This window comes from Pseudonocardia yunnanensis, from assembly GCF_039534065.1.
Taxonomy (GTDB): domain Bacteria; phylum Actinomycetota; class Actinomycetes; order Mycobacteriales; family Pseudonocardiaceae; genus Pseudonocardia; species Pseudonocardia yunnanensis.
Genome location: NZ_BAAAUS010000043.1, coordinates 1 through 53,000 on the forward strand (window position 1 = coordinate 1; position 53,000 = coordinate 53,000).

The 53,000-nt window shown below is 72.0% G+C and carries 47 protein-coding genes and 1 pseudogene; 34 read left to right on the top strand and 14 right to left on the bottom strand.

Annotated features, from left to right (window positions below; translation table 11 throughout):
- From ABD743_RS33440 to purH, 5 genes and pseudogenes are all read left to right on the top strand, one after another.
- Window positions 1-96: pseudogene (locus ABD743_RS33440) on the top strand (succinate--CoA ligase subunit alpha); the annotation flags it as partial.
- Window positions 97-252: 156 nt separating this feature from the next.
- The gene (locus tag ABD743_RS33445) at window positions 253-1,338 is read left to right on the top strand and encodes a DUF5336 domain-containing protein (protein ID WP_344726981.1); all 1,086 of its coding nucleotides are present in this window, start codon (window positions 253-255) and stop codon (window positions 1,336-1,338) included.
- Between the two features lie 96 nt (window positions 1,339-1,434).
- On the top strand, window positions 1,435-3,336 hold the full coding sequence (locus ABD743_RS33450) for a cell division protein PerM (RefSeq protein ID WP_344726983.1): 1,902 nt from the start codon (window positions 1,435-1,437) through the stop codon (window positions 3,334-3,336).
- Between the two features lie 232 nt (window positions 3,337-3,568).
- Window positions 3,569-4,186, top strand: coding sequence for a phosphoribosylglycinamide formyltransferase (gene purN / locus ABD743_RS33455; protein WP_344727674.1), 618 nt, complete (start codon window positions 3,569-3,571; stop codon window positions 4,184-4,186).
- Window positions 4,183-5,754: a bifunctional phosphoribosylaminoimidazolecarboxamide formyltransferase/IMP cyclohydrolase gene (gene purH, locus ABD743_RS33460; protein WP_344726985.1), complete on the top strand. Its 1,572-nt coding sequence runs from the start codon at window positions 4,183-4,185 to the stop codon at window positions 5,752-5,754. The genes purN and purH overlap by 4 nt, the downstream gene beginning before the upstream one ends.
- Window positions 5,755-6,030: 276 nt before the next feature.
- On the opposite strand, the gene erm is transcribed toward purH, so the two are convergent.
- The gene (gene erm, locus ABD743_RS33465; protein WP_344726987.1) at window positions 6,031-6,789 is read right to left on the bottom strand and encodes a 23S ribosomal RNA methyltransferase Erm; all 759 of its coding nucleotides are present in this window, start codon (window positions 6,787-6,789) and stop codon (window positions 6,031-6,033) included.
- A gap of 742 nt (window positions 6,790-7,531) precedes the next feature.
- On the opposite strand from erm, the gene ABD743_RS33470 reads away from it, so the two are divergent.
- Both ABD743_RS33470 and ABD743_RS44625 read left to right on the top strand, forming a co-directional pair.
- Window positions 7,532-8,302 carry a hypothetical protein gene (locus ABD743_RS33470; protein ID WP_379659179.1) on the top strand — a complete coding sequence of 257 codons (771 nt, stop codon included), beginning with the start codon at window positions 7,532-7,534 and terminating at the stop codon, window positions 8,300-8,302.
- Window positions 8,303-8,423: 121 nt separating this feature from the next.
- A complete protein-coding gene (locus tag ABD743_RS44625; RefSeq protein WP_379659190.1) occupies window positions 8,424-10,319 on the top strand; it encodes a Y-family DNA polymerase in 1,896 nt (631 codons plus the stop codon).
- Window positions 10,320-10,372: 53 nt separating this feature from the next.
- On the opposite strand, the gene ABD743_RS33480 is transcribed toward ABD743_RS44625, so the two are convergent.
- The 3 genes from ABD743_RS33480 to ABD743_RS33490 all read right to left on the bottom strand — a co-directional run bounded on the left by ABD743_RS33480 (window position 10,373) and on the right by ABD743_RS33490 (window position 13,414).
- The gene (locus ABD743_RS33480) at window positions 10,373-11,146 is read right to left on the bottom strand and encodes an ATP-binding cassette domain-containing protein (protein WP_344727677.1); all 774 of its coding nucleotides are present in this window, start codon (window positions 11,144-11,146) and stop codon (window positions 10,373-10,375) included.
- Window positions 11,147-11,187: 41 nt separating this feature from the next.
- Window positions 11,188-12,243: an ABC transporter permease gene (locus ABD743_RS33485; protein ID WP_344726988.1), complete on the bottom strand. Its 1,056-nt coding sequence runs from the start codon at window positions 12,241-12,243 to the stop codon at window positions 11,188-11,190.
- Window positions 12,244-12,352: 109 nt separating this feature from the next.
- On the bottom strand, window positions 12,353-13,414 hold the full coding sequence (locus ABD743_RS33490) for a substrate-binding domain-containing protein (RefSeq protein WP_344726990.1): 1,062 nt from the start codon (window positions 13,412-13,414) through the stop codon (window positions 12,353-12,355).
- Between the two features lie 208 nt (window positions 13,415-13,622).
- On the opposite strand from ABD743_RS33490, the gene ABD743_RS33495 reads away from it, so the two are divergent.
- The 4 genes from ABD743_RS33495 (at window position 13,623) to ABD743_RS33510 (ending at window position 18,908) form a co-directional block, all read left to right on the top strand.
- Window positions 13,623-14,663 (top strand): LacI family DNA-binding transcriptional regulator, encoded by a 1,041-nt coding sequence (locus ABD743_RS33495; RefSeq protein ID WP_344726992.1) that lies wholly within the window; start codon window positions 13,623-13,625, stop codon window positions 14,661-14,663.
- A gap of 50 nt (window positions 14,664-14,713) precedes the next feature.
- On the top strand, window positions 14,714-15,112 hold the full coding sequence (locus tag ABD743_RS33500; RefSeq protein ID WP_344726994.1) for a MerR family transcriptional regulator: 399 nt from the start codon (window positions 14,714-14,716) through the stop codon (window positions 15,110-15,112).
- A complete protein-coding gene (locus ABD743_RS33505) occupies window positions 15,109-15,447 on the top strand; it encodes a thioredoxin family protein (RefSeq protein ID WP_344726996.1) in 339 nt (112 codons plus the stop codon). Before ABD743_RS33500 ends, ABD743_RS33505 begins: the two co-directional genes overlap by 4 nt.
- Window positions 15,448-15,554: 107 nt before the next feature.
- Window positions 15,555-18,908: an error-prone DNA polymerase gene (locus tag ABD743_RS33510; protein WP_344726998.1), complete on the top strand. Its 3,354-nt coding sequence runs from the start codon at window positions 15,555-15,557 to the stop codon at window positions 18,906-18,908.
- Window positions 18,909-18,929: 21 nt separating this feature from the next.
- On the opposite strand, the gene ABD743_RS33515 is transcribed toward ABD743_RS33510, so the two are convergent.
- From ABD743_RS33515 to ABD743_RS33525, 3 genes are all read right to left on the bottom strand, one after another.
- A complete protein-coding gene (locus ABD743_RS33515; protein WP_344727000.1) occupies window positions 18,930-20,189 on the bottom strand; it encodes an NAD(P)/FAD-dependent oxidoreductase in 1,260 nt (419 codons plus the stop codon).
- A 96-nt stretch (window positions 20,190-20,285) separates the two neighbouring features.
- Window positions 20,286-20,939, bottom strand: a complete 654-nt coding sequence (locus ABD743_RS33520) for a GPR1/FUN34/YaaH family transporter (protein ID WP_344727002.1) — start codon at window positions 20,937-20,939, stop codon at window positions 20,286-20,288.
- A 262-nt stretch (window positions 20,940-21,201) separates the two neighbouring features.
- Window positions 21,202-21,525, bottom strand: a complete 324-nt coding sequence (locus ABD743_RS33525; RefSeq protein ID WP_344727004.1) for a putative quinol monooxygenase — start codon at window positions 21,523-21,525, stop codon at window positions 21,202-21,204.
- Window positions 21,526-21,684: 159 nt separating this feature from the next.
- Between ABD743_RS33525 and ABD743_RS33530 the strand changes: the two genes are divergently transcribed.
- From ABD743_RS33530 to ABD743_RS33550, 5 genes are all read left to right on the top strand, one after another.
- Window positions 21,685-22,314 (top strand): pentapeptide repeat-containing protein, encoded by a 630-nt coding sequence (locus ABD743_RS33530; protein ID WP_379659178.1) that lies wholly within the window; start codon window positions 21,685-21,687, stop codon window positions 22,312-22,314.
- Window positions 22,315-22,470: 156 nt separating this feature from the next.
- Complete coding sequence (locus ABD743_RS33535; protein WP_241039775.1) at window positions 22,471-23,325, top strand: bifunctional methylenetetrahydrofolate dehydrogenase/methenyltetrahydrofolate cyclohydrolase; 855 nt, start codon at window positions 22,471-22,473, stop codon at window positions 23,323-23,325.
- Between the two features lie 130 nt (window positions 23,326-23,455).
- A complete protein-coding gene (locus tag ABD743_RS33540) occupies window positions 23,456-23,752 on the top strand; it encodes a DUF3017 domain-containing protein (protein ID WP_344727006.1) in 297 nt (98 codons plus the stop codon).
- A 22-nt stretch (window positions 23,753-23,774) separates the two neighbouring features.
- Window positions 23,775-24,368, top strand: coding sequence for a carboxymuconolactone decarboxylase family protein (locus tag ABD743_RS33545; protein WP_344727009.1), 594 nt, complete (start codon window positions 23,775-23,777; stop codon window positions 24,366-24,368).
- A 48-nt stretch (window positions 24,369-24,416) separates the two neighbouring features.
- The gene (locus tag ABD743_RS33550) at window positions 24,417-25,724 is read left to right on the top strand and encodes a DUF2252 domain-containing protein (protein WP_344727011.1); all 1,308 of its coding nucleotides are present in this window, start codon (window positions 24,417-24,419) and stop codon (window positions 25,722-25,724) included.
- A gap of 1 nt (window position 25,725) precedes the next feature.
- On the opposite strand, the gene ABD743_RS33555 is transcribed toward ABD743_RS33550, so the two are convergent.
- The 5 genes from ABD743_RS33555 to ABD743_RS33575 are packed head-to-tail and all read right to left on the bottom strand — an operon-like array spanning window position 25,726 to window position 30,114.
- Window positions 25,726-26,670 (bottom strand): ABC transporter ATP-binding protein, encoded by a 945-nt coding sequence (locus ABD743_RS33555; protein ID WP_344727013.1) that lies wholly within the window; start codon window positions 26,668-26,670, stop codon window positions 25,726-25,728.
- Window positions 26,667-27,482, bottom strand: coding sequence for an ABC transporter permease (locus ABD743_RS33560; RefSeq protein WP_344727014.1), 816 nt, complete (start codon window positions 27,480-27,482; stop codon window positions 26,667-26,669). Before ABD743_RS33560 ends, ABD743_RS33555 begins: the two co-directional genes overlap by 4 nt.
- Window positions 27,475-28,260, bottom strand: coding sequence for an ABC transporter permease (locus tag ABD743_RS33565; protein ID WP_344727016.1), 786 nt, complete (start codon window positions 28,258-28,260; stop codon window positions 27,475-27,477). The genes ABD743_RS33560 and ABD743_RS33565 overlap by 8 nt, the downstream gene beginning before the upstream one ends.
- Before the next feature lie 49 nt (window positions 28,261-28,309).
- Window positions 28,310-28,984 (bottom strand): response regulator, encoded by a 675-nt coding sequence (locus ABD743_RS33570; RefSeq protein WP_379659177.1) that lies wholly within the window; start codon window positions 28,982-28,984, stop codon window positions 28,310-28,312.
- Window positions 28,972-30,114, bottom strand: coding sequence for a sensor histidine kinase (locus ABD743_RS33575; protein WP_344727020.1), 1,143 nt, complete (start codon window positions 30,112-30,114; stop codon window positions 28,972-28,974). Before ABD743_RS33575 ends, ABD743_RS33570 begins: the two co-directional genes overlap by 13 nt.
- 122 nt (window positions 30,115-30,236) lie before the next feature.
- Here ABD743_RS33575 and ABD743_RS33580 point away from each other — a divergent pair, with 122 nt between their 5' ends.
- Complete coding sequence (locus tag ABD743_RS33580; protein WP_344727022.1) at window positions 30,237-30,935, top strand: VC0807 family protein; 699 nt, start codon at window positions 30,237-30,239, stop codon at window positions 30,933-30,935.
- On the top strand, window positions 30,932-31,321 hold the full coding sequence (locus ABD743_RS33585) for a DUF6069 family protein (RefSeq protein ID WP_344727024.1): 390 nt from the start codon (window positions 30,932-30,934) through the stop codon (window positions 31,319-31,321). Before ABD743_RS33580 ends, ABD743_RS33585 begins: the two co-directional genes overlap by 4 nt.
- Window positions 31,322-31,390: 69 nt before the next feature.
- Here the strand turns inward: ABD743_RS33585 and ABD743_RS33590 are convergent, their stop codons facing one another.
- Window positions 31,391-33,604 carry an NADP-dependent isocitrate dehydrogenase gene (locus ABD743_RS33590; RefSeq protein ID WP_344727026.1) on the bottom strand — a complete coding sequence of 738 codons (2,214 nt, stop codon included), beginning with the start codon at window positions 33,602-33,604 and terminating at the stop codon, window positions 31,391-31,393.
- 217 nt (window positions 33,605-33,821) lie between these two features.
- On the opposite strand from ABD743_RS33590, the gene ABD743_RS33595 reads away from it, so the two are divergent.
- From ABD743_RS33595 to yhjD, 10 genes are all read left to right on the top strand, one after another.
- Entirely contained in the window at window positions 33,822-34,172 is a 351-nt protein-coding gene (locus ABD743_RS33595) for an SH3 domain-containing protein (protein WP_344727028.1), read from the top strand.
- A 14-nt stretch (window positions 34,173-34,186) separates the two neighbouring features.
- Window positions 34,187-34,978, top strand: a complete 792-nt coding sequence (locus ABD743_RS33600) for an exodeoxyribonuclease III (RefSeq protein WP_344727030.1) — start codon at window positions 34,187-34,189, stop codon at window positions 34,976-34,978.
- Window positions 34,975-36,399 (top strand): serine/threonine-protein kinase, encoded by a 1,425-nt coding sequence (locus tag ABD743_RS33605; RefSeq protein ID WP_344727032.1) that lies wholly within the window; start codon window positions 34,975-34,977, stop codon window positions 36,397-36,399. Before ABD743_RS33600 ends, ABD743_RS33605 begins: the two co-directional genes overlap by 4 nt.
- Window positions 36,400-36,463: 64 nt before the next feature.
- Window positions 36,464-36,955, top strand: a complete 492-nt coding sequence (locus tag ABD743_RS33610; RefSeq protein ID WP_344727034.1) for a YbaK/EbsC family protein — start codon at window positions 36,464-36,466, stop codon at window positions 36,953-36,955.
- Window positions 36,956-37,028: 73 nt separating this feature from the next.
- The gene (locus tag ABD743_RS33615; protein ID WP_344727036.1) at window positions 37,029-38,078 is read left to right on the top strand and encodes an iron-siderophore ABC transporter substrate-binding protein; all 1,050 of its coding nucleotides are present in this window, start codon (window positions 37,029-37,031) and stop codon (window positions 38,076-38,078) included.
- Between the two features lie 89 nt (window positions 38,079-38,167).
- Complete coding sequence (locus ABD743_RS33620) at window positions 38,168-40,768, top strand: bifunctional FO biosynthesis protein CofGH (protein ID WP_344727037.1); 2,601 nt, start codon at window positions 38,168-38,170, stop codon at window positions 40,766-40,768.
- Between the two features lie 67 nt (window positions 40,769-40,835).
- Window positions 40,836-41,012, top strand: a complete 177-nt coding sequence (locus tag ABD743_RS33625) for a hypothetical protein (protein WP_344727039.1) — start codon at window positions 40,836-40,838, stop codon at window positions 41,010-41,012.
- Between the two features lie 32 nt (window positions 41,013-41,044).
- A complete protein-coding gene (locus tag ABD743_RS33630; protein WP_344727041.1) occupies window positions 41,045-42,283 on the top strand; it encodes a CoA transferase in 1,239 nt (412 codons plus the stop codon).
- A 51-nt stretch (window positions 42,284-42,334) separates the two neighbouring features.
- On the top strand, window positions 42,335-43,357 hold the full coding sequence (trpS, locus tag ABD743_RS33635) for a tryptophan--tRNA ligase (protein ID WP_344727043.1): 1,023 nt from the start codon (window positions 42,335-42,337) through the stop codon (window positions 43,355-43,357).
- A gap of 10 nt (window positions 43,358-43,367) precedes the next feature.
- Window positions 43,368-44,441 carry an inner membrane protein YhjD gene (yhjD, locus tag ABD743_RS33640; protein WP_344727045.1) on the top strand — a complete coding sequence of 358 codons (1,074 nt, stop codon included), beginning with the start codon at window positions 43,368-43,370 and terminating at the stop codon, window positions 44,439-44,441.
- 21 nt (window positions 44,442-44,462) lie between these two features.
- Here the strand turns inward: yhjD and ABD743_RS33645 are convergent, their stop codons facing one another.
- On the bottom strand, window positions 44,463-45,602 hold the full coding sequence (locus tag ABD743_RS33645; RefSeq protein WP_344727047.1) for a D-alanyl-D-alanine carboxypeptidase family protein: 1,140 nt from the start codon (window positions 45,600-45,602) through the stop codon (window positions 44,463-44,465).
- A 432-nt stretch (window positions 45,603-46,034) separates the two neighbouring features.
- Between ABD743_RS33645 and ABD743_RS33650 the strand changes: the two genes are divergently transcribed.
- The 6 genes from ABD743_RS33650 to ABD743_RS33675 all read left to right on the top strand — a co-directional run bounded on the left by ABD743_RS33650 (window position 46,035) and on the right by ABD743_RS33675 (window position 52,970).
- Window positions 46,035-47,189, top strand: coding sequence for a BMP family lipoprotein (locus tag ABD743_RS33650; RefSeq protein WP_379659175.1), 1,155 nt, complete (start codon window positions 46,035-46,037; stop codon window positions 47,187-47,189).
- A gap of 80 nt (window positions 47,190-47,269) precedes the next feature.
- The gene (locus ABD743_RS33655) at window positions 47,270-48,826 is read left to right on the top strand and encodes an ABC transporter ATP-binding protein (protein WP_344727049.1); all 1,557 of its coding nucleotides are present in this window, start codon (window positions 47,270-47,272) and stop codon (window positions 48,824-48,826) included.
- Window positions 48,823-49,920 carry an ABC transporter permease gene (locus ABD743_RS33660; protein WP_344727051.1) on the top strand — a complete coding sequence of 366 codons (1,098 nt, stop codon included), beginning with the start codon at window positions 48,823-48,825 and terminating at the stop codon, window positions 49,918-49,920. The genes ABD743_RS33655 and ABD743_RS33660 overlap by 4 nt, the downstream gene beginning before the upstream one ends.
- Window positions 49,917-51,185: an ABC transporter permease gene (locus ABD743_RS33665; protein ID WP_344727053.1), complete on the top strand. Its 1,269-nt coding sequence runs from the start codon at window positions 49,917-49,919 to the stop codon at window positions 51,183-51,185. The genes ABD743_RS33660 and ABD743_RS33665 overlap by 4 nt, the downstream gene beginning before the upstream one ends.
- Window positions 51,178-51,579: a cytidine deaminase gene (locus tag ABD743_RS33670; protein WP_344727055.1), complete on the top strand. Its 402-nt coding sequence runs from the start codon at window positions 51,178-51,180 to the stop codon at window positions 51,577-51,579. The genes ABD743_RS33665 and ABD743_RS33670 overlap by 8 nt, the downstream gene beginning before the upstream one ends.
- Before the next feature lie 77 nt (window positions 51,580-51,656).
- On the top strand, window positions 51,657-52,970 hold the full coding sequence (locus ABD743_RS33675) for a thymidine phosphorylase (protein WP_344727057.1): 1,314 nt from the start codon (window positions 51,657-51,659) through the stop codon (window positions 52,968-52,970).
- Window positions 52,971-53,000: the final 30 nt, after the last annotated feature.

Consider the following 53,000-nt stretch of genomic DNA (forward strand, 5'->3'; position numbering starts at 1 on the left):
GCCAAGAAGGAGGCTCTCGAGGCCGCGGGCGTCAAGGTCGGCAAGACCCCCAGCGAGACCGCTGCACTCATGCGCGAGCTCATCGCCGCGCGCTAGGAACAGTCCGGGGAGCGTGCGTTCCGGCCGCGGAACGCAGCTCCCCGGCGGCGGACCTGGGCGAACTTCCCATCCCGCCTTCGTCGCCGACATGAGCTAGCGTTTCGAGCCATCACCTGCGACGGACCGCGGGTCCGCACCGAGGGAGTTCGTTTCATGAGTCAGCAGCCCGGGACACCCGGGACACCGGCCCACGGCGTCTCGTCGCCTGCCGGGTCGCCCCCGGCAACGGCTACAGGGTCGACGTCGACCGAGTCGTCGTCGGCGACGTCGGCCGCGGATCCGGCCGGCCGGACGGCCCCCGCGGCGGAGCCCCAGCTCGCGCCCGGCCCGGCGAGGCTGCTCGCGCTCGTCGCGGCCGGTCTGGGTGTGGTGATCTACCTGCTCGGCTTCTTCGACGAGGTGGGTTTCGCCGCATCGGTCATCGCGCCACTGCTGGTGGGCGGCGGTCTGCTGGCCGGTGCGGCCTTGCTGCCGAAGGTCGGACGCGTGCTCGTACCCGCCGCTGTGGCGGTGGCCACCGGCACCCTGCTGGTCCTGCAGCTCGTAGCGACCGGCGCCTCGTCCACCACAGCGGTGGTCGTGCTGGTGCTCGCGATCCTGGAGACCGCGGCCGTCGTCGGCGCGGTGCTGCTTGACGCCGATCTCGTCAAGGCTCCGACGCCCCGGCCGCGCCAGGCGCCGAGCCACCCGCAACAGCAACAGCAGCAGCAGGGCTACGGCGGCCAGTACCCGCAGGGGTACGGCCAGCAGAGCGCGTACGGGCAGTACGGGGCCGCCCAGAGCGGCTACGGCCAGCAGGGTGGCTACGTCGGCCAGCAGCCCGGCTACGGGCAGCAGGCGCCCTACGGTGCCCAGCAGCCCGGCTACGGCCAGCAGGGCTACGCCGGCCAGCCCGGCTACGGCCAGGGCCAGCAGCCGCCGGCACAGGGCGGCTGGGGCCAGCAGGCGCCCGCCCAGCCCGAGCCCGGTGCCCGGCCAGGAGGCGGTCCCAGTTGGTACGGCGGCGGTGGCGCCCCTGATGCCGGGGCCGACACCCCGGCGTCGCCCGGCACCCCGGCCGCTGCCCCCGGCTCCTCCGACGCCACCTCGGCGTACCCGCAGAGCGAGCCCGCTGCCCAGCCGTGGAAGGAACCGTCGGGGGAGGGACGTCACGAGCAGCGCGGTGACACGTCCGACCCGGATGACGGGCCCGTCGAGCAGACCCGTTTCATCCAGCCCGGCGAGCGGCCGCCCAACTGACAGCCGGCGCTCGGCCGGTCCACCGACGGTGGATCGCGCCGAGCGCCCCCGGCGTGCCTGTCCGTTCGGGCGGCACGCCGCTGAGACCCTGGTGCGGTGACCCGCACACTCGCCGGCCCTGGAACCGACCCGGATCCGGACGGTCCGAACGACCTCCCGGAATCCGGGGGCGTCGCGGGCCTGGACCGCCTGCGCCTGCTGCTGGCCGGCGCCATGGGCACGGTCATCTTCAGTTACGCCCTGCTGGTGCCGGCTGCGGCCTTCGTCATCGTGACGGGCGACGGCAGCCTGTCTCTCGACGGGGCGTTCGCCGCGGCGATCCCGCTGTGGCTGGCCGCGCACCAGATCCCGCTCGTGCTGGGCGGCCAGCCGCTCAGCGTGCTGCCCCTGCTGCCGACGGCCGTGCTCGTCGTGGTCGTCGCTGTCGGGGCGAAGTGGGCGGCGCGGCGGCTCGGCCGTCGTTTCCGTTCGGACGCCGGAGCGGTGCTCGCGAGCATCGCCGGGGCACATGCCTCGGTCGCCGTGCTGGGCAGCGCGTTGCTCCCTCGTGCGGCCGAGGTCGCCGTGACGCCGTGGTCCGCGATGGTCGGCGGCGGTCTCGTCGCGGCCGCGGCCGCCGCCGTCGGGGTGGTGCGGGCCTGCGGGGTGCCCGCGGAATGGGTCGCGCGCCTTCCCGGCTGGTTCCGGCCCGCGCTGCGTGGCACCGCGGTTGCGCTCACCGGGCTGGTGCTGGCCGGTTCCGTGGCCCTCTTCGCCGGTCTGGTGCTGGGTGCGGGGCACATCGCTGCCGCATACGAGACGCTCGCCCCCGGTTTCGGCGCCGGCATAGGGCTCACGCTGCTCGCGCTCGCTTACCTGCCCAACGCCGTCGTCGCCGGGATGAGCTGGGTGCTGGGCCCCGGCATCGCGGTCGGCACGGGCGTGACCACCCCGCTCGCCGCGTATCCGGGAGAGCGGTCGAACTTCCCGCTGCTGGCGGCCCTCCCGACCTCCGCGCCACCCGTGTGGGCCGCAGCGGCGTTCGCCCTGCCCGTCGCCGTGGGAGTGCTGGCCGGACGCGCGTGCGTCACCACGGCCGGTGCCGCAGACCGGTTGCGTGCCGTCGGCGCGACGGCCGTCGCCACCGCGCTCATCGCCGGGCTGCTGGCGTGGCTGGCCGGGGGGAGGTTGGGTGCGGGGCCGTTCGACCCGGTGCGGCTCTCCGGTGAGCTGGCGGTGCCTGCCGTCCTGCTCTGGGTCGGGCTGCCGATGGTGGTCGTGGCACTGATCCGAAGCCGCCGGGACGAGCCAGAAGAGACGGAAGAAGCGCACGCCGACGACGCCGGGCGGGGACGGGCGCGTGCGGCGGCTGCGCGGCCGAAGCCCGAGCGGCACGGGCACGCACCGGTCGAGTCCGGAGCCCGGGACGTCACCACAGAGGACGAGGACCAGGCCCGGACGGAGACCGAGGCCGCCGAGGACGAGACGGCCGGGACGGACGCGGACGAGGCAGCGGCCGCAGCCGGCGAGGCCGGCCCCCCTGACGAGGACCGGGAGAGCAAGGACGCTGCGAGCGAGGTGGCCGCACCCGACGGTGAGGAAGCCGAAGGCGGCGACACCGAACCGGACGCCGGCTCCCCGCAACGGCGCGCAGACGCCCGGAACGACGAGGAGCCTGCGACGCAACGAGCCCTGCCCCAGCGGGTCGCCCCGCGCCGGGTGCCACCGGCGCGCACCGCGAAGCGCCCGGAGCGCCGGCGCGGCCGCGAGATCCCCGACCGGCGCGATGCCGACCCAGCCGACGGGTCCGAGAAGAAGCGCTGGTGGAGCAAGGGGCAGCAGACCGACGCCCCGGATCGTGCGCCTGGCCCCGACGACACCTCGGAGCAGGTTGCTCCCAAGCCGCGGGGCCCGCGCACGGTCGGGGAACTCGTTGCTCAGCGCGAGCGGGAGGCGGCCCGGCGTGCGGCGGCGGAGGGCAGCAACCGAAGCGTCGAGGATCCGCCCGACGAGGGCTGAGCTCGTTCCTGTGGTCCCGCTTGCGGATCCGTAGGGTTCCGGGCGCGGTGCTGCGCCTTACCCGACGTACGGCCGGGCGGCGCGAACAGAGACGGTGGGGCGCGACGCGCACCCCGTGGTGCCCTCCGAAGGCGGTGTGACCTGCGCCGCGGCCTACCCTGGAGGTTGTCACCCGATCCCCGTCCTGCCGAGGAGTCAGCGCTTGCCCGCATCGCCGAGCGGTACCTACCGGGTGGAGCTCCCCGTTCCGGCCCGTGTGGTCGTCCTGGTCTCCGGCTCCGGCACGCTGTTGCAGGCGCTCCTCGACGCCGCGGCCGACGGCACCTACCCGGCCCGCGTGGTCGCCGTCGGGGCGGACCGTGGCGGTATCGAAGGGCTGGCCCGCGCCGAGCGCGCCGGTGTCCCCACGTTCACGGTGCGCATGGCCGACCACGCCGACCGCGGCGCATGGGACTCCGCGATGGCCAAAGCCGTCGCCGAGCACCGTCCCGACCTCGTGGTCAGCGCCGGGTTCATGAAGATCCTCGGTCCGGGCTTCCTCAGCGGCATCGCCGGCCCGATGATCAACACCCACCCCGCGCTGCTGCCCGCTTTCCCCGGCATCCGCGGCGTGGCCGACGCTCTCGCGTACGGCGTCAAGGTCACCGGGGCCACCCTGCACATCGTGGACGACGGGACCGACACGGGACCGGTGCTGGCGCAGGCCGCGGTTCCCGTCGAACCTGGGGACAGCGTCGACTCGCTGCACGAACGAATCAAGATCGAGGAACGGCGGTTGCTCGTGAGCACCGTCGCCGCGCTGGCCCGGCAGGGAGCCACCGTGACCGGACGAGAGGTGACCATTCCGTGAGCTCCGCCGAGACCCCCGCTCGTCGTCCCGTACGACGGGCGTTGATCAGCGTCTATGACAAGACGGGCGTGGCGGACCTCGCCACCGGCCTCCACGCGCTCGGTGTCGAGATCGTGTCCACCGGCTCCACCGCGCAGCGCATCGCCGACGCCGGCGTACCCGTCACACCGGTCGAGGAGCTCACCGGCTTCCCCGAGTGCCTCGACGGCCGGGTCAAGACCCTGCACCCCCGGGTGCACGCCGGGCTGCTCGCCGACACGCGGCGCCCGGAGCACGTCGAGCAGCTCCGAGAGCTCGACATCGCTCCGTTCGACCTGCTGGTGTCGAACCTCTACCCGTTCACGGAGACGGTTGCATCGGGCGCCACGCCTGCCGAATGCGTGGAGCAGATCGACATCGGTGGGCCCGCGATGGTCCGGGCCGCGGCGAAGAACCACGACAGCGTGGCCGTCGTCGTCGAGCCTGCCCGCTACGACTGGGTGCTCGAGCACGTGAAGAACGGCGGGTTCGAGCTCGCCGAGCGGCGGCTGCTCGCCGTGGCGGCGTTCCGGCACACCGCCACCTACGACATCGCGGTGGCGTCCTGGATGGGCAACGTCCTCGCGCCCGACCCCGAGGCCGGCGTGTTCCCGTCCTGGGTCGGGGCCTCCTGGGAGCGCGCCGCCACGCTTCGCTACGGCGAGAACCCGCACCAGAGCGCCGCGCTGTACGTCTCGGGGCAGCCCGGCCTCGCCGCTGCTGAGCAGCTGCACGGCAAGGAGATGTCCTACAACAACTACACCGACGCCGACGCCGCGTGGCGCGCCGCCCACGACCACGACGAGCCCTGCGTCGCCATCATCAAGCACGCCAACCCGTGCGGCATCGCCGTCGGCACCGACATCGCCGACGCCCACCGCAAGGCCCACGCCACCGACCCCGTCAGCGCCTACGGCGGCGTGATCGCGGTGAACCGCGAGGTGAGCGTGGAGATGGCGGAGCAGGTGGCCGAGGTGTTCACCGAGGTCGTTCTGGCGCCGTCGTACGCCGACGGAGCGCTCGAGGTGCTCACCGGTAAGAAGAACATCCGCGTGCTGCGGCTCCCCGTCGCGCCGGCCCGGGCGGGTGCCGAGATGCGCCCGATCTCCGGAGGGCTGCTGCTGCAGCAGCGCGACATCCTCGACGCGCCCGGCGACGACCCCTCCACCTGGACCCTCGCCACCGGCGACCCGGTGCCGGACGACGTGCTGGCCGATCTCGCGTTCGCCTGGCGGGCGTGCCGCTCCGTGAAGTCGAACGCCATCCTGCTCGCCTCCGGGGGCGCCGCCGTCGGGGTCGGGATGGGGCAGGTCAACCGGGTGGACGCGGCCCGGCTGGCGGTGGCTCGGGCCGGCGATCGGGCTCGCGGCTCGGTGGCCGCGTCCGACGCCTACTTCCCGTTCCCCGACGGGCTCGAGGTGCTGCTCGAGGCGGGCGTGCGGGCGGTCGTGCAGCCGGGCGGCTCGGTACGCGACAACCTGTCGACGGAGGCGGCGGCCAAGGCCGGGATCGCCCTGTACCTGACGGGCACGCGCCACTTCGCCCACTGACGCCCTCGCGAGCCGCCCGGTTTGTACTAGCGGCGCGTTGATCCGGTAGGTCCGTTCGGTAGTGCCGCTCGTCCGCTCACGTGGTGGTGGTGCTCGCCGAGCCCTCTCGGGGTGGGCCGGCGAGCTGATTGTGGCCGTGAGCCTCGCGGGCCGATTACCGGCACCCGCGTGCGGGTCGCTGGATTCGGCGCGCGAGCCGGGGCGGTTGGCGCGCGAGGCGCCTGCTTCCTGGCGAGGAGTCGCCCCGGATCGTGTGCGGAGCGGCGCAGCCTGAGGTCAGGAGCGTGGGATGCTCCCGAAGAGCGACACCCAGTGGTGCGCGGTGAGGTCGCGTGGTCGCGTCGAGGTGTCCAGCCCCTGCCTCGCAAGCCAGGTCCGGATGGCAGGGTGCGCGCGCCGCAGGGTCGTCACCAGCCGGTCGCCGCTGAACGTCGTCCGGACCAGCTGCTGGTAGCGAGCGCGGTCCGCCCTGGCAACCAGCTCGCGGTCCCGGCGCGTGACGACGAGGATCCCGCCGTCCACTCCGGGACGTGGCCGGAACGCGGCGGCCGGCACCCGTCCGGCGAGCCCGAACTCGTACCACGGCCACCAGCTTGCGGTGAGGAGCGTCGTGCCGCCCACCGCGGCACGCTTGCGTGCGACCTCCCACTGAAGCAGCAGCACGGCGGTGATCCAGTCCCGTTGCGCGAGGAGGTGGCGCAGCAGGGGGGTGGTGATGCCGAAGGGCACGTTGGACACGACGTGGTGCTCGCCTTCGAAGCGGAACCGCAGCATGTCGTCGTGGATGACGTGAACGCGGTGACCGAGAGAACGGCGGAGAGCGGCAACCCGCCGGGGGTCCAGCTCGACGGCGGTGACGAGGCCGCGACGGGCGGCGAGATGCCGCGTCAGGGCTCCGTCGCCGGGGCCGAGCTCGAGGATCGCGCCTGGCGGCACCAAGCCGGCGACGCGGGCGGCCACGCGCCGGTCGGCGAGGAAGTTCTGGCCGAGCTCGTGGCGGCCGCCGAAGGAAGGGTGATGGGTGGACGAGGGCATGGGTGACCTGCGCTTCGCGTCGATCGGGAAGGGATCCGGATCGGACGGCGCGCGGAGCAGCCCCGGTTGGCGGGGCGAGAGTCAGCGGCGCGGCGTCCGAGAGACGCGGCGCACCCTTATGAAGCCGTAACCCACGCAGACGACGTTATCGGCGGGGGCCAGCTGTTTTCCGGCCAACGATCACGGCGTCGACTCGGGACGAGGACCGGGCGGGCCGGGCATCAGTGCATTCTGAGCGCGGGTACGAGCGGCGCGTTCGTCCGGTAGGTCCGCCCGGCGGGGCCGCTCGTCCAGCCTCTCGAGGTGGGCCGGCCGCGAGCTGCACGAACGGCACTTCGGCTCGATGGGTTCGTGCGGCGGCGCCGCCCGTCCACGCCGGTCTGGGGTTCCGCGGCCGTGTGAGCTGTACCAGCGGCGCGTTCGTCCGGTAGGTCCGCGCGGCCGTGCCGCTCGTCCGCGAATTCCTGCGGGCAGGCAAGGCTGCGCCGCGCGCCGGGCGCGTGCACGGACGGCACGCTCGTCCGGTAGGTCCGTCCGGCGGTGCCGTTCATCCAGTCCGCCGGGCTCCCCCGCTCGGGACGTAGAGCGGGTGGGAACGGGGCGGCTCGCGGGGCGAGGGTCTACCCAACGGGTGAGCTGTGGGGGCTGGGGTTGAGCGTGACCAGCGAGAACGACTAAGCTTCGAACGTACGTTCGATGATGATCGCCGACTTCCCCGCGGCGTGACCCTGGGGAGGCATGTGTGCCTGATGCTGCGGCCACCGTCACGACGGCGCGGGTGCCCCGGCCCGATCACGGGAGCCGGTTGGAGCTCGCCCGCGGTCTGCTGCGTCGCCTGGAGGGGCGTTCGGGGAGTGTGCGGCCCGCGCCCGTCACCGAGTCGGACGGTGCGGTGCTGCCGGTTGCCGAGCCGCTGGCCCGGCTCCTGCCCGCCGGAGGGCTGCGGCGAGGGTCCACGGTCGCGCTCCCCGCCGTTCCCGGTGCCACGTCACTGCTGTTCGCGCTGCTCGCCGAGGCCTCCGCGGACGGGGCGTGGGTGGGGGTGGTCGGCAGGCCGGGGCTCGGGCTACTGGCCGCCGCCGAGGCGGGGGTGCAACTGGAGCGGCTGGCTTTGGTGCCGGAGCCGGGCGCCGATCTGCTGGCGGTCACGATCGCGCTGCTGGACGGGATGGACGTCGTCGCGGTCTCGGGCGCGGCCCGTGCCGGTGTGCGCGCCGCCGACCGGCAACGGCTGGCGGCCAGGGCTCGGCAGCGGGGTGCGGTGCTGATGGCGCTCGGTTCCTGGCCGGGCGCCGACGTGGAACTGAGCTGTAGCGACGTGCAGTGGCGGGGGCTGGATGCCGGCGCGGGCAGGCTGCGTTCCCGTCGGGTCGAGGTGCAGCTTCGGGGGCGGGCTGTCGCGCCGGGCGCGCGTCCGGCAACGCTGCTGCTGCCGGCGCCGGGGAGCGCGGTGGCGGACGTTGCGCGGCCGGCCGCGGTCGTCACCATCGAGGACGAGCGGGCGGCGGGATGACCGGCGCGGATGGGACAAGGCGCGGTGGCCTGCTACCTCGCGGCGAGCGCCCGTCGTGAGCGCGTCCGTCGTGCGGGTGCTCGCGCTGTGGTCCCCGGACTGGCCGGTCACGGCAGCGGCCATGGCCGCCCACGTCCCTTCGCACCGGCCGGCGGCCGTGGTCGTGGCCAACCGGGTGCTGGCCTGCTCGGCGGTCGCCCGCGCCCACGGGGTGCGCCGTGGACTGCGGCGACGGGAAGCGCAGGCGCGGTGCCCGGAGCTGGTCGTGCTGGAGCGCGACCCCGACCGTGACGCCCGGGCCTTCGAACCGGTCGTGGCCGCGGCCGAGGAGCTCGCACCGGGGGTGGAGGTCGTGCGGCCGGGGCTGGTGGCGCTGGCGGCGCAGGGTCCGGTCGGGTGGTTCGGGGGCGAGCAGGCGGCCGCGGAGAAGCTGGTCGACCAGGTCGCTGCTCGCACCGGCGTGGAGTGCCAGGTGGGCGTGGCCGACGGGCTGTTCGCCGCGGTGCTCGCGGCGCGCCGCGGCTTGGCTGTCGCGCCCGGCGACACCCCTGCGTTCCTCGCCCCGCTCGGCGTCGAGGAGCTGGACCGCGAGCCCGACGTCGACCGTTCCGAACTGGTCGGGCTGCTGCGCCGGCTCGGGCTGCGCAGCCTGGGGGCGCTCGCGGAGCTCGACGCCGAGGACGTCGCTTCCCGGTTCGGTGCCGACGCGGTGCTCTGCCACCGGCTCGCCCGCGGGCTCGACCCCCGTCCGCCGGTGCGGCGCACACCGCCGGAGGAGCTCGCGGTGGAGATCGAGCTGGACCCACCCGTCGATCGCGTCGACGCCGCTGCCTTCGCCGCCCGCGGTCTGGCCGAGCGGCTGCACCGCGCTCTGGCCGGGCACGGGCTCTCCTGCACACGGCTGGGCGTCGCCGCCCGCACCGTGTCGGGGGAGGAGCTGCACCGGATCTGGCGCTGCGCCGAGCCGCTCACCCCGTCCGGCACCGTCGACCGGGTGCGCTGGCAGCTCGACGCCTGGCTCACCCGCTCACGCACCACGAGCGCCGACGGGCCGGGTGCGGTGTGCCGGTTGTGGCTGGTGCCGGAGGAGACGGTCACTGCCGGGGCGCTGCAGCTCGGGTTGTGGGGCGACGTCGGGGAGACCGACGAGCGGGCCGGGCGGGCGCTGGTGCGGGTACAGGCGCTCCTGGGGCCGGAGTCGGTGTTCACCGCGGTGCTGGTGGGTGGGCGGGATCCTGCGGAGCAGGTGCGGCTGGTGCCCTGGGGCGACGATCGGAGGCTCGACACCGGACCGATGCCGTCGCCGCCCCTGGCCACCGGCGAGGTCGGCGGGACAGGCCCGGTGTCCCCGGCGGGTGCGCGGGGGGCGGGCCCGGCGCGGGGGGCGACCAGTCCGGGCTCGATCCCCGCCGAGCCGCCTCCGCAGGTGGATGCAGGACAAGCGCGCGGAGCACCGCCTGCTGCCGGTGCGGGCATTGTGACCACGGATCCGACGCAAGAGGTCGGTGCCGTCGCCGACTCCTGGCGTTCCGCGGCGCCTGCGGGATGGCCGGAGGACATGGTGCGGCTCACCGGGCGGGTCTCCGCTGCCGACGTGGCCGCCGAGGAGGGGAAGGGGCGCACCACCAACCGGCGGCGCCGGGTCCCCGCCCCGCGGCGCAGCACCGGCCGTCCCGCGGTTCCCGACCCACCGCCGTCCTGGCCGGGGCGGTTGCCCGCCCCGTCGCCCGCAACCGTGCCCCCGCAGCCTCTTCCCGCGGCGCTGGTCGACGCCACGGGGAGGCCGGTGCGGCTCACCGCCCCGGACTTGTTGTCAGCGCCGCCGCACCGCCTCGTGGTGGACGACGGGACCCCGCAGGTGGTGCAGGGATGGGCGGGCCCCTGGCCGTTGCGCCAGCGGTGGTGGGTGGCCGGTGCAGTGGCGGGCAGCAGGGTGCAGATCGCCGTGGACGGCGGCGTCGCGCTCCTGCTGCTCGCCCGCGAAGGGGGGTGGTGGGTCACGGGCATCTACGACTGACCCGTGGCGTGCGCGGATACGAGTGCGGGAGCTCGTATCCGCGCACGGGGCCATCAGGCCACCGGTGGCGGCGGCTCCGCGGCCCCCGTCATGAATGCGACCGCCTCCGACATCGTGTGCGACTGCGGGGTGATCACCGTGGCGCGCCTTCCGAGCCGCTGGATGTGGATCCGGTCCGCGATCTCGAACACGTGCGGCATGTTGTGGCTGATCAGGATCACCGGCAGGCCGCGGTCACGCACGTCGCGGATGAGCTGCAGCACGCGGTTGCTCTCCTTGACCCCGAGGGCTGCAGTCGGCTCGTCGAGGATCATGACCTTGCTCCCGAACGCCGCCGAGCGGGCCACGGCCACACCCTGCCGCTGCCCGCCGGACAGGCTTTCCACGGCCTGTCTGATGTTCTGCAGCGTGGCGATCCCCAGCTCGCTCATGTGCCGTTTGGCCTCGTCACGCATCTTCTTGTGGTCCAGCATGCGGAACACCGAGCCGAGGATGCCGGGCTTGCGCACCTCCCTGCCGAGGAAGAGGTTGTCGGCGATGTCGAGCCCCGGCGAGACAGCCAGTGACTGGTACACGGTCTCGATGCCTGCCCGACGGGCGTCCATCGGCGTCTTGAAGTGCACCTGCTTGCCGTCGAGGAAGATCTCGCCGCTGTCGGGGATGATCGCCCCGCACAGCGCCTTGATGAGGCTGGTCTTGCCCGCGCCGTTGTCGCCGATCACCGCGAGGATCTCCCCGGCGTACAGCTCGAGGTCGCCGCTGGCGATGGCCGTGACCATCCCGTACCGCTTGACCAGGCCTTTCGCCTGCAGTACGGGCTCGCGCAGCGGGTCCTTCCCCGAGCTTGGCTCTGAGCCGGTCTCCACGGTCATGCCTTCACCTTCCGGATCCACTGGTCGATGGAGACCGCGATGAGCACGAGGAGGCCGATCGCGCACCCCTGCCATACGACGTCGACGCCACCGAGCTGCAGCCCGTTGCGGAAGACACCGACGATGAGCGCACCGACCAGCGTGCCGAGCACGAGCCCGCGCCCGCCGAACAGGCTCGTGCCGCCGAGCACCACGGCGGTGATGGAGTCGAGGTTGTACTCCACCCCGACGTTGGGGCTTGCCGAAGCGAGGCGGCCCATGAGGATCCAGGCGCCGATCGCGTAGAGCAGCCCGGCCACCGTGTACACCGAGAACAGCACGTGGCCGGTGCGGATGCCGGCCAGGCGTGCGGCCTCGATGTCGTCACCGGTGGCGTAGACGTGCCGGCCCCACGCGGTGTTGGACAGTGCGTACCAGAACACCGCGAAGAGCAGCAGCATGATGATCGAGCCGTAGGTGATGCGGAAGCCGCCGATGCCGAACGTGTTGCCCGTCCAGGTCATGATCGACGGCATGTCCGTGCCGCGCACGGTCTCGCTCTGCGACACCACCGAGTTGAGCGAGAAGAAGATGCTCAACGTGCCGAGCGTGACGATGAACGGCGGCAGCTTCAGTCGCGTGACGAGCAGGCCGTTGATCGCCCCCATCGCGGTGCCGAGCACGAGGCCGATGATCAGCGCGAGCACCCCGGGGACGCCGAGGTCGGTGGCGATGTTCGCCATGAGGATCGAGGAGAACACCGCGATCGCGCCGGCCGAGAGGTCGATGCCCGCGGTGAGGATGATCAGGGTCTGCCCCAGTGCCAATACCGCGATGACGGTGACCTGGGCGAGCACGAGCCCGAGGTTCGTCGCCGAGAGGAACCGGCCGCTGACGATCGAGAACACGATGATCGCCAGCACCAGCACCGCGAGCGGGCCGAGGATCGGGTTGGCGTGCAGCACGTGCTGGATCCGCTGGAGCGGTGACTCCGTGTGGCGCTCCTCGAAGCCCGTGGTCCCGGTGTCCGGCACCGTGGCGGTTCCGCTGCCGGGGGACGCGTCGTTCGCCATGCAGAAGCACTCCTTTGTGCGACAGGGCGGGTGGCTGGAGCCGGTGGTGTGGTCCTACCGCACTCCAGCCTGACCCGCGTCCGGGCGATGGGCCAGGTCGAGTGAGGTCTCAGCCCCAGCAGTTGGCAGCGCCGAAGGCGGTGTCCTTGGACGGGACGTTCGGCTGCGGCTGGTCGGTGATCAGCTCGACGCCCGTGTCGTAGAAGCTCTTGCCCGCCGTGGTCTCCGGCTTGGTGCCGTCCTTGGCGAACTTCGCGATCGCCTCGATGCCCAGGGAGGCCATCTTCAGCGGGTACTGCTGCGACGTGGCGCCGATCGCGCCGGACTTCACGGCCTCGACGCCGGGGCAGCCACCGTCGACGGAGACGATCGTGACGTCGTTCTGCCTGCCGGCTGCCTTCAGCGCCTCATACGCGCCTGCGGCCGCCGGCTCGTTGATCGTGTGGACGAGGTTGATCGAGGGGTCCTTCTGGAGCAGGTTCTCCATTGCGGTGCGCCCGCCCTCCTCGGCGCCGTCGGTGACGTCGTGCCCGACGATGCGCGGGTCGGACTCGTCGCCGATCCGGGTCTTGTCAGCGACATCCACCCCGAAGCCTTCGAGGAAGCCCTGGTCACGCTGGACGTCGACGGACACCCCGTTGGGGCTGAGGTCGAGCATCGCGATCCTGGCCTGCTTGCCCTCGGACTCGAACTTCGCCTTCGCCCACTGCCCGATGAGCAGCCCTGCCTGGTAGTTGTCGGTGGCGAACGTGGCGTCGGCGGCGTCGGCCGGGTCGATCGGGGTGTCGAGCGCGATCACGAGCATGCCGGCCTGCCTGGCCCGGTCGAGCGTGGGCACGATGCCCTTGGAGTCGTTCGCGGTGATGAGGAAGCCGGCGGCTCCGGCCGAGATCAGGTTCTCGATGGCCTGCACCTGCGACTCGTTGTCGCCGTCCTGCTTGCCGGCGAAGGTCTGAAGCTGCACGCCCTGGGTGGCGGCCGCGGCCTGCGCACCCTCCTTCATCTTCACGAAGAACGGGTTGGTGTCGGTCTTGGTGATCAGTCCGATGACCGGCTGGCTCCCCCCGCCGGTTGCGCCGTCACCGCCACCGCAGGCGGCGAGCGCGAGCGCCGCGGCCATCCCAGTGGCCAGAACGGTGGCCCTCCGTCCTGCTGTCCATGCGTGGCTCATGTGCTGCGACCTCTCGTCATCATTGACATCTGGTTGCATACGTAGACAACGTTGTCAGGCACTCTGGTCCAGCTCACACTGCTTTTACAAGGCCTGCTGAGAGCCCTTCGATAACGAATGGGCAACGGCAGAGGATTCTTGACAACGTTGACTTGGAGTCCGACCATCCGGCCGGACCACGTCGCCGGAGCTGGTCGAGAGGAGAACCATGAGTCTCCGCGAGTCGCCGATCGGTGGGCGCCGGCCCACGATGCGCGACGTCGCGGCCCGGGCGCAGGTGAGCTTCAAGACCGTCTCCCGTGTCGTCAACGACGAGGGCGGCGTGTCGCCCCTGCTCGAACGGCGCGTCCGGAAGGCGATCGAGGAACTCGACTTCCGTCCGAACGTGGGAGCCCGCATCCTGCGCCGGTCGGATCGCAGGACGGCATCGATCGGGTTGCTGCTGGAGGACGTCGCCAACCCGTTCTCCGCCGCTGTGCAACGAGCGGTGGAGAACGAGGCGGACCAGCGCGGCGTGGTCGTCTACTCCGCGAGCCTCGACGAGGACCCTGCCCGCGAGCGCGCGCTCACGAAGGCGTTCGGCGCCCGCAACGTCGACGGGCTGCTGCTCGTCCCGGCCGGGAATGACCAGTCGCACCTCGCCGCTGAGCTGCGGGCGGGCACGGCGATCGTCTGCCTCGACCGCGAGGCGAGCAACCTGCCGGTCGACTCGGTGGTGGCCACCAACGAGATCGGCGCAGCCGAGGGCGTGCGCCACCTCGCCGCGGCCGGCCACCGGCGCATTGCGTTCATCGGCGACCGGCGCACCGTCGCCACCGCCCGTCAGCGCCACGCGGGGTACCGCGAGGCGCTGCGCGGCTGCGGGTTGCCGCTGGATCCGGCACTCGTCGTACAGGACGTGCGGGACACCTCTGCGGCCGACGGCGTCGTCACCGCCCTCCTCAGCCGTCCCGACCCGCCCACGGCGTTGTTCACCGCGCAGAACCTGGTGACGGTCGGCGCCGTGCGCGCCCTACGGAGGATGGGACTCGAGCACACCGTCGCGCTGGTCGGGTTCGACGACTTCCTCCTGGCCGACCTGCTGAGCCCCGCCGTCACCGTGGTCGCGCAGGACCCTGCCGCGATCGGACGGACCGCGGCCGAGTTGCTCTTCGCCCGCATCGACGGCGACACGGGCCCGGCGCAGTGCCGCCTGGTCCCCACCACCCTGATCCGGCGCGGCTCGGGCGAGATCCCGCCACCCTCCTGACTGCGATCAGGCTGGCGTTGCCGTCGGCGGCAAGGTTTAGCGTCGGTGACATGCGGATCAGTGAGCTGGGCCGCCGCGCCGGGGTGAGCCCGCGCGCGCTGCGCCACTACGAGGAGCTGGGCCTGCTGGCCGCCCGGCGTCGCGCCAACGGCTACCGCGACTACGACGAGGGCGACCTGCGGGTCGTGGCCGAGATCCGGTCGCTGGTGGATCTCGGGTTCGCGCTCGAGGAGACCCGCCCGTTCGTCGAGTGCCTGCGAGCCGGGAACGCCACGGGTGCGAGCTGTCCGGATTCCCGAGCCGTGCAGCGGCGCAAGCTCGCCGAGGTGGACGAGTGGCTCACGCGGCTGCAGACCGTCCGGGACGAGCTCGCCGACCGGCTCGGCGACCCGCCCACCCCGCGTTGCTCCATCACGTTCGTCGCCCCAGACCCCGAGGAGTTTCGATGATCGTCCCTGTCACCGACGCCACGTTCGACGAGCTGGTGCTCCGTGCCGAGCTGCCCGTGCTGCTCGACTTCACAGCGGATTGGTGCCCGCCGTGCCGGATGATCGAGCCGGTGCTGCGCCAGATCTCCGTCGAGCAGGAGGGGCGGTTGGTGGTTGCGCAGCTCGATGTGGACGCCAATCCCCTGACCGCTCGTGACGCCGGCGTGCTCGGGATGCCGACGCTCAACCTCTACGTCGGCGGCCGGGTCGTCACGCAGGTGGTGGGTGCGCGGCCGAAGGCTGCGCTGATGCGTGCGATCGAGGAGCATCTGCCTGCCCAGGCGCTCAGCGCCTGAGCCCCGGCCGCCCGGCCCATCGTCGGCGGGCCGGGAGCACTGTCGTGTGACGAGTTCGCCTGGTCAGGCGGTTGAGCTGATCATCGAACGCATGTTCGACTGCATGTATGGGCTTCAACAACCCGGACATGCCGTGGCGCGAGCTGGAGGCGACGCTCTCCGGACGCCCCCGCGACGGCGCGAGCCTCACCGGAGGGCCGGAGGTCGACGGCGGCGACAGCCCCGCGTGGTCGCGCAAGCGCGAGCCCTACACCCCGCCGGAGCTGCCGGAGCCGCAGAACCGCGTCCCGTACGCCGAGCTGCACTGCCACTCCAACTTCAGCTTCCTCGACGGTGCGAGCCATCCCGAGGAGCTGGTCGAGCAGGCGGCGCGGCTGGGCCTCGACGCGATCGCACTCACCGACCACGACGGCATGTACGGAGTGGTCCGGTTCGCCGAGGCCGCAGCCGAGCTGGGGGTCGGCACGGCCTTCGGGGCCGAGCTCTCCCTCGGGCTCACGGCCCCGCAGAACGGCGTGGCCGACCCGGAGGGCAGCCACCTGCTCCTGCTCGCCCGCCACCCCGAGGGCTACCGCTCGTTGTGCCGCACCATCAGCACGGCGCAGCTACGCGGCAAGGAGAAAGGGCGCCCGGTCTACGACCTCGACGAGGTCGTGGCCGACACCGCGGGGCAGGTGCTGGTGCTCACCGGGTGCCGCAAGGGCGCGGTCCGCCAGGCGCTGCGCACCGGCGGCCGTGACGCCGCGGGCAAGGAGCTGCGCCGCCTCGTCGAGCGGTTCGGGGCCGACCATGTGGTCGTCGAGCTCACGCACCAGGCCCTGCCCACCGACACCGAGCGCAACGACGTCCTCGCCGAGCTCGCGCACGACGCCGGCCTGCCCGTCATCGCGTCCACTGCCGCCCACTACGCCACCCCGCACCGGTTCCCGCTGGCCACGGCGTTGGCGGCGGTACGGGCCCGGCGAGGCCTCGACGACGCCGACGGCTGGCTTCCTCCCGCGGGCACCGCCCATCTGCGTTCGGGGGCGGAGATGGCGGCCCGGTTCGACGAGCGCTATCCGGGTGCGGTGGCGCGGGCGGCGGCGCTGGGGGCGGAGTGCGCGTTCTCGATCGACCTGGTGGCGCCCGATCTGCCGCCGTTCGACGTCCCGCCGGGACACACGGAGGCGAGCTGGCTGCGGGAGCTGACCTACCGCGGGGTCGCCCGCCGCTACGGCAGCCACGCCGAGTACCCGGAGGCCGTGGAGACGGTCGAACGCGAACTGAAGATCATCGAGCAGAAGAACTTCCCCGGCTACTTCCTGATCGTCCACGACATCGTCGAGTTCTGCCGCCGCTCCGACATCCTCTGCCAGGGCCGGGGGTCGGCCGCCAACTCGGCCGTCTGCTTCGCGCTCGGCATCACCAACGTCGACGCCGTGGCCCACCGGCTGCTGTTCGAGCGCTTCCTGTCCCCGGCCCGCGACGGCTATCCCGACATCGACCTCGACATCGAGTCCGGCCGTCGCGAGGAAGCGATCCAGTACGTCTACCGCCGCCACGGCCGTGGATGCGCTGCACAGGTGGCCAACGTGATCACCTATCGGCCGCGCTCCGCCGTCCGCGACATGGCGAAGGCGCTGGGGTTCTCCCCGGGCCAGCAGGACGCGTGGAGCAAGCAGATCGAGCGCTGGCACGGCCCGGTGGACAACAACACGGCCACGGCTCCTGCCGGGCTGCCCGATCAGGTCGTCGAGCTTGCCGACGAGCTGCTGGGCTTTCCCCGCCACCTCGGCATCCACTCCGGAGGCATGGTCATCTGCGACCGGCCCGTCTCCGAGGTGGTGCCCGTCGAGTGGGCCCGGATGGAGGGCCGCACCGTCGTCCAGTGGGACAAGGACGACTGTGCTGCCGCGGGCCTGGTCAAGTTCGACCTGCTCGGGCTGGGCATGCTCACCGCACTGCACCTGATGATCGACCTGGTCGCCGAGCACCACGGCGAGAAGATCGAGCTCCACGAGCTGTCGCCCACCGACCCTGCCGTGTACGCGATGCTGCAGCGGGCCGACTCGATCGGGGTGTTCCAGGTGGAGTCGCGCGCGCAGATGGCCACGCTGCCCCGGCTGAAGCCACGGGAGTTCTACGACCTGGTGGTGGAGGTTGCGCTGATCCGGCCCGGCCCCATCCAGGGCGGGTCGGTGCACCCCTACATCCGGCGCCGCAACGGGATCGACGAGGTCACCTACGACCACCCCCTGCTCAAGGGCGCGTTGCAGAAGACGCTCGGTGTGCCGCTGTTCCAGGAGCAGCTCATGCAGATCGCCGTTGACGTCGCCGGCTTCTCCGCGGCCGACGCCGACGAGTTGCGCCGCGCGATGGGCTCGAAGCGGTCGGAGGAGAAGATGGAGAGGCTCCGCGACCGGTTCTTCGCCGGCATGGCAGCCAACGGCATCACCGGTGAGGTGGCCGACGGGATCTTCCGCAAGATGCTGGCGTTCGCCAACTTCGGGTTCCCGGAGAGCCACTCGATCAGCTTCGCGTCGCTCGTCTACTACAGCGCCTGGTTCAAGCACTACTACCCGGCGGCCTTCTGCGCGGCGTTGCTCAACTCCCAGCCCATGGGCTTCTACTCACCACAGTCGCTGGTGGCCGACGCGAGCCGCCACGGCGTGCTCGCGCGCGGCCCGGACGTCAACCTCGGGCGGGCCGAGGCGGTGCTCCAGCCGGATTCGCGCAGCACCGGTGGGCAGGCGATCCGGCTGGGCACGGCCGAGGTGCGGGGTGTCGGCCTGGAGTTGGCCGAGGAGATCGACGCGGAACGCGAGCGGGGCGGGCCCTACCGCGACCTCGCCGACCTGGCAGGCCGCGTACGGCTCACCGTGCCGCAGGCCGAGGCCCTGGCCACGGCGGGGGCGTTCGGGTGCTTCGGGGTCGACCGCCGTTCGGCGCTGTGGGCGGCGGGTGTGGTGGCTGCCGTGCGTCCCGAGCAGCTACCCGGCACCGCCGTCGGGCTGGAGGCGCCCGCGCTGCCCGGCCTCACCGGCGTCGAGCTCACGGCCGCGGACGTGTGGGCCACGGGCGTCTCGCCGGACAGCCACCCGATGCAGCACCTGCGGGAGCGACTCGACGGCCTGGGCGCGGTGCGGATCGACGGGCTCGACGCGGTCGGCCGCAACCTCGTGGCAGGCGACCCGGAGCAGACGCCGCCGCGGGTGTTGGTCGCCGGGCTGGTCACCCACCGGCAACGGCCAGCCACCGCGCGCGGGGTCACGTTCCTCAACCTCGAGGACGAGAGCGGGATGCTCAACGTCACCTGCTCGGAGGGGCTGTGGGCGCGCTACCGCACGGTGGCGATCAGCAGCACGGCGCTGCTGGTGCGCGGCCGGCTGGAACGCAGCCCGGAAGGTGTGCTCAACCTGGTGGCCGACCGGCTGCAGCGGCTGGCGCTCACCGTGCCGGTGAAGTCGCGTGACTTCCGCTGAACGATGGTCGCGCCGGTTGGCTCAGACCGCTGTGGCAACCGCAGTTTCGCCGGGCTGGGAGCCCGCGGAACCCCTCCACGTGCTGGAGCGGTAGTCCGCCCTGGCCAGAATCGCCTCCACGTCGTCGACAGGCGGGTAGATCGCGACGGCGGTGATGGTGTGCTTGACGTCCTTCGCCTCCTGCCCGGTCTTGCGGACCGTGCGCTCCCGCCCGCTGGTCAGCACGGCCCCGGCAGCGCCGAGGTCGAGGCAGGTGACGTAGGGCTCGGTCGCGAAGGGAACCTGCTGAAGGCCGAGGAGATCGGCGGCGACGTTGTGCCCGGCGAACTTGCCCTGCGGCATGGCGTGCTGGCAGCTCTGCATGACGGGATGGCCGTCCAGCGCGAGCGCCGCTGAGGTGTCACCGGCGGCGTACACGTCGGGAGCTGCCGTGACGCGCAGGTACTCGTCGACGTGCAGGCGCCCCAGCCGGTCGCGTTCACCGGGAATGTCAGCCGTCAACGGGCTGGCGGCCATGCCCGCTGTCCAGATGACGGTGCTCGCCGCGATCTCGCTCCCGTCGGAAAGCCGGACGCCCGCCGGACCCACGCTCTCGACGCCCACGCCCAGCCGCTGTTCGACCCCGAGTTCGGCCAGTGCCTCGATGATCCGCGGACGGGGACCCTCGCCGAGCTCGGGGCCGACGACGTTCTCCCGCTCGACGAGCACGACGCGGACGGGCTCGGCCGCGTCGACCGGTGTGGCGATGTCGCGCAGCCTGCCCACCAGCTCGGTCGCCACCTCGATGCCGGTGAACCCCGCACCGACGACGACGGCCGTGAAACGCCCCGCGCCGGGCGCTTCCGCGGGGAGCCGGTGCAGGTGGCTGTGCAGCCTCGCGGCGCCCGGCATCGTGTCGACGTCGAAGAGGTGTTCTGCGCCGCGCAGGTCCGGCCGGACGAGGCGGCTGCCGGCAGCGAGGACGAGCCGGTCGTAGGTGAGCTCGGTGGTGCTTCCGTCGCGACCGATGACCTGCACGCGCCGCGTGCCCGTGTCGATGCCGGTCACCGTGGCGGCCACTCTCCGGACGCCGATCGGCCCGAGAATCCGGTCGAGCGGCACGCGCATCCGGTCCGGGTCGGACTGGTACATCCGCGGCCGGATCACGATGTCGTCTCCGGCGGAGACCAGCGTGACGCGCAGATCCGACGGGGATGCCCCGGCGGCTCGCCGGGCCCGCACAGCACCGGCCGCGGCCCAGACGCCGGCGAACCCTCCACCGATAACCAGGACGTCAGACATCAAGTCCACCTACCGCCTGCTCGACGGCTCGACCCATGCGCATGGACTCGATGCTAGGTAGTCAGATCGTGAACCGGCGCCCTGCGACGACGGGCATCACTGCTGGATCGGGGCCCCCATCGGCATGGCCGAGCCACCGAGCTCCTGGCTCATCGCATCCACGAAGATGTAGGCGTAGATCGTGCAGACCACGAAGGTCGTGATGCCGCCGAGCGTGGCGAACAGCCGGTTGCCGTTCACCACGAAGCCGAGCACGAGCGCGAGAGTGGTGCACACCACGGCGAATCCCGCGGTGAACGCGAGCGGCAGCCGGAGGGTGGCCACGGTGAGCGTCGCGAAGACGATGAGCCACGAGAGCACGAAGGTGGCCTCGACGTTCTGGATCTGGCCTGCCCGCAGCCCCGGCTCCGTGGCGATGCCGAACCAGCCGTTGATCACGCCCAGCAGCAGGAATCCGAAGCTCAGCCAGAACGCGGAGAAGATGCCGAAGATCGTGGCCATCGTGCCCTGCCCTACCCGCACCGCCCAGATGCATGCCACCAGCAGGAACAGGCCCGATGAGGAGGTGACCGCCGGGATCATGCCGCCGGGCAGGGTGGCCGTGTCGAGGTAGCCGATGAGCCAGAGCCCCAGTGTGAGGCTGCCGGGCAGGAGAGCGGGCAGGCCGAGCAGTGCGGGGTTGCCGCCGCCTGCGGCCGACACGTCCGGCGTCACGCTCCCGGTCCGCGGCCGGGCGTCGCTCACGCTCATCCACTCGCTCCTCGTCGAGACGGCCGGGTCCTGGCGGAGTTGCGCCGGATGGGTCACATTGTGCGCCCGATGGCCCTATTTCGACACTGCTGCGTTCCGAGCGAGATGTCGGTTGTGACGGCATCCGGTCGCCCGAAAGGATCGGTGGAGTGTGTCGCCCCGCGCGCATCGCGGGTGTACGCGGCGGGCCGCCGGCAGCCGGCGCGTGCAGACAGGTGCGCCGAGGCCGGCCAGGCGATCGACGGCCCGCCGTGGGTGCCGCTTACTCGGGTGTGACCTCGGCCATCTCCGACCAGGCTTCTCCGTCGAGATCCTGGTAGTTGATCCGCGGCCGCTCCGAGACCATGGCCGGCATGAAGGCGAAGAAGTTCTTCGCGTGGTCGGTGGCGACGTGCGCGGCCCCCGCGTCCGAGTCCCGGAACACCTCGATCATCGCGAACTCGTTCGGGTCGTCGCCGTTCTGGAAGTAGTCGAAGGAGATGTTCCCCGGCTCGCTCCGCACGTCGGCCGTGTACTGCCTGATCCCGGCCAGCCACTCGTCGTGCTTTTCCGGTCGGATCTTTGCCCTCAGGACGATGAGAATCACGCGGAACCTCCATCGGCATGGCGTTCAGTCGGCTGTCGGCACCGTCGCCGACCTGCTCACCGGGAGTCTGCCACGGGTGCGACCGGCCATCAGTGAACGCCGAGACGCGCACAGGGAACCGTGGGCATCGGGAGCGGCGGTGGATGGCAGGGTGGCTGCGTGCACGACGACACCGGCTCCGGCGACACCGCGTACGACGACACGGAGCAGATCGATCTGGACCTGTCCGATGTGCGGGTGGGGGACGAGCCGTGGCGCCAGCGGCGGTTCATCCGCTGCCGGTTCATCGACGCCGATCTGCGCGGCCTGGTCACCGAGTCGTGCACGTTCGACGAGTGTGATTTCACCGGCGCCGACCTCGGCGACTCCACCCACCGCGGCAGCGCGTTCCGCACCTGCACGATCCGGCGGGCCACCCTCGGCGGCTCCGCCTTTCGCGGCTGCTCACTGCTCGGCACCTCGCTCATCGACTGTCGGCTGCGTCCGCTCGTCATGACCGACTGCGATCTCACGCTCGCGGCCCTCGGCCGGGCGGACCTGCGCAAGACGGACCTGTCCGGGCTGCGGCTGCGTGAGGCGAACCTCGTCGAGACCGACCTGCGGGAAGCCGACCTGCGTGGTGCCGATCTGACCGGGGCTCGACTGCTGAACACCCGGCTCGAGGGCGCCGACCTGCGCGGCGCCCGCATCGGCGCGGACGGCCTCGTGCAGGCCCGGCTCGCTGGGGCCACCGTCGACGCCGAGCAGGCCATCGCCTTCGCCGCCGCCCACGGCCTCCGCATTTCCTGACCCACACGAGCCCGTCGCCCCGTGACGGCTGCGTCATGGACACATGACGTCGAACGACGTCGCTGACGAACCGCGACATGTGTCCATGTCGCGGGCGTGGGCGGCGCGTCATGGTGGGACGAGCCGGGTTGGTACGCGGGCTGGGAGGATGGGGACGTGACGGCGACACTGATGGACGGCAAGGCGACTCTGAACGACATCCTGGGCGAGCTGGCGGGCCGGGTCGAGAAGCTGCAGGCCGACGGTGTGACGCCCGGCCTGGGCACGCTCCTCGTCGGCGACGACCCAGGTTCGCACTCCTACGTTCGCGGCAAGCACCGCGACTGCGCGAAGGTCGGGATCACCTCGATCCAGAGGGAGCTGCCGGCCGATGCGACCCAGGCCGACGTCGAGCGGGCGATCGACGAGCTCAACGCCGATCCCGCTTGCACCGGGTTCATCGTGCAGCTGCCGCTTCCGCAGGGGCTCGACGCCGGCGCTGCCCTGGAGCGCATCGACCCGGCCAAGGACGCCGACGGCCTGGCGCCGGTGAGCCTCGGGCGGCTGGTGCTGGGTGAGCCCGGCCCGTTGCCGTGCACGCCGCGTGGAATCGTCGAGCTCTGCCGCCGCTACGACGTGGAGCTGAAGGGTGCCCGCGTCACGGTGGTCGGCCGTGGTGTCACGGTCGGGCGTCCGCTCGGGCTGCTGCTCACCCGGCGCAGCGAGAACGCCACCGTGACGCTCTGCCACACCGGCACGCGCGACCTCGCCGCCGAGGTACGCCGGGCGGACATCGTCGTCGCGGCGGCGGGTGTGCCGGGCCTGATCACGGCCGACATGGTCCGGCCGGGTGCCACGGTGCTCGACGTCGGGGTCACGCGCACCGACAAGGGGCTCGTCGGCGATGTCGCTCCGGAGGTCCGGGAGGTGGCAGGCCTGCTCGCCCCGATGCCGGGCGGTGTCGGCCCGATGACTCGCGGGATGCTGTTGACGAATGTGGTGGAAGCAGCCGAACGCAGCTTGTCGAAGTGAGCATCAGTACCGAACGCAGCTTGTCGAAGTGAGCATCAGTACCGAACGCAGCTTGTCGAAGTGAGCTCGACCTTCTGAACCGAACGGAGCTTGTCGGAGTGAGCATCGATGCCGGACGGGCAGCCGAGGCGTGAGCGTGGTCGACTTCCGCTCGCGGCTCCCGGTGCATGCGCCGATGACCTTGGTGCTGGTCATCGCGGCGCTGGGCATGATGCGCGTGCTCACGCAGCACTGGCGCGAGGGGGCGGTGCTTCTCGGCGGTGCCCTGATCGTGGCGGCCGTGTTGCGCATCCTGCTCCCGGCGGACCGCGTCGGCCTGCTGGCCATCCGGAGCCGGCCGGTCGACATCCTCTGCTACTCCGCGTTCGGTGTGGTCATCACGGTGCTGGCGGTGACGATCACGCGCGGGTCGTTCGACTTCGGCTGATCGGCAGGGCAGCGTGGGCCCCGTGACCCGACGACTGCGCCCCCTGCTCCCCGACGAACTCGATACCGACCAGCGCGCTCTGCTCGCGGCGTTGGACGCGCGTCCGCGCCCCGTCGAACGAGCGGCGGACGGCAGCCTGCTGGGGCCGTTCGACGCGATGCTCCGTGCGCCGCGCAGTGGCGCGGCCCTGCAGGGCGTGGGAGCCGCGTTGCGCTACCAGGGCGTGCTGTCCGATCGGGTCCGCGAGCTCGCGACCCTGCTCGTCGCCGCGCACCATCGCGCTGCGTTCGAGTGGCACGCGCACGCCCCGCTCGCTCTGAGCGTCGGTCTTCCGGGTGCGTTGATCGAAGCGGTGCGGGTCGGTGACTCGGTCGAGCCGGACGACCCGGCGGAACGGGCTGCCGCCACGGCCGTCAAGCAGTTGCTCACCAGTGGTGACGTCGACGATGCCGCGTGGGGCGAGGCCGTCGAGCGCCTCGGGGAGTCGGGCGCGGTGGAGCTGACCACGCTCGTCGGCTACTACTCGCTGCTCGCACTGCAGATGCGGGTGCTCCGGGTGCCGCTCCCGGACGGTGCGGCGCCCGTCGAGTTCCCCGCTCGCTCGATGCGGGATTGATCGCGCCGGGTCCACCTGTCGATCCGCACTTCGCGGCATGATCTAGGCATGGCGGACCGTTCGGCACAGATCGTCGGCACGTTGGTGGAAGCGTTCTCCGACCTGATGGCGGCCGACCCGGCAGCCTTCCGCACGAAGTTCCGCAAGATGGCCGCCGACCCGTTCGCCTTCTACCGCGGCAGCGCATGCCTGTTCTACGCCGACGTGGCGGAGAGCGACGACCCGTGGGCCGACGAGCGGACGAGCCGCGTGTGGATCCAGGGTGACCTGCACGCCGAGAACTTCGGCACCTACATGGACGGCGACGGGGTGCTGATCTTCGACGTCAACGACTTCGACGAGGCCTACGTCGGGCACTTCACCTGGGATGTCACGCGTTTCGCTGCGAGCCTCGCGCTGCTGGGGTGGCGCAAGGCGATCTCCGACGGCGACATCACGGTCCTCGTGCAGCGGTACGTGCGGGCCTATCTGGACCAGGTGCGGTGGTTCGTCGACCAGGCCGACGACCGCAGCTTCTCGCTGCGCCTGGGCACCACCGACGGCGTGGTGCACCAGGTGCTGCAGCTGGCCCGGCTGCGCTCGCGGGTGGCGCTGCTCGACGGGATCACCGAGACGGAGGGCTTCGACCGGCGGCTGCGGGACGTGCCCGGCCTGCGCCGGCTGGACGACGGTGAGCGCGCCGCGGTGGTCGACGCGGTGGAGCGCTACATCGAGACGATCCCGCCGTCGAAGCGGTTCCGCGGGGTGACGTACACGGTCAAGGACGTGGCGGGGCGTTCCGGGTTCGGCATCGGCAGCGCGGGTCTCCCCGCGTACACGGTGCTGATCGAGGGCTACAACCAGGCGCTGGACAACGACGTGGTGCTGTCGATGAAGCAGGGCAACGTCGCCGCGCCCTCCCGTGTGGTGACCGATCCGGCGATCGCGGCCGCGTTCCAGCACCACGGGCACCGCACGGTGCTGTCCCATCGTGCGCTGCAGGCCCATGCCGACCCGCTGCTGGGCTGGACGGATCTCGACGGGGTCGGGTTCGTGGTCAGCGAGGTGTCGCCCTACCAGGCCGACCTGGACTGGTCGGAGCTCACCGAGCCCTCGGAGATCGGGCCGGTGGTGGACTACCTGGGCCGGGCGACGGCAAAGGTGCACTGCGTGGCCGACTCCGATGCCGACCACTCCCTCGTCCCGTTCCAGACCGAGGAGGCGATCATGCGGGTGGTCGGTGGACGCACGGACGAGTTCGTGGCGTGGGTGGTGGACTTCGCCCACAACTACTCGGCGCAGGTGCGGGCCGACCATGCGCTGTTCGTCGACGCGTTCCGCGGTGGCGCGATCCCCGGGGTCGCGAGTACCTCCTGAGTCAGCGCGAGTAGTAGAGCGCGCGCACGAGGTCCTCGATCGACGGCTCGACGACGGAGACGTCACGCAGATCCACCTGCTGGGCGACGGTCCCGATCAGCTCGGCGGCCGTGGTGGCGCCCGGCGAGAACTCCAGGCGTTGCCGCAGCCCCTGGGCCTCCACCGTGACGTCGACGACGCCGGCAAGGCCGAGCAGCGGCGGTACGGGCGACGTGAGCTCGACGACCAGCACACGATGCCCGGCGAAGCCCTGCCGTAGCGCCGCCAGCTCGTCGTCCACCAGCACACGGCCCTGATCGATGACGACCACGCGCCGGCAGAGCCGTTCGACGTCGGGCAGGTCGTGGGTGGTGAGCAGCAGCGTGACGTCCCCGCGCGCGTTCACCTCGGAGAGGAACGAGCGCAGTCGTTCCTTGCTCGTGAGGTCGAGGCCGATCGTCGGTTCGTCGAGCACGAGGAGCTCGGGCGCGTGCAGCAGCGCCGCGGTGACCTCTCCGCGCATCCGCTGGCCCAGCGAGAGCTGCCGGACGGGTGTGCCGAGAAAGCTCGCCATGTCGAGCAGTTCGACGCACTCGTCGACCCGCTCCCGGTAACGGGCTGCGGGTACGCGGTGGATCGCGGCGTGCAGGTCGAAGCTGTCCCGCAGCGGCAGGTCCCACCACAGCTGGCTGCGCTGCCCGAACACCACGCCGATGCGCCGGGCCAGCTCTCGGCGCTCGCGCACCGGGTCGAGCCCGCACACGCTCGCCCGCCCCGAGGTGGGCACGAGCACCCCGGTCAGCATCTTGATCGTGGTGGACTTGCCGGCGCCGTTCGGGCCGAGGAAGCCCACCGCCTCCCCGCGCGCGACGGCGATGGTCACGTCCTCGACCGCGGTGACGCGCCGCCTGCGCAGCCGGGTGCCGACCAGGAAGTCCCGGCGCAGCGCCTCCGTCTCGATGATCATGACCCCGTCCCCTGGTAGTGCCGTACGCCCGTGCGCCAGACAAGCCCTGCCCCGGCCACCGCCACCACCGCGACAAGGGGAGAGCTCCACTGCAGCAGCTCGGGCAGTCCGAGCGGATCGGCCCGGCCCAGGAGCCCGAGCGCGGGGAAGTAGGCCACGAACGCGGCGGGCACGGCGTAGCACATGATCCGTCGCAGCCACGGCCCGTAGATCGTGATCGGGTAGGAGGTGGAGAAGCTCGACCCGTAGGTGACGGAGTTCGCGAACTCACGGCCGTCGACGAGCCAGAACGAGACGGCGTTCGCCGCCACCCACATCGACGAGAGGATGACCGCCCCTGCGAGCGGGGCGATCACTGCGAGCGCCGCGCGGGCCGGCGTCCAGTCGATGTCGAGGGTGACGAACGACCACACCAGCACGCCCAGTCCGGCGGCGACGCGGCCCAGCCGCTTCAGCGCGACGTCGGCCGACAGCAGCTGCGGGAGGGTGCCGAGCGGGCGCAGCAGCATGACGTCGAACTCGCCGGTGCGGATGTAGGTGGGCAGCTCCTCCACCTGGCCGACGCAGAGGTCGGCGAGCCCGAACGCCGTGGCGGAGAGGCCGTAGATCAGCACGACCTCTCCTGCCGAGAACCCGCCCAGCGAGCTGACCTGCGTGAACACGACGAGGATCACGATCAGCTCGATGCTCTGCCCGATGAACTGCGCGACGACGTCGAGCGCGAACGACGCCGGATAGGCGAGCTGACTGCGGACGCGCGACGCGACGATCCGCGGATAGATGCTCCCCGCGCCGACCCGGAGCTCAGCCACCTTGCACCACCAGCCGCCGCGTGCCGCGGGCCAGGACGGCCCGCCCGACCACGAGGAGCAGCGCGGCCCAGCCGAGCTGGACGGCGACCACGCCGAGAACGTTGCCGCGCTCGGTGAACACGTCGATCGGGCTCTGGAAGAGCGACGGGAACGGGGTCAGCCACAGCACCGTCCGTGCCCACTCCGGGAACCACGCCAACGGCATCACGAGGCCGCTCAGCACCCCGCCGACGACCCCCCAGACGGCGATCACACCGCGCACGTCGAGAAGCCAGAAGGCGCTCGCGTTGAGCAGGAAACGGATCCCGAAGCTCACCACCACCGCGAGCGCGACGGACACGGTGAACCAGAGCCACGTGTCCGGCCGCTCGGGCCACCGGAACGGGAAGAACACCGCTCCGAACGCGGCCGGCGGGACCATGCGCCGCACGACGGCGTGGCAGGCACGACCGAGGTCGGTGGCGAGAAGCGCGGCCTGCAGGTCCCAGGGTCGCCCCAGGTCGACGACGACGTCGCCGGTCCGGACCCGACGAGCCAGCTCCTGGTCGCCCCACAGCATCACGACGCTGATCAGGCCTTGGCCGAGCCAGACGTAGGTGATGGCGGTGGGCACGTCGTAGCCCGCGACCGTGCCGCGCTGGTCCAGCACGGCCATCAGCACGGCGGCCCGCAGGAGGCCGAACACGGTGTTGGTGGCGAGCCCGGCGAAGGTCGCCTGGCGATAGCTCGCGTATCGCCGGTAGCCCGCGGCGACGAGCTGGGGATAGGGCGCGAGCACGTCCGTCGACGCTACGACCGGCCGCAACCGGTTTTCGCGCCTCGCGGGCTCAGACCAGGCCGGCGTCGTGGACGAGCAGCGCGATCTGGGTGCGGTTGCCGAGGTGGAGCTTCGTCAGCACGTGGGAGACGTGTGCCTTGACCGTCGCGACCGTCATGCCGAGCCCCTCCGCGATCTCCGCGTTGGAGCATCCTCTGGCCACCTCGATCGCCACCTCGTGCTCGCGCGGGCTGAGCGCGCGCAGGGTGGCGCGGGCCTGCTCGTGGGAGCCGGTCTCCGCGGTGACCCGGTCCATCAGCCGCCGGGTGACGCCCGGGGACAGGATGGGATCGCCCGCCGCCACCCGCCGGACCGCGTCGACGATCTGAGCGGGCGGGGTGTCCTTGAGCAGGAACCCGCTGGCGCCGGCGCGCAGCGCTCTGAGCACGTTCTCGTCGGTGTCGAACGTGGTCAGGACGACTACCTCGGGCGGCTGCGGCCGGGCCCGCAGCCGCCGGGTGGCGGCGATCCCGTTCACCCTCGGCATCCGCAGGTCCATCAGTACGACGTCCGGTGCGTGCGCGTCGACCACCGCGGGCACCTCGTCGCCGTCGCCCGCCTCGCCGACCACCGAGATCCCGGCTGCTCCGTCCAGCATCATCGTGAGCGCACCGCGCACCAGGGGGTCGTCGTCGACGACGAGCACACGCACTGTTCCGTCCGACCTGGTGATCACCCGGGCCACGGTAGTGCCGCGTGCAGCCGGAACTCGCCGTCCGGGGTCACCCCGTGCCCGAGGCGTCCGCCCGCGAGCTGAGCCCGCTCGGCCAGGCCGACGAGACCGGTGCCGCTGCCGGGAGGCGAATTCGGCGGCTGGTCGGGGAGGAGGTTGCGGATGTCGATCAGCAGGCCGTCGCCGGGGCCACCGTCGACCTGGACGTGGACGGGCCGGCCGGGCGCGTGCTTGCGGGCGTTGGTCAGGCCCTCCTGGATGATCCGATACGCGGAACGTCCGGTGCCCTCCGGCGTGCTCGACGGGTCGGTGACCCAGTTGTCCACGTCGAGCACCACACCTGCGGCTCGGGACTCGTCGAGCAGGGCGGGCAGGTCGGTGAGCGTCGGCTGTGGAGCGTCGGCGGTGGGGTCGGTGCCGTCGGCGCGCAGGACTCCGATCACCTCGCGCAGCTCCTCCAGCGCCTGGTGCACGCCCGCTCGGACGACGCCCGCCACCTTGGCGAGCTGCTCGGGTGGGGCGTCGGGGCGGTACTCCAGAGCGCCCGCCGATGCCGCCACCAGGGAGAGCCGGTGGGCCAGCACGTCGTGCATCTCGCGGGCGATCAGGGTGCGTTCGTGTGCACGCGCTGCGGCGACGCGCTGGGCCTGCTCCTCCTCGGCCCGCCGGGCCCGCTCCCGCAGCGACTCGAGGAGCGCGCGCCGCGCCCGGGTGAAGGCGCCCCACGCCACGAGCGCCGCGTGCGTGACGAGGACCAGGACGAGCCACCACCCGTAGGACAGCCCCGGCGTGGGGTGCAGCAGGCCTTGGACGGCATGGGCGGCCAGCCCGAACAGCCCGGCCCCCACGGCCAGCGCGACCGGTCGGCTCCGGGCGATGTGCAGCGTCGCGATGTTGGATGGTGGGGTCGCGGCCGGCGACACCGCGGCCAGCAGCGCGAGCGCCACCGCAGCGGCGATCGGCCACCGCAGCAGAAGCGGCAGCAGCGTGCACGCGAGGACGCCGACGATGATGTCCAGCGGAAGCAGTGCGACGCCGCCGCTGGCTCGACCGATGATCGTCAGCGTGACGAGAACCGTGCCTGCCACGGCGAGGATCGCCATTCCGCGCGCCGACGCACAGCCGCCACCGTCCCGCTCCACGCCGGGGAGAGTAGGGCGGCAGGCCGCGGCCGGAACACCGACAAAAGTCGAATCCACCGCGGACCCCGACAAAAGTCGAACCCCGCGCCGACGGGAGTGGCACTCGCACGAGCGTCCGGCCGATGCCCGCCCTGCCTGCAGCCCGCGACGCTCCCGCTGTGATCACATCAGGCAACCGTCGCGGCCGGCCCGGGCTGCAGACGCTGCTCGTCGATGTCGGGGGCTCGCTCGCCCTCTACTACGGGCTGCACGCCGCGGGCGTCGACGACGTCACCGCGCTCGCCCTGAGCGCTGGTCCGTCCGCGGTCAAGACGGTGGTGACGGTCGCGCGCGGGCGTCGCGTGCAGCCGACGGCGGTGGCGGTTCTCGTCGTGACGACGGTGGTGCAGGTCGCCTCGCTGATCACCGGTGACCCGCGTGAGCTGCTGGTGCGCAACGCCCTGCTGAGCCTGCCGTCCGGGCTCTGGATGCTGGCGACCCTCTGGACGCGCCGCCCGCTGACGTTCCAGGCCACGCAGATCCTGTTCCCGCGCCGGGCAGCCCTGATGGACGAGCTGTGGGAGCGCGACCCGCGCTTCCGGCGGGCCTGGCGGTCGATCACCGTGATGTGGGGTGGCGCGCTGCTGCTCGACTGCGCGCTGCGCGTGCTCATGGCCGCCACGCTGCCGGTGCCGGTCGTTCCGGCCCTCGACACCGCTCTCACCCTCGTGACCGTCGTGGCCATGCAGATCCCGACCAACGTCGTCCTGTACCGCTCCGGCTCGTGGCACCTGCTGTTCGGGCGCCGCCGGGCCCCGTCCATGAAGGAGTCCGTCCGATGACCACGACCACCCGACCCCCGTCCCGAACGGCTGCCCGGCGCGCCACTGCCGTGGTGCTCGCCGTGCTCGCACCCCTCGCGATCTGGGCCGTCGCCGTACCGGTGGCGGGGCTCGACCTCACGGCCACACCGATCGGCGGCACGGCCACGCCGGTGGGTGCGCTCGCCGTCGTGGCCGGGGCGCTGTGCGCAGGCCTCTCCGGATGGGCGCTGCTCGCCGTGCTGGAACGCCGCGCCGCGCGCCCGCGCCGGGCGTGGACGGTGATCGCGCTGGTGGTGCTGGCCCTGTCGCTGGCCACGCCGCTGATGGGCGCGACAGGGACGGAGATGCTGATACTGCTGTCGATGCACCTAGCGGTAGGAGCAGTGCTGATCGCGCTCCTGTGAATGAAAGCAGGAAGGAGCCGTAGTGCTGTGGGGCGACGCCCACGACAGCACTACGGCTCCCGAATTCCCTTAGAAGGACTGGAGTGCGGCGTTCAGCGTTGCGCTGGGGCGCATCGCCTTGTCCGTCTTCTCCCTGTCCACGTAGTAGTAGCCGCCCAGGTCCACCGGGGTGCCTTGCACCGCGTTCAGCTCGTCCACGATCGTCGACTCGTCGGCGGCCAGGCTCTCCGCCAGCGGGGCGAAGATCTTGGCCAGCTCCGCGTCCTCGTCCTGCTCGGCGAGGGCCTGCGCCCAGTACAGCGCGATGTAGAAGTGGCTGCCGCGGTTGTCCAGCTCACCGGCCCGCCGCGACGGTGACTTCCCGTTCTCGAGCAGCTTCCCGGTGGCGTCGTCGAGGGCCTTGCCCAGCAGCTTCGCGCGCGGGTTGTCGTCGGAGTCGGCCAGGAACTCCAGGGAGACGGCCAGCGCGAGGAACTCGCCGAGGGAGTCCCAGCGCAGGTGGTTCTCGCGCACCATCTGCTGCACGTGCTTCGGGGCCGAGCCGCCTGCCCCGGTCTCGAAGAGCCCGCCACCGTTCATCAGCGGGACGATCGAGAGCATCTTCGCGCTCGTACCCAGCTCCAGGATCGGGAACAGGTCGGTGAGGTAGTCGCGCAGGACGTTGCCGGTGACGGAGATCGTGTCCTCGCCGCGCTTGGTGCGCTCCAGCGTGTACCGCGTGGCCTCGGCGACGGGAAGGATCTCGATGGTCAGGCCGTCGGTGTCCTCCTCGGCCAGGTAGGCGCGCACCTTCTTGATGACCTCGGCGTCGTGGCCGCGGGTCTCGTCCAGCCAGAACACGGCAGGCGCGCCGGTGGCGCGGGCCCTGGAGACGGCGAGCTGCACCCAGTTGCGGATCGGGGCGTCCTTGGTCTGGCATGCGCGCCAGAGGTCGCCCTCGCTCACCTCGTGCTCGAGCAGCGCCGTGCCGGAGGCGTCGACGACCCGGACGGTGCCCGCCGCCGCGATCTCGAACGTCTTGTCGTGGCTGCCGTACTCCTCGGCCTTCTGCGCCATCAGGCCCACGTTCGGGACGGTGCCCATCGTGGTGGGATCGAACGCGCCGTGCTCCCGGCAGAAGTCGACGGTCTCCGCGTACAGCGGGGCGTAGGACGAGTCCGGGATGACGAACTTGGTGTCCTGCAGTTCGCCCTTCGCGTTCCACATCTGCCCGGACGAGCGGATCGCGGCGGGCATCGAGGCGTCGATGATGACGTCGCTGGGCACGTGCAGGTTGGTGATCCCGCGGTCGGAGTCGACCATCGCGAGCCCGGGGCCGCTGTCGTAGGCGGCGATGATCGCCTTCTCGATGGCCTCACGCTTCTCGGTGGGCAGCTTCTCGAGGGCGGTGAGCACGCTCGCGAGGCCGTCATCGGGGTCGGCACCGACGGAGGCGAGGTCGTCGCCGTACTGCGCGAAGACGTCGGCGAAGTAGGCCTCGACCGCGTGGCCGAACAGGATGGGGTCGGAGACCTTCATCATCGTGGCCTTGACGTGCACCGAGAACAGCACGCCCTTGTCACGGGCGTCGGTGACCTGCTCGGCGAGGAAGGCCGTCAGGTCCTGCTTGCGCATGACCGCGGCGTCGAGGATCTCCCCGGGCAGCACGGCGAGCGAGGGCTTCAGCACGGTGACGGTGCCGTCGGCGGCCACGTGCTCGATGCGCAGGTCGGCGGCGTCGTCGAAGGTGACCGACCGCTCGGAGTGGCGGAAGTCGCCGTCGCTCATCGTGGAGACGTGCGAGGTGGAGTCGGCCGACCACTTGCCCATCGAGTGAGGGTGCTTGCGGGCGAAGTTCTTGACCGAGGCAGGCGCCCTGCGGTCGGAGTTGCCCTCGCGCAGGACCGGGTTGACCGCGCTGCCCTTGACCGTGTCGTAGGCGGCCCGCGCGGCCTTCTCCTCGTCGGTGCGGGCGTCCTCGGGGTAGTCCGGGACGGCGTAGCCCGCGCCCTGCAGCTCCTTGATGGCCGCCTTCAGCTGCGGGATCGACGCGCTGATGTTGGGGAGCTTGATGATGTTGGCCTCGGGCGTCTTCGCCAGCTCGCCGAGCTCGCTGAGCGCGTCGGGCACGCGCTGGGCGTCGGTGAGCCGGTCGGGGAACTGCGCGAGGATGCGGGCGGCCAGCGAGATGTCACGCGTCTCGACATCCACCCCGGCCTTGCCGGCGAAGGCCTCGATGATCGGTAGGAACGAGTGCGTGGCGAGCGCCGGGGCCTCGTCCGTGTACGTGTAGATGACCTTCATCGTTGTTTCGGGCCTGCCTCGGGACTGGTCGGACCTGGGTCGCGGAGCGCGCTGCTCCCTCTCGACACGCTATCCCCTGCACAACACGACCGGGGGAGTGCGTCGCACGACATGGTGGTCAGGACGCCGACATCACAGTGATCGAAGATCATCGGTGGGATCCGGGTGGTCGTTCCGCTACCGTAGGTACACCTCACCGTCCCCGGGAGACGTGGCCGTGGCCTCAAGGTTCAAGATTCCGAAGCTAGAGAAGTCGACGTTCCGAGGATGGACGTTCGTGCTGGTCGTCGGCGTACTCCTCGCGTTCATCGCCATCATCGACCGCGGTGGCCTGAACGATCAGTCGGCCGCCGCCGACGGATCCACCGGCTGCCAGCTCGAAGTGGCGGCCGACCAGCTCAACGTGCGAGCCGCACCCGACCAGGACTCCGCCCTGCTCCAGACGCTCGTGCGGGGCGACCGCGTCGACGGCACCCGGATCGTCACCAACGGGTTCCGCGAGCTGGAGGGCAACCAGTGGGCCGCTGACCAGTTCCTGACCCCGCTCCCGGACACCAACTGCGCTTGAGGGACGCTGCGGGCGTGCGCACCGTTAGCTCGGTCAACGTCAACGGGGTCCGGGCGGCCGCCGCGAAGGGGCTCCTGCGCTGGCTGACCGGCACGTCCGCCGACATCGTCTGCCTGCAGGAGACACGCGCGCAGCTCGACGAGTTGCCGCCCGCGATGCTCGCCGGCTGGCACCTCGCCTACGCCCCGTGCGAGAGCGTCCGGGGGCGCAACGGCGTCGGTGTGCTCACGAGAGAGCAGCCCGAGGCCGTCAGGGTGGGCATCGGCGAGCCGGAGTTCGACGGCTCCGGACGCTATCTCGAGGTCGACCTGCCCGGCCTCACCATCGCGTCCCTCTACCTGCCCAACGGCACCGTCGGCACGCCGAGGCAGGCGGAGAAGAACCGCTTCCTCGCGCTCTTCGCCCCCTACCTCGCCGAGCGGCGGGAGAAGGCCGCCGCGGAGGACCGCGAGATGCTGGTCTGCGGCGACTGGAACATCGCGCCGGCGGAAGCCGACATCCGCAACTGGCGTGGAAACGTCAAGAACTCGGGATTCCTGCCCCACGAGCGGGAGTGGATGGCTGCACTCTTCGCGAGCGGCTGGGTGGACGTCGTGCGGGCCCTGCACCCCGGCGTCGACGGGCCGTACTCGTGGTGGTCCTACCGGGGACGAGCCTTCGATCGGGATACGGGATGGCGCATAGACCACCACGTCGCGACGCCGGAGCTGGCCGCTCGCGCCGTCTCCGCCGCGGTGGAGCGGGCACCGAGCCACGGTGAGCGCTGGTCGGACCACGCGCCGGTGACCATCGTGTACGCATCATGAACCCGGTCAGCCCCACGCGCGTCATCGGCGGCCGCTACGTCGTGCTCGGCGAGCTCGGCCGCGGTGGCATGGGCATCGTGTGGCGCGCCGAGGACCGCGTGATGGGCCGGCACGTGGCGGTGAAGGAGCTCCACCTCCCCGAGGGCCACAGCGCCGAGGACCGGCTCTCGTTCCGGGAGCGGTTGCTCCGCGAGGCACGCACGGCCGGCAGGCTCAACGACCCCGGCATCGTCACCGTCTACGACGTCGTCACCGACGACGGGATCGACCACATCGTGATGGAGCTGGTCGAGGCGCCCACTCTCGCCCAGGTGGTGCAGCGCCACGGGCCACTCGACGAGCGTGCGGCCGCGTCGGTGGCCCACCAGCTGCTCAGCGCGCTGCGCACCGCGCACGAGAGCGGGGTGGTGCACCGCGACGTCAAGCCCAGCAACGTCATGCTCGGCCCGGGTAGCCGGGTGCGGCTCGCCGACTTCGGGATCGCCCAGGCGGTCGACGACCCCGGGCTGACCACCACCGGTTCGGTCATCGGCTCGCCCAGCTATCTGTCGCCGGAGCGGCTGGAGGGGGCGCAGGCGACTCCGGCGTCGGACCTGTGGGCGGCAGGCGCCACGCTGTTCTACGCGGTTCACGGCACCGGACCGTTCAGCCGGGAGACGACGGCGGCCACGATCGCAGCGGTGCTGCACGCCGACGTGCCGGCCACCCGCACCCGGGGCCCGCTCGGGGCGGTCATCTCAGGGCTTCTGCAACGCTCTCCGCAGGCCCGGCTCAGCGGGGTGCAGGCCGCTGCCCTGCTCTCCGCGCCGGGCACGGAGACCACACCGCTGTTCCACGGACCCCAGAACACCCCGGCGACACCCCCGGTGACGTCCTCCCGGCGACGCTGGGTGTGGCCCGTGGTGGCGCTGGTGCTGGGAGCGGTGCTGGGCATGGCCGGGGGGCTCGCCCTGGCCAGGGCGGGAGTTCTCGGCCCGTCCGGACCGGAGGCCACCACGATGACCTACGGCCCGGGCGGCGACCTGCCGGACTTCGGTTCGAGGTTCCGCTCGTGCCTGCAGGGCCAGCTCGCGCCGGGGCGATCGTTCCCCTCCGGTTCCACGGTGAGCTGCGACGGCCCGCACGACCTCGAGGTGTTCCAGACCTTCGACCCCTTCGGCCCACAACGCGCGCTGCCCTACCCCGGACGCTCACAGCTCGCTTCCTACGCGGCGCAGGCGTGCACGCTGGTGTTCGACTCGGACGTGGTCACCGGGCCCGGCAAGGATCGGCTCGCCGTGGCGGCTCTGGTGCCGTCGCAGGCGGCGTTCGAGACGCCCGTCGGGGCATCGTCGAGCTTCACGAACCGGGACGTGATCTGCCTGCTGCGCTCCGCCGACGGCAGCCAGATCACCGGCACCCGCATCGCGGACGACTCCTAGCACCGGCTCCGGTCGTACGCGTAATCGACCGGACAGCATCGGGCCGCCGTGGTGGGATGCGGCCATGAGCACCGCCTCGCATCGCAACATCGACCTCGTGGTGGCCGCCCTCACCGCGGGCGGCGCCGACCCGTCCCGGATCGCCAGGTTGCAGGTCCTGCCCGACGCCGTCACCACTGCCGCGGCCGCCGCGGCGGCGCTGCACGTCGAGGTCGGGCAGATCGCCAACTCGCTCGTGTTCGAGATGTCCGGCGGCGTCCCGCTGCTCGTGCTCACCTCCGGCGCGCACCGGGTGGACACAGGCAAGGTCGCGGCCCTCCTCGGCGTGGAGCGGGTGCGGCGGGCCTCGCCGGAGTTCGTGCGGGCGGCCACCGGGCAGGCGATCGGCGGCGTGGCGCCGGTCGGGCACCCGGCGCCCCTGCGCACGCTCGTGGACCGGGCGCTCGCGGCTTTCGACGAGGTCTGGGCCGCGGGAGGCATCGCGCACGCCGTGTTCCCCACCACCTTCGACGAGCTCGTGGCCGTCACCGGAGGGGAGCCCGCCGACGTGGCGTGACGGACATCGGTGACGAATCGGGTAAGGGCAGGCTATCCTCCGGCCGCCCTGTTGATCTGGCCCAGGAGGCACCGTGCCCGCCATTCCCCTCGAACCCGCCGCCGCGCACATCACGCGCCGCAGGCTGCTGACCGGCGCCGGGGCGTTGGGCGTTCTCGGTCTGCTCACGGCCTGCGGCGGCGGAACCGGCACCACGGCGGCGCCGTCGGCGCAGGGCACGGCCGGCTTCCCGATCACGGTCGAGCACCGCAACGGGACGACGCAGATCCCGGCCCCACCGCAGCGGGTCGTCACCGTGGGGTACAGCGACCAGGACCCGGTGCTCGCACTCGGCGTCCGTCCGGTCGGGGTCACCGACTGGTACGGCGACCACCCCTACGCCACGTGGCCGTGGGCGCAGGACGAGCTCGGTGACGCGAAGCCCGCGGTGATGAACCGTGGCACGTTCACCGGCACGCCGGAGTACCAGTACGAGGAGATCGCCGCGCTGGCCCCCGACCTGATCATCGGGCTCTACACCAGCATCGACGCCACCCAGTACGAGACGCTCTCGCGCATCGCGCCCACCGTCGGGCCGCCCGTGGGGTTCGCCGAGTGGGGTGCGCCGTGGCAGGAGTACACGCGGCTGGCCGGCCGCGCGCTCGGCCGCCCCGAGCGCGCCGACGAGCTGATCGCCGGGATCGACGCCCAGCTGGCCGCAGCCCGCGGCGCGCACCCGGAGTTCGAGGGCCGCACCGCCGTGGTCGCCGAGCGCAACGAGCCCGGGATCTCCTTCGTCCGGTCGCCCAACGACCAGCGCTCCCAGCTGCTCGCCGCCCTCGGCTTCACGATCCCGCCCGAGATCGGTCAGCTCTCGGGCGACCAGGACGGCGCGACGATCAGCGACGAGCAGATGGGTCTGCTCGACCGCGATGTGCTGCTGTGGAACACCGGCTACACGCCCGAGGTGCGCCCGGAGATCGAGGCCGCGCCGCTCTACTCACAGATGGCCGTGGTGCGGGCCGGCCGGTCGCTGTTCGTGGAGGATCCGCTGGTCTCGGCCGCATGGACGTGGGGCACGGTGCTGAGTCTGCCGAGCGTCATCGACGCGCTCGTGACGCAGCTCGACGCCGTGGTCACCTGAGACGCATTTGCGGCCAAGGTGGCGCCCGTCACCGTGGCCGGTGGGGCAGCCGGTCGACCCGGCTCCATTCCGCGACCTAGTGTTCAGGAGTGTCTGATTTCGTGAGCGTGCCGGAGCCGCCGGCGTCCGCCTCCGCCCTGCGTCGAGCACTGCGCCGGGTCCGCGACGGCGTCGCCCTCGACGTCACCGAGGCGTCCGTGCTGTTGGCCGCCCGCGGGGCGGAGCTCGACGAGCTCCTGACCGCGGCGTCCCGGGTGCGTGACGCCGGGCTGGTCGCCGAGGGGCGCCCGGGCGTGGTGACGTACTCGCGGAAGGTGTTCATCCCGCTCACCCGCCTCTGCCGCGACCGCTGCCACTACTGCACCTTCGCCACGGTCCCGCACCGGCTGCCCGCCGCGTTCCTCGAGCGCGACGAGGTGCTGGAGATCGCCAGGGCCGGAGCCGCCGCCGGGTGCAAGGAGGCCTTGTTCACCCTCGGCGATCGCCCGGAGGACCGCTGGCCCGCGGCCAGGGAGTGGCTCGAGGCGCGTGGCTACGGTTCCACGCTCGACTACGTCCGGGCCTGCGCGATCGCGGTACTGGAGGAGACGGGACTGCTTCCGCACCTCAACCCCGGCGTCATGAGCTGGGCGGAGCTCACGCGGCTCAAGCCGGTGGCGCCGAGCATGGGCATGATGCTCGAGACCACGGCCACCAGGCTGTGGTCCGAGCCGGGCGGGCCGCATTACGGCAGCCCGGACAAGGACCCCGCGGTACGGCTGCGCACCCTCACCGACGCCGGACGGGTGGGCGTCCCGTTCACCACCGGCATCCTCATCGGGATCGGCGAGACGCGCACCGAGCGGGCCGAGTCGATCTTCGCGATCCGGTCGGCCGCCCGGGCCCATGGCCACATCCAGGAAGTGATCATCCAGAACTTCCGCGCCAAGCCCGACACGGCGATGGCGAACGACCCGGACGCCGACCTCGATGACCTGGCCGCCACCATCGCCGTCGCGCGGATCGTGCTCGGCCCGAAGATGCGGGTGCAGGCGCCGCCGAACCTCGTCGGTGACGAGTTCGCGCTGATGCTCCGCGCCGGCATCGACGACTGGGGCGGCGTCTCGCCCGTCACCGCCGACCACGTCAACCCGGAACGACCCTGGCCCGCCATCGACGAGCTGGCCGCCCGGTCGGCCGCTGCCGGATTCACGCTGCGGGAGCGGCTCACCGCGTACCCGAAGTACGTGCTGGCCGGGTCGCCCTGGATCGACACGCGCCTGCACGCGCACGTCGCCGCGCTCGCAAACCCGGAGACCGGACTCGCGAACGCCAGCGCCGCGGTGCGGGGGCGGCCGTGGCAGGAGCCCGACGGCGGGTTCGAGTCCAGCGGCCGGATCGACCTCAACACCTCCATCGACTCCGAGGGGCGCACCGAGGACCGGCGCGGCGACTTCGAGTCGGTGTACGGCGACTGGGACGAGCTGCGCTCCGAGCTCGCGGCGCACCAGCAGGCCGCTCCGGAGCGGCTGGACTCCGACGTCCGCGCCGGGCTCGCGCTCGCCGCGTCCGATCCGGCCGCGCTGCTCGACCCCGCGAACGAGGCAGCGGCGATGGCCGTTCTCACCGCCGACGGTCCGGCCCTCGACGAGCTCGCCAGGCTCGCCGACCAGCTCCGCGCCGACGTCGTGGGCGACGCGGTGTCCTACGTGGTCAACCGCAACATCAACTTCTCGAACGTCTGCTACGTGGGCTGCCGGTTCTGTGCGTTCGCGCAGCGGGAGCGCGACGCCGACGCGTTCCGGCTCTCTCTCGACGAGGTGGCCGCGCGGGCCGTGGAGGCCGCGGAGGACGGCGCCACCGAGGTGTGCATGCAGGGCGGGATCGACCCTCAGCTGCCCGTGTCGTTCTACGCCGACCTGGTGCGCGCCGTGAAGGCCGCGGTGCCCGGCATGCACGTGCACGCGTTCAGCCCGATGGAGATCGTCAGCGCGTCGGCCAAGGCAGGCGTCTCGATCGAGGAGTGGCTCACCGAGCTGCGCGATGCCGGGCTGGGCTCGATCCCCGGCACCGCCGCCGAGATCCTCGACGACGAGGTGCGCTGGGTGCTCACCAAGGGCAAGCTGCCTGCCGCCCAGTGGCTCGAGGTCGTCGGCACGGCGCACCGCCTCGGCATCCCGTCGTCGTCGACGATGATGTACGGCCACGTCGACGAGCCGCGGCACTGGCTCGGGCACCTGCGCACCCTCGCGACCCTGCAGGACTCCTCCCTCGAGGCGGGCGCGGCGTCCTTCACCGAGTTCGTCCCGCTCCCGTTCGTGCACCACAACGCGCCGATCTATCTCGCAGGCATCGCCCGGCCCGGGCCCACCACGCGCGACAACCGGGCCGTGCACGCGTTCGCCCGGCTCGCCCTGCACGGTCGCATCGACCACGTGCAGTGCTCGTGGGTGAAGCTCGGCGACGACCTCTCCGCGGAGATCCTGCAGGGCGGCGCCGACGACATGGGCGGCACGCTCATGGAGGAGACGATCAGCCGGATGGCGGGTTCGGAGAACGGCTCGGCGCGCACGGTGGCCGAGCTGGCGGCGATCGCCGCGAAGGCGGGACGTCCGGTGCGGCAGCGCAGCACGACCTACCGCGAGCCGGTGGAGCGGCTGGCGCCTGCGCAGCCGTCGGGTCCGCGGTTGCTCCCGCTGACCACGGCCTGAGAGCGGCGAACGAGTCTCGCCGAGGCCGTGCGCAGCCCACCAGCGGCGATGGTCGTATCGTGGGGGTATGGGCGTCCTCGGTGAGCTCTTCCCAGGTCCGAAGATCCGCGACGAGGCCGGCGAGTCCGGAAACGGGCAGGAGTGGGAACTCGGCCCGATCGACCTCGACAACCGCACCGTCGAGGTCCGCAGGGTCGAGCCGGCCCCGCAGGAAGTGACTCCCGGCCCCGAGTCGGAGGACTGAGCCTTCCGTTGACGACATCGGAGGGAAGCGGAATGAGCCGTCCGCTGGAAGGCCTGCACGTCGTCGAGTGCGCGAGCTTCGTCGCGGGCCCGACCGGCGGGATGACGCTGGCCCAGTTGGGTGCCGACGTCGTCCGCGTCGACCCGGTCGGCGGCGGCAGCGACTACCGCCGCTGGCCCGTGGCAGGCAACGGCACCGGCGGGGCAGAGGCCGAGTCCTACTACTGGGCCTCGCTCAACAAGGGCAAGCGGTCGGTCGCGATCGACCTGCGGGCCCCGGCCGGGCGGGAACTGCTCACCGCCTTGGTCACCGCGCCGGGGCCGGACCGCGGCGTGCTCGTCGACAACGTGGTCGGGCGGCGGTGGATGGCCAACGATGTGCTCGCCGGCCGGCGCCCCGACCTGATCCACGTGCGTGTACAGGGCTACCCCGACGGGCGGCCCGCCGTCGACTACACCGTCAACGCCGAGGTGGGGATCCCGCAGATCACGGGCCCGGAGGAGGGCGGCGCGCCCGTCAACCACGTGCTGCCTGCCTGGGACTTCACCACCGGCCTCAGCGTCTCCACCGCCGTGCTCGCCGCGCTGTACGACCGGGCTCGCACGGGGCGGGGCGCGTACGTCGAGCTGGCCCTGTCCGACGTGGCGCTGGCGGGCGTCGCGAACCTCGGCTGGTTGTCGGAGGCCGCCGAGCGTGGCCGGGAGCGGCCACGGCACGGCAACCACGTGTACGGCAGCTTCGGCGTCGACTTCGCCTGCTCGGACGGGCAGCGGGTGATGGTCGTCGCGCTGACCGAGGGCCAGTGGGACGCGCTGCGCAAGGTGACCGGCACTGCCGGGGTGTTCGACGCGCTGGAGACGGCGCTGTCCGCCGACCTGACCCAGGAGGCCGAGCGCTACCGCCTGCGGGAGACGATCGCGGCGATCCTGCGGCCGTGGTTCGCCGCGCGGAACCTCGCGCAGGTCAGCGAGGAGCTCGACGCCGCGCGGGTGCTGTGGGGCCGCTACCGCGGCATGACCGAGGTGGTCGCCGCCCACCGGGAGGGTGCCCACCCGGTGCTCGTCGACATGACCCTCCCCGGTGGGGCAGGTGCGATCACCGCCCGGTCACCGATGCGGTGGAACGGCGACCACGGCGGCCCGGGGGAGGCCCCCGAACTCGGGCGGGACACCGAGCAGGTCCTCGCCGAGCTGCTCGGCCTCGACGCTGCCGAGATCGGCAAACTCATGGACGCAGGCACCGTCGCGGGCGCGGGCCGACCCTCGGCGTGATGGGGGGCACCGGGCTGATACCCGGTGGACTCCGGTTGCGAGAATCGAGGCATGACCGCCGCCACCGACCGCCGTCCGCGGGTGCTCTCCGGCATCCAGCCGACCGCGGAGTCGTTCCACCTCGGTAACTACCTCGGTGCGGTGCGGCAGTGGGTCGCCATGCAGGACGACCACGACGCGTTCTACTTCATCCCGGACCTGCACGCGATCACGGTGGAGTACGACCCCAAGACCCTCGCCGCCCGCACGCGCAACGCCGCAGCGCAGCTGCTGGCCCTCGGCTTGGACCCCGACCGCTGCACACTCTTCGTGCAGTCCCACGTGCCCGAACACCCGCGGCTGGCATGGGTGCTCGGGTGTCTCACCGGCTTCGGCGAGGCGAGCCGCATGACGCAGTTCAAGGACAAGTCCGCGCGCCAGGGCGCCGACCGGGCCACGGTCGGCCTGTTCACGTACCCGATCCTGCAGGCATCCGACATCCTGCTCTACCAGCCGGATCACGTGCCGGTGGGCGAGGACCAGCGTCAGCACGTGGAGCTCACCCGTGACCTGGCGCAGCGGTTCAACTCCCGCTTCGGCAAGGCACTCACCGTGCCCCAGGCCTACATCCCCGCGGGCGCCGCCAAGATCCAGGACCTGCAGGACCCCACGGCGAAGATGAGCAAGTCGGCATCGAGCCCGTCCGGGATCGTGGAACTGCTCGACGACCCGAAGGTGAGCGCGAAGAAGATCCGCTCCGCCGTCACCGACGCCGACCGGGAGATCCGGTACGACCCGGAGGCCAAGCCCGGCGTCTCGAACCTCCTGACGATCTACTCCGCCCTCACCGACCGGAAGATCTCCGAACTGGAGGAGGAGTACGCGGGCAAGGGCTACGGCGACCTGAAGAAGGATCTCGCCGACGTCGTCGCCGACTTCGTTGAGCCGCTGCGAGAACGGGTACGGACGTACTTGGACGATCCGGCCGAGCTCGACCGGGTGCTTGCAGCCGGCGCCTCCCGGGCGCGGGAGGTCGCCGGCGCCACACTGGCCGACGTTCACGAGAAGATCGGGTTCTTGCCACCGACCGAATGAGGTGACGAGCGTGGCCGCCCCAGCAGCCCGGACGAACGCAGGCGAGAAGGACGCTGGGTCGAAGGGCGGCCCCTCGAAGGTGGAGCGGCTCCGGGAGCGCTACGAGTGGCTCGACCATCTCATGCGCGCCGGGGCGCGCTACAGCGCGCACAACGGCGACCACTACGCCGCGGCCATCACGTACTTCAGTGTCCTGTCACTGGTGCCGCTCGTGATGGTGGCGTTCGCCGCCGCCGGGTACGTGCTGTTCCTCCGGCCCGAACTGCTGGCGGAGCTGCAGGCCGGGATCGCGAAGAACGTGCCGGCGGGGCTGGAGGGCGTGATCATGCCGATCATCAACGGCGCGATCGAGTCCCGCAACGCCGTGGGCATCATCGGCCTGCTCGCCGCGCTCTACTCCGGCATCGGTTGGATGTCCAACCTGCGTGATGCGCTGTCGGCGCAGTGGGGGCAGGTCCCGACCGCCCCGCCGCTCCTCAAGCGCCTGCTCTTCGACCTGCTCACGCTCCTCGGCCTCGGGCTGGCGCTGGTCGCCTCCTTCGCGATCACCGGTCTGGCGTCCGGGTTCGTCGTCACCGTGCTCGGGTTCGTGGGGCTCGCCGACGAGGGCTGGGCGCCGGTCATGTTCACCGTGATCGGAATCGTGCTCGGGCTGCTGGCGAACTGGCTGATCTTCCTCTGGGTGATCGCCCGCCTGCCCCGCCAGCACGCGACGCTGCGGAGCGCGGCCAAGGCGGCGCTGCTGGGCGCGATCGGTTTCGAGGTGCTCAAGCAGGTGATGACCTACTACCTCGGCGCCGTCACCAGCTCGCCGAGCGGGGCGATCTTCGGCCCGCTCCTCGGTCTGCTCGTGTTCGCCTACTTCGTCTCGCGGTTCATCCTCCTCGTCACGGCGTGGGCGGCCACCTCCCGGGAGAACGAGCAGGAGGAGCCCACCCCCGTGCCACCGCCCGCCGTGATCAGGCCGGCGGTCACGGTGCGATCCGGCCCGACCGGCGGCACGGCACTCGGCCTGCTCGGCGCCGGCCTCGTCACGGGCCTGGTCGGCAGCCGCTTCCTCCCCGGCCGCCGCCGCGACGGCTGACCCCGCCCCCGCAGGCCGAGCTCAGCGGCGGGCTCGGCGGCGCAGGGTCAGCAGGAGGGCGGTCGCACCGGCAGCGACGGCGAGCCCGATCGGCAGCACGGGCACCACCGCCGCGTGGCTCGGCTCTTGCGCCGTCACGTCCGGGACGACGGCGGGTGGGTTCATCACAGCAGGAGTCACCACCGGCGCCCTGTCGACGAGGGTCCCGACCGGTTGCGCATCTGCCGGCTGCGCGAAGCCCCAGTCCAGCAGTGCCGCGGCCTGTTTCCACAGCGGCACGGGATGCTGCTCGCCGCGCACGAGGGCGACCACCAGCCGTCGCCCGTTGCGTTCCGCGGCTCCGACGATGGTGTGGCGGGCCGCGTCCGTGAATCCGGTCTTGTCGCCGAGCGCCCCCGGGTACTGCCCGAGCAGATGGCTCGTGTTGCTCACCACGAACCCGGGCCGGTCGCCGTATCCCGGGAAGGCCACGCTGCGGGTGGCGATCGTGCCGGCGAACAACGGCTCGCGCATCGCGACGCGGAAGAGCAGCGCCAGGTCGTAGGCCGATGTCGCCATTCCCGGCCCGTCCAGGCCGGACACCGAGGCCGGCAACGTATCCAGTGCACCGAGCTCACCGGCGACGGCGGCCATGCGTGCCCGTGTCAGGGCATCGCCACCCTGGGCACGGGCGAGGGCCTGCGCGGTGTCGTTGCCGGAGTTGAGCAACAGACCGGCAAGAAGCTGGCGAACCGTGTAGTGACCGCCGGGACCGATGCCCGCCTTGCTGCCCTCGATCTGCTGGTCCTCCGCCGTGCCGTCGACCACGGCGTCCGGGTCGAGGTAGCGCACGGCAACGATCGCGGTGAGCACCTTGAGGGTCGAAGCGGGCCGGTGGCGCGCGTGGGGCGCCCGGGCGGCGAGCACGGCACCGGAGTCCATGTCCGCGAGTACCCACGAGGCGGCGCCCACCTGTGGCGCGCCGGTCGTCCCGGCCTCACCGCAGGTTCCGAGCTGCGGGCCGCCCACCGGTTCGGCAGGCCACGGCAAGGGCTCGACGGCCGCGACGAGCTCTTCGCGGGCGAACGGGGGAGGCGGCGCTTGCTGGCCCGGACATCCCGGGGCCGGCGTCACGGGCGCGACAAGGGCAGCCACCACCGCGATGATGCCCAGGAGTTGCACGCCGTGACTCTACGATCGCTCCACGCCGCAGCGGGTCACCCGGGAAGCGGCTTCCCCGGTCGGCAGGCCGAACCACCCGTTGTCGCGCCATGAACCGGGACAAACGTGACCTGAGCTGCGCCAACCGGGCGAACACGGGGCCGAGCGGGTCGGCGGCCCCCGCCCCGGGATCGGGCGACTCGCCCTGGGAGGGTTTCTTGCTGTCCGGGAGGCACACGAGCGCCTATCATGATCAACGCGAATCGGGTGCTTGCGAGGTCGGAAGGCGCCGCCCGCAGGCTGGTTGCTGCACGTGACATCGTTCTCACTTAACGGAGTCGACGATTCGGTCACGCCACTGATTCCTTTCTGTGAACTGATCAATCGCTCGGCTACGGTCCCCTCCGGCGTGCCGTCCGAGATCGGTCATGCCGGAACAGGAGGCCTTCTTCAGTGCGGATCAGACGTGGATTCGTGCTGGCAGCTGCCGTGCTGACCAGCGCGCTGGTGGTGGTGGGCTGTGCCCGCGACACCGGGACCAGCCAGCCCGCCGGCGGCGGTGGGACGAATGCGGGTGCGTGCGCGCGGAACTCCGCGCCGTCCGCCCCTGGCGGCAGCTCCGCGAGCCCGGCGCCGGCGCTGCCGAACGCCGACGCGAGCGGCCTCAAGGTCGGTCTGGCCTTCGACATCGGTGGTCGCGGCGACGCGTCCTTCAACGACGCCGCGGGCGCGGGCCTCGACCGGGCCATCAGCGAGCTCGGCCTGGCCAAGGCCAACACCAAGGAGCTCACCGCGGGCCCGAACGAGAGCGAGGACGCCGCGGCCACCCGGCTTCGCCAGCTCGCGAGCGAGGGCTACAACCCGGTCATCGCGGTCGGCTTCAAGTACGCCACCGCGCTGAAGACGGTCGCGGCCGAGAGCCCGAACACCCAGTTCGCGATCGTCGACGACAGCTCGGTCGAGCTGCCGAACGTCACGCCGCTGGTGTTCGCCGAGGAGCAGGGCTCCTTCCTGGTGGGCGTCGCCGCCGCTCTCAAGACGCAGACGTGCAAGATCGGGTTCGTCGGCGGGGTCGAGCAGCCGCTGATCCAGAAGTTCCAGGCCGGCTACGTGCAGGGTGCGAAGGCCGTGGCGCCCGACATCCAGGTCGACGTCGACTACCTCACCCCGGCCGGTGACTTCACCGGCTTCAGCGACCCCGCCAAGGGGCAGGTGGTGGCCACCGGTCAGCTCGACGGCGGCGCCGACGTGATCTACCACGCCGCGGGAGCGTCGGGGCAGGGCGTGTTCCAGGCCGTGAAGGCCGCGGGCAAGTCCGCCATCGGCGTCGACTCGGACCAGTACAACATCCCGGGTCTCGCCGACGTGAAGGACGTGATCATCACGTCGATGCTGAAGCGCGTGGACGTGGCGGTCTTCGACTACATCAACGCCGCCGCTGCCGGCAACCTCAGCACCCTGCCGGACACCTTCGACCTGAAGGTGGACGGAGTCGGGTACGCCACCTCGGGCGGCAAGGTCGACGACATCAAGGCCCAGCTCGACGCGTACAAGGCCGCGATCATCAGCGGCGCGATCTCAGTCGAGACCACGCCCACGTCGTCCTGACCCCGGGGCACCTGTCGGGGGCCGGTGTCGCCTAGGCGGCCCGGCCCCCGAGCCACGTCCCCCTTCGAAAGGCTCCAGCCATGGCCACGAGCATGGCCACGAGTGCGGCCGAATACGCCGTCGAGCTCGCAGGTATCACGAAGCGTTTCCCCGGCGTGGTCGCCAACGACGACATCCATCTGCAGGTGCGCCGCGGCGAGGTGCATGCCCTCTGCGGTGAGAACGGCGCCGGCAAGTCCACGTTGATGAAGATCCTCTACGGGATGCAGCAGCCCGACGAGGGCACGATCTCGGTCGACGGTCGGATCGTGCGGTTCCGATCGCCTTCCGACGCGATCAAGGCCGGGATCGGCATGGTGCACCAGCACTTCATGCTGGCCGACAACTTCACCGTGGCGGAGAACATCCTGCTCGGGGCCGAGGGTCTGCTCGGCATCGGCGGCGCGGCCCGCCGCCGGATCGCCGAGCTCGCCGCCACGGTGGGCCTCGAGGTCGCCCCCCGTGTCCTCGTCGAGCGCCTCGGGGTGGCCGACCGCCAGCGCGTCGAGATCATCAAGGTGCTCTACCGCGGTGCCCGCACCGTGATCCTCGACGAGCCGACCGCCGTGCTGGTCCCCCAGGAGGTCGACGAGCTCTTCGACACCCTGCGCACGATGCGCGCCGACGGTTTCACGTTCCTGTTCATCTCCCACAAGCTCGACGAGGTGCGCGCCATCGCCGACTCGATCACGGTCATCCGCCGCGGCACGTCCGTCGGCACGGCCGACCCGGCCTCGGTGACCAGCCGCCAGCTCGCCGAGATGATGGTCGGGAGCGAGCTACCCAGCCCCGAGACCCGCGACTCCACGGTCACCGATCGCGAGGTGCTGCGCGTCGAAGGGCTGGAGCTGGCGGGCGAGAGCGGCGCGCGTCCGGTGCTCGCGGGGATCGACCTCGTGGTGCACGCCGGTGAGGTGCTGGGGATCGCGGGCGTCGAGGGCAACGGTCAGACCGAGCTCGTCGAGACGATCATGGGGATGCGCCGGGCGAGCGCGGGCAGGGTGGTGCTCGGCGGCCGGGACCTCAGCCAGGCCAGCACTCTCGAGCGGCGAGAGGCGGGGATCGGCTACGTGCCCGAGGACCGCACGCGCCACGGACTCCTCGCCACCCAGTCGCTGTGGGCGAACCGCATGCTCGGCCACCAGAGCCGGCCGCCGGTGTCCCGGGGCGGTTTCCTCGGCCTGCTCGACCGGGTGGCCGCCCGGCGCGACACCGAGCGGATCGTCGCGGAGTTCGACGTCCGCACGCCGGGCGTCGACGTGCCGGCCGCCGCGCTTTCGGGCGGCAACCAGCAGAAGCTCGTGGTCGGCCGGGAGCTCTCGGGCGACCCGGTGCTGCTGATCGCCTCGCACCCGACCCGCGGCGTGGACGTCGGGGCGCAGGCGCGCATCTGGGAGGAGCTACGCCGGGCCAGGGCTCGCGGGCTCGCGGTGCTGCTGGTCAGCGCCGACCTCGACGAGCTGATCGGGCTCTCCGACACGATCAAGGTGATGCTGCGCGGCACGCTCGTCGCCGATGCCGACCCTGCGACCGTCACGCCCGAGTCGCTCGGCGCGGCGATGACAGGCGCCGACGACTCGGAGGCGGTGCCGGCATGAACCGCGTCCGCACGGTGCTGCTGCCGCCCGCGCTGGCGATCGTCTTCGCCGCGTTGCTGTGCGCCGTCGCGCTGTTGATCAGCGGCGACTCGCCGATCACCGCTCTGACCGTCATGATCACGCAGGTCGGTGAGGGCACCACGGCCGTCGACATCATCAACAGCGGGGCGATCTACTACATCGCGGCACTGGCCGTGGCGATCGGCTTCCAGATGAAGCTGTTCAACATCGGCATCGAGGGTCAGTACCGGCTGGCGGCCTGCGTAGCCGCGATCGTCGGCGGCTCGCTCGTGCTGCCGCCGGTGCTGCACACACTCGTGATCATCGTGGTCGCAGCCGTGGTGGGCGCCGCGTGGGCGGGTATCGCCGCGCTGCTCAAGGCCTACCGCGGTGTCAGCGAGGTGATCTCGACGATCATGCTGAACTTCATCGCGACCGGCCTGATCGCCTACCTCATCCGGCCCGACTCGTTCGGGGTGCTCCAGGGCAACAACATCTCCACCGCCCCGATCGAGGCGAGCGGGCAGTTCCCCGGGGTCTCCTTCGGTTCGAGCGGCACGCTCTTCGGGATGGTCGCCGTGGCCGCGCTGCTCGGGCTCGGCTACTGGTTCCTGCTCAACCGCACCCGGTTCGGGTTCGAGCTCAAGGCGTCGGGAGAGTCGCCGACGGCCGCCACCGCGGGCGGGGTCGACGCCCGGCGCATGGTGATCATCGCGCTGGTGCTCTCCGGTGCGGTCGCTGGCCTGGTCGGGCTCCCCGAGCTGCTCGGGCGCGACTTCGCCTACACGCTCACCTCGCCGCAGGGCTACGGGTTCACCGGCATCGCGGTCGCCCTGCTCGGCCGCAACCACCCGCTCGGCATCGCGCTCGGGGCGCTGCTCTGGGCTTTCCTGGACAAGTCGGCGCTCGCACTCGACAACGTCGGAGTGCCACGGGAGATCGTGCTGATCATGCAGGGGTCGGTGGTGCTGTCCGTGGTCATCGCGTACGAGATCGTCCGGCGCTACGAGCTCGCCGCGGAGCAGCGCAGGGTTGCCGCGCAGCTGCGCAGCGCCCCGGCCGTGGAAGCTCCGACTCAGACGGTGGCGTCATGACGGCCCTGACCACAGCGCCGGTGGCGGCCCCGCCCCCGGCCGCACCACGGCGGCGCCGCGTCCCGGCGTGGGCACGTGCGCTGATCGTCGTGGCTGTCGGCGTGGTGATCCTCTCGATCACCGCCACGCTGACCGGGCAGTACCAGCTGACCTCCCGCGGCACCACGCAGGCGGCGGTGCTGCTCCTGCTCCCCATCCTGTTCGCCGGGCTCGGCGGGCTGTGGTCCGAGCGCGCCGGCGTGATCAACATCGGTCTCGAGGGCATGATGATCCTCGGCACCTGGGGCGCGGCCTGGGCTGGATACCAGTGGGGACCGTGGGCCGCGGTGCTCGGCGGCGTCGTCTTCGGCGCCCTCGGCGGGCTGCTGCACGCCATCGCCACGGTGACGTTCAACGTCAACCACATCGTGTCCGGCGTCGCGATCACGCTGCTCGGCATGGGCGTCACGAAGTACCTGTCCACGCTGCTCTTCGAGCCGATCTCGCAGAATCCGCGCCAGTCCCCGCGGGTCGAGGCGTTCGACACCTTCTCCGTGCAACCGGTGGCCGACGGTCTCGCGTCGATCGAGTCGCAGCAACGGGTGCTGCTCTCGGACGTGGCGGGGCTGCTCGGCGGCCTGCTCAGCGGGCTCACGCCGCTCGTCATCATCGGGTTCGCGCTCGTGCCGATCAGCTACCTGGTGCTGTGGCGCACGCGTTTCGGGCTGCGGTTGCGCTCCTGCGGGGAGAACCCTGTGGCCGCCGAGTCGCTCGGGGTCAAGGTCGCCACCTACAAGTACATCGGAGTGGTCGCCTCCGGTGCGCTCGCCGGGCTGGGCGGTGCGGCGCTGACACTGAACCCCGGCCAGCTCGGGTACCTGGAGGGCCAGACCGGCGGCCGCGGATACATCGGTCTCGCCGCGATGATCTTCGGCAACTGGCGCCCCGGCGGGCTGCTCGCGGGGTCGGCGCTGTTCGGCTACGTCGACGGCGTCCAGTTGCGGGCCGGCGGCGAGGCGGTGCACGGGCTCCTCTACGGCGCGACGATCCTGGCGGTCGGCCTCGCCGTGCTGTGGGTGGCGCGGCGCCGGTGGCGCGCGGCGCTGGTCGCGGCCGTTGTGGGCGCGGTGGTGTACGTCGTGTACTACTCGATCGACACGGTGCCACGCGAGTTCGCCGCCTACGCACCGCAGCTCGTCACGCTGTTGGTGCTCGCCGTGGCATCCCAGCGACTACGGCCGCCTGCGGCCGACGGCGTCGAGTATCGGAGAGGTGAAGGTGACTGACGTCCCCTGGGACGCTCTACGCGAAGCGGCCGTCGCAGCGGCCGCGTCGGCCTACGCGCCGTACTCGCACCTGCAGGTCGGGGCGGCGGCCGTGTGCGATGACGGCCGCGTCGTCACCGGGTGCAACGTGGAGAACGCCTCGTACGGCCTCGGCCTCTGCGCCGAGTGCACGATGGCCGGGCAGCTGCGGCTCACCGGTGGGGGTCGCTTCGTCGCCGTGGCGTGCCGGTCCGGCACGGGTGAGCTGCTCATGCCGTGCGGGCGCTGCCGGCAGATCATCTACGAGTTCGGCGGCCCGGACTGCCTGGTCGACACCCCGCGCGGCATCCTCCCCATGCGAGAGGTGCTGCCGGACGCGTTCGGCCCCGCCGACCTCCCGGACCAGGGGCGCTGACCACTGGTCGGGACCCGGCCCGTCGATCCTCCCTGGCATCCTGAGGCCTCCTGATCCACGAAGACCGGAGGAACAGCGTGCCCGACGCCGTCCAGAGCATCAGCGCGGTCGAGGTCATCACCGCCAAACGGGACGGCGGGCGGCTGTCCGACGAGCAGATCGACTGGGCCGTCGCCGCCTACACCCGCGGGGACGTCGCCGACGAACAGATGGCCTCGCTCGCGATGGCCATCCTCCTCAACGGCATGGACGCCGAGGAGATCTCGCGCTGGACGCAGGCGATGATCGACTCGGGGGAGGTGCTGTCGCTCCCGTCGATCGGGCGCCCCCTGGTCGACAAGCACTCGACCGGCGGCGTCGGCGACAAGATCACCCTTCCGCTCGCGCCGCTCGTGGCGGCGTGCGGTGCGGCCGTGCCTCAACTGTCCGGCCGCGGGCTCGGCCACACCGGCGGCACGCTGGACAAGCTGGAGTCGATCCCGGGCTGGCGGGCCTCGCTGTCGCTGGAGGAGATCGCCGCCCAGCTCGCCGAGGTCGGCGCGGTGATCTGCGCGACCACCCCGACGCTGGCGCCCGCCGACCGCAAGCTCTATGCGCTTCGCGACGTCACCGGCACGGTCGAGTCGATCCCGCTCATCGCCAGCTCGATCATGAGCAAGAAGATCGCCGAAGGCACCGGCGGCCTGGTGCTCGACGTCAAGGTCGGGTCCGGGGCGTTCATGAAGACGGAGGCACGGGCGCGCGAGCTCGCCGCGACGATGGTGCGGATCGGCGAAGCGCACGGGCTGCCGACCACCGCGCTGCTCACCGACATGTCGGTGCCGCTCGGCCGCGCCGTCGGCAACGCACTCGAGGTGGCCGAGTCGGTGGAGGTGCTGCGCGGAGGTGGCCCTTCCGATGTCGTCGAGCTGACGGTGGCGCTCGCCCGGGAGATGCTCGCCCTGGCCGGTATCACCGACGTGGACCCGGCGCAGGTGCTCGCGTCCGGCGCCGCGTACCCGGTGTGGGAGCGGATGATCGCCGCCCAGGGCGGCGACCCGTCGGCGGCTCTGCCGGTGGCGAAGCACGTGGAGGTACACGTCGCCGAGCGTTCGGGTGTGCTGACCAGGCTCGACGCCATGGCCGTCGGGGTGGCGGCGTGGCGGCTGGGCGCCGGCCGCGCCCGCAAGGAGGACGCCGTCCAGGCTGCGGCCGGGGCGCGGCTCCTCGTCGGCATCGGCGAGGAGGTCGCCGCCGGTCAGCCACTGCTGGAGCTGCACACGGACACCTCCGACGCGGTGGCGGGCGCCCGCGCGGCCCTGGAGGGCGGCGTGGAGATCGCCGACGAGCCGACCGCCCGCGGCCCACTCCTCCTGGACACGGTGCGCTCGGCGCAGATCGCGTCCTCATGACCACGGCGGCCCGGCTGGTCACGAGGGACC

Bases quoted from the DNA above. Each gene is read 5' to 3' on its own strand.
- ABD743_RS33445 (WP_344726981.1), top strand. From the start codon at position 253: ATGAGTCAGCAGCCCGGGACACCCGGGACACCGGCCCACGGCGTCTCG.
- erm (WP_344726987.1), bottom strand. From the start codon at position 6,789: ATGCCCTCGTCCACCCATCACCCTTCCTTCGGCGGCCGCCACGAGCTC.
- ABD743_RS44625 (WP_379659190.1), top strand. From the start codon at position 8,424: ATGGCCGCCCACGTCCCTTCGCACCGGCCGGCGGCCGTGGTCGTGGCC.
- ABD743_RS33485 (WP_344726988.1), bottom strand. From the start codon at position 12,243: ATGGCGAACGACGCGTCCCCCGGCAGCGGAACCGCCACGGTGCCGGAC.
- ABD743_RS33490 (WP_344726990.1), bottom strand. From the start codon at position 13,414: ATGAGCCACGCATGGACAGCAGGACGGAGGGCCACCGTTCTGGCCACT.
- ABD743_RS33495 (WP_344726992.1), top strand. From the start codon at position 13,623: ATGAGTCTCCGCGAGTCGCCGATCGGTGGGCGCCGGCCCACGATGCGC.
- ABD743_RS33500 (WP_344726994.1), top strand. From the start codon at position 14,714: ATGCGGATCAGTGAGCTGGGCCGCCGCGCCGGGGTGAGCCCGCGCGCG.
- ABD743_RS33505 (WP_344726996.1), top strand. From the start codon at position 15,109: ATGATCGTCCCTGTCACCGACGCCACGTTCGACGAGCTGGTGCTCCGT.
- ABD743_RS33510 (WP_344726998.1), top strand. From the start codon at position 15,555: ATGGGCTTCAACAACCCGGACATGCCGTGGCGCGAGCTGGAGGCGACG.
- ABD743_RS33515 (WP_344727000.1), bottom strand. From the start codon at position 20,189: ATGTCTGACGTCCTGGTTATCGGTGGAGGGTTCGCCGGCGTCTGGGCC.
- ABD743_RS33520 (WP_344727002.1), bottom strand. From the start codon at position 20,939: ATGAGCGTGAGCGACGCCCGGCCGCGGACCGGGAGCGTGACGCCGGAC.
- ABD743_RS33550 (WP_344727011.1), top strand. From the start codon at position 24,417: ATGGCGGACCGTTCGGCACAGATCGTCGGCACGTTGGTGGAAGCGTTC.
- ABD743_RS33555 (WP_344727013.1), bottom strand. From the start codon at position 26,670: ATGATCATCGAGACGGAGGCGCTGCGCCGGGACTTCCTGGTCGGCACC.
- ABD743_RS33580 (WP_344727022.1), top strand. From the start codon at position 30,237: ATGCCCGCCCTGCCTGCAGCCCGCGACGCTCCCGCTGTGATCACATCA.
- ABD743_RS33585 (WP_344727024.1), top strand. From the start codon at position 30,932: ATGACCACGACCACCCGACCCCCGTCCCGAACGGCTGCCCGGCGCGCC.
- ABD743_RS33590 (WP_344727026.1), bottom strand. From the start codon at position 33,604: ATGAAGGTCATCTACACGTACACGGACGAGGCCCCGGCGCTCGCCACG.
- ABD743_RS33605 (WP_344727032.1), top strand. From the start codon at position 34,975: ATGAACCCGGTCAGCCCCACGCGCGTCATCGGCGGCCGCTACGTCGTG.
- ABD743_RS33610 (WP_344727034.1), top strand. From the start codon at position 36,464: ATGAGCACCGCCTCGCATCGCAACATCGACCTCGTGGTGGCCGCCCTC.
- ABD743_RS33625 (WP_344727039.1), top strand. From the start codon at position 40,836: ATGGGCGTCCTCGGTGAGCTCTTCCCAGGTCCGAAGATCCGCGACGAG.
- ABD743_RS33630 (WP_344727041.1), top strand. From the start codon at position 41,045: ATGAGCCGTCCGCTGGAAGGCCTGCACGTCGTCGAGTGCGCGAGCTTC.
- trpS (WP_344727043.1), top strand. From the start codon at position 42,335: ATGACCGCCGCCACCGACCGCCGTCCGCGGGTGCTCTCCGGCATCCAG.
- ABD743_RS33655 (WP_344727049.1), top strand. From the start codon at position 47,270: ATGGCCACGAGCATGGCCACGAGTGCGGCCGAATACGCCGTCGAGCTC.
- ABD743_RS33660 (WP_344727051.1), top strand. From the start codon at position 48,823: ATGAACCGCGTCCGCACGGTGCTGCTGCCGCCCGCGCTGGCGATCGTC.
- ABD743_RS33665 (WP_344727053.1), top strand. From the start codon at position 49,917: ATGACGGCCCTGACCACAGCGCCGGTGGCGGCCCCGCCCCCGGCCGCA.